The sequence below is a fragment of the Christiangramia sediminicola genome (assembly GCF_031344135.1).
Lineage (GTDB): Bacteria > Bacteroidota > Bacteroidia > Flavobacteriales > Flavobacteriaceae > Christiangramia > Christiangramia sediminicola.
The window spans coordinates 115344-173014 of sequence record NZ_JAVJIU010000001.1 but is presented as its reverse complement, the minus strand read 5'-3'; the positions used below and the strand labels follow the sequence as shown (position 1 = coordinate 173014).

Here is a 57671-nt window from a genome sequence, read left to right as displayed (position 1 = left end):
GTGATCTGTACAAGTCCACGATTTTCAACCATCGCGATCTGACCTGCAAGATCTGCCATGTTCAGGCTACCAGTGATTCCGTATAATACAGCAATTGCCGTAAGAAAGATCATGGAAGCAAGAATATTCAGTGTAAAATATTTCACTGCTCCTTCAAGCTGAGCCTTTTCTCCTCCTATTGTAATAAGTACAAATGAACTTATGATAATGATCTCGAACCAAACATATAAGTTAAAGATATCCCCGGTAAGAAATGCTCCATTAAGTCCCAGAAGCAGGAAGTGAAATATCGGGAAATAACCGAATCGCAGCCTGTCTTTTAATACGGATGCCCCGGAAAATATGGATACTGCCAAACCTGAAATCGCCGTCAAAAGCACTAATGTGGCTGAAAGCATATCGGCTACAAAAGTAATCCCAAATGGTGCTTCCCAGTTACCCGCCTGAACAGTCTGAGTTCCATTATTCCAGATGAAGGTAAACACCCAAATGGCCAATCCTAAACTAAGAACACTTCCGAAGACACTAAATACCTTCTGAAACTTAATTTTAGACCAGCCGAACATCAGGATGATACTGATGGCCATCTGAAGAAATAATGGATATAATATTAATTGTTCGTTCATGAATCTTCGTCGGTTGCGTTCATTTCATCAAGATCATCAGTTCTAACAACCGTATGGGCTCTTTTAACCAATACGATCGCAAAAGACTGCAGACCAAAACTAATAACGATTGCTGTAAGAATTAGGGCCTGCGGAACAGGATCGGCAAAGGCTTCTGCAAAAACTTTAGCGTCTCCAGCAATGATAGGAGGTGCTCCTTTTGTGATCCTCCCCAATAAAAATATTAGCAGGTTGGCTCCATTACCCAGTAAAATAATTCCAATGATAAGTTTAACCATACTTCGGCGCAGCATCATATAGATACCAGTTCCATATAAAATTCCTACCATTAATGCTAAAAGGATCTCCATATCAGGCCGATTCTGAAATTGTAAAAATTATGGTTAAGGTCACCCCGTTCACTACGAGGTAAACACCTATATCAAAAAATAATGCTGATCCTACATGACCTAAGATAGCTACTGCATCGTGAGACCAAAGACCTGTCATAAAAGGCAGATCAAATAGCGCCACAGGAGCAAAACCACTTAAAAATGATATTGCTAAACCAACAGGCAGTAAAAAGCCAGGGTGCATTATCAATAATTCTTTTGTCTTATTTAAACCATTCGCGAATGAATGCAGTATAAATGCGATCGATGCGATTAAACCACCAACAAATCCTCCACCAGGCAAGTAGTGCCCGCGAAGAAGTATAAAAATAGAAAACACCAACAGTACCGGCAAAAGGTAGTTAGAAGCTGTTTTTAAGATTATAGTAGTTCGCATGCTTTATTTTTTCTTTTTCTCGTTTTCGATATTCAGACTTCTATCAGCATACCTTCTTCTATCTTTCATCTTAAGTCTTAATTTCATTAATCCGAATACACCAACTGCAGCTATGGATAATACTGAAATTTCTATGAGTGTATCTGCACCCCTGAAATCTACCAGGATTACGTTCACCACGTTTTTCCCATGAGCTTCAATATAAGAGTTTGCCGCGTAAAAGTCACCAACCTCTTTACTTACCGGTTCAGAAAGAACTTCCAGAGCCAAAGTAGTAATGATCAATCCAAAAATCGTTGATAAGATACCATCTCTTAACCTCGTCTTATAATCAGATAGTTTCAGGTATTTTGGCAGTTTATAAAGTACGAGTACAAATAATATTACCGTTAGCGTATCTATAGAGAATTGCGTCATTGCAAGATCTGGCGCACTGTAGAATACGAAGATCAAACAAATGGAAAGTCCAACAACACCCATTGCAGCAACCGCGGCTAGCCTGGATTGCGTGAAAACCGTATAAAAGATTCCCGCAATCAAAATTAGGGTCGTGGTTATTTCGTAAACCGTGATCTTAGAAAGCGAATTATAATCAATGGCGAATCTTGTATTCCCGATCATGATATATCCAACCAACACCACGAGGAAAAGGATGATGATCGAAATGTAATTTCTTAAATATCCATTCTGGAAGAAATTGGTCCAGAAATTAGATATAACTACAAAAAGCTTATTAAATTTGTTCAGAATAGTTTCCGGAGCAATAAAATCAAGCTTTGCTATTCCATTTTCAAGTTTCTTCGACGGTTTAATGATAAAATATAAAGCCGTTCCAACACCTATGGTTATCAAACTAAGAATGAAGATCAGGTTGAAACCATGCCAAAGGGCAAGATGAATTTCAGAAGCATCTGCTCCCATTGCTTCTACAACCGGTTTAATCAAAGCTGATTCAATGATAAACGGAGCAACGCCAAAGACAACGCCCAGAATGGCTAATAATAAAGGTGGCCCCCACATGATAAAACCAGGCATCTTTACATCTTTATGCACTTCCGGAAGTTTACCAGTGAACGGTTTTATTCCCGCTACAAAACCAGCGTAGAGTAGTAATATTTTAGTTAGAACAATCGCGATCATAAGGAAGATCACAAGATTTTCAGCATGATAGGAAGCTTCATAAGTCAATTCTTTCCCCACAAATCCGATGGTAGGCGGTATACCGGCACTTGAGATCGCCGCAAGAATACCTGCGATACCAACCGGCAGCATAATCTTATTCAATCCTGAAAGTCTCGTAATATCCCTGGTATGAGTTTGATGATCTATTATTCCCGTTACCAGGAAAAGAGTTGCCTTGTAAAGCGCATGTACAATAATGAATACAGCTGCGGCCAAAAATGCTTCCTGAGTACCAAGCCCTGTTAAAAAGACGAGTATACCCAAAGCTGAAATTGTTGAGTATGCCAGAACCCCTTTAAGGTCTGTCCTGAAAATTGTATGAATTGCAGAATACAGCATGGTAAATCCACCGACAAGAATAAGGGTTGTATTCCAGATCTCTTCTCCTCCAAGCACAGGTGTAAAACGCATTAACAGGTAAACCCCTGCTTTTACCATTGTTGCCGAATGCAGATAAGTTGAAACCGGTGTTGGAGCCTTCATCGCTCCGGGTAACCAGAAATGAAATGGGAATTGTGCCGATTTTGTAAATGCCGCTCCAAAAATAAATAGAACAGCAAGGAAATATAATTCGTTTCCTCTAATCGCTTCACTCATGCTAAGCATTTCAGAAATGCTGTAGGTACCGCTGATGTTATTCAATAATAAAGCTCCGGCCAGTAGAAATAAGCCTCCAATACCGGTAATCCCAAGTGCTGTCATGGCCGACTTTCTTGAGGCTGGATTCGTATTATTAAATCCGATCAAAAAGAAAGATGAAATACTGGTCAACTCCCAGAACACAAACAGGGTGATCATATTATCTGAAAGAACCAAACCAAGCATGGCTCCCATAAATGAACCTAAATAACCATAAAACCTGTCCAGGTATTCATGCCCTTTTAGGTAGGAAGAAGTATATGCAAAAACCAGAAACCCAATTCCAGTGATCATTAATGAGAATAACAATGACAGCCCATCCAGCTTAAATCCAAGATCAACTCCAAACGATGGGATCCATTCATAAGATTTCATGATCACCTCTCCATTTGAAATGCGAGAAATGAATTGAGTGAAATAAATAAAAAGCCCTAAAGGAACTAAAGATGCAAGGATAGACAGCTTACCTTTAAAAAATCTTCCCGCAAAAACGAGAAAAATAGAAAATAAAAAACCTGTAAGAATTGCGGTAAGCATACTTAGTGAAATCTGTTTCCCGCAAATATAATAGTATTTATTGAAGAAATACTTCTAAGTAAACAGTTAATCAGCCAAGGTTTCCGGTATTTAAAGTTTCCGAAACATTAGAAAAAAGAGCCTTACAATTTTTTGAATTTTTCTTAATTCTATGGAAAAAGCACAAGAATTATTTCAAAAACGCTCGTTTCAAATTTTAAAAATTATTGTTTTTCAATAATTATTCTATATTTGTTATCGAAAAACAATAATTTATAATTCATGAATAAAAATAGTTTACTCAAAATAGCAACATTTCTATGCAAATTAATTAATGGTAGCTTTCTTCTGATTTTACTAATTCTGACTACCGTATTTATCCACTTCCAAATTGATCGTGATTTTTATGAAGGGTGGCATGCAGAGAAACCAACAATAAATAAGGCAATAAAGTTTCAAAAAGTTATTGGAGAAGAAACTTTAGATTCAAACGTGGTATATATGACCGACTGGAATACTACTTCACTATATTTTAATTATATAAAATTTTCCGGGATTTTCCTTCTTATGTATCTGTCTATACAACAATTTCAAAAAGTACTGGAATCTGTAGAGAACTTTGAGACTTTTAAAACTACAAATGTTCTGGCATTTCGAAGAATAGGGATCTATTGTTTGATAATTTCCGGGTTGTCCTGGATCACTTTATGGGATTTTGACAATTATCACGTTCGTAGATTTTCTATTGAATTTGATTTTCTAATCATTGCTCTACTGTGTTTTATTTTTGCTGAAATCTTTAAAGAAGGCAATCAGTTAATGGAAGAAAATCAACTCACAATTTAAGATGCCCATATATATAAACCTCGATAAAATTCTGGAAGAACGAAACATGAAAAGCAATGAGTTGGCTGAAATCATCGGTATCACCACGGCAAATCTTTCCATCTTAAAAACAGGGAAAGCAAAAGCGGTTCGATTTTCAACGCTCGAAGCCATTTGTGAAGCTCTGGATTGCCAGCCGGGAGACATCTTAGAATTTAAACCTTAATAGAATCTTACCAGTTTCCACCAGATAAAATTTTTACTTTAGAGCAAATATCAAAAATCAATTATGCACAAGATCTTATTAGCTTTTCTATTTCTAAGTTTTATCGGAAAAGCACAAACCAATTCTTATAAAATTTCCTTTGATAATGCGGTTCATCATGAAGCTAATGTGAAAATTAGTTTTCCTGAAGTTAAATCCAAAACCTTAAAAATTAGAATGAGTAGAACTTCTCCCGGACGTTATGCCCTGCATGAATTTGTGAAAAATGTCTACGGATTTAAAGCTACCAACAGCAAAGGAGAAGATCTTAAAGCGAAACGAAAAGACCCATATTCATGGCAGGTTAGTGATCATGACGGTACGGTAAATATTGAATATACCCTATTCGCTAATCGTGGTGACGGTACTTACTCGCAAATTGATGAAACTCACGCGCACTTAAATATCCCGGCCACATTTATGTATGCGGAAGAATTTAAGCACAGACCAGTAGATGTGACTTTTGACGTTCGTAAAGATTTAAATTGGAAAATTGCCACGCAACTAAAACAAAAATCTGGAAATACTTATACAGCACCAGATCTATACTATTTTATGGATAGCCCAACAGAGATCAGTGATTTCAGCATAAAGTCTTTTGAGCTTGACGGACAGGAGATTCAGTTTGTACTTCATCACCAGGGAACCAAAGAAGAATTCGATCAATATTTCGATCAGGTTGAGCGAATCGTAAAGCAGGAAAAAGCAGTTTATAATGAACTTCCTGAATTCGATTATGGAAAATACACCTTCCTGGCCTGTTATATGCCAAACGTTTCCGGTGACGGAATGGAGCATAGAAACAGTACGATCTTAACTGATACCGATGCTTTGGCTGATGGCGGAATGAATGCAAATATTGGAACTGTTGCCCATGAATTTTTTCACGCCTGGAATGTCGAAAGAATTAGACCTGATGAACTGGAGCCTTTTGATTTTTCAGAAGCAAATATGACCGGCTCTCTTTGGTTTGCTGAAGGATTTACGAGTTACTACACAGGATTAATGCTTTGCAGAGCTAAGGTTAGAAGTCAGAAAGAATATATTGAAGGTTTAGACGGTACTTTTAACTATGTATGGAATTCTCCGGCACTCGAATACTTTAGTCCAATTGAAATGAGTTATCAAGCGCCCTTCGTTGACGCAGCAACTTCTGTAGACCCAACAAATCGCGAGAATACATTCATTTCTTATTATTCCTACGGAAGCATTCTTGGATTGGCTCTGGATCTTTCATTGAGACAAGATGATCTTAATCTGGACGATTTCATGAAACTGATGTGGACTAAATTCGGAAAGAATGAAGTGGCCTATAAAATCGAAGACATTGAGGCAACTTTAAAGGAATATGCCGGCGATAAATTCGGAACCGAATTCTTCAACAAATATATCTACAATAGTGAAATGCCAGAATATGCAGAACTTTTAAAAACTGTTGGAGTAAAACTCGATAGATCTGAAGAAAATGATCTTGGCGTTTCTCTAAGCGAAACTGATAACGGACTTGAAATAAATAGAAATACTCTTAAATCCAGCGCAGCTTATAAAGCAGGTTTGGTTTCAGGTGATATTATCAAATCAATAAACGGCACCCCTATTGAATCTAAGGAGCAATTTGATAAAATAATTAGTGAGTCTTCAGGAACTGTAAAAATTGAATTTACAAGGTTCAACGAAAAGAGAAACACAGAAGCTAAACTTAATACTGATCCCACTTATACGATTAGCATAGACGACAAAGCATCAAAAGACGCGGTTAAAAATCGAGAAGATTGGCTCAGGTCAAAATAACTCAACGAAAAAGGCCTTTCAATTGAAAGGCCTTTTAAATATTATATGTTCTGAAAGTTAGTCAGCTAAAACAATAGCTTTGTTATCTTTCATTTCAAGAACTCCTCCTTTAATAGTGTAATAAAGAACATTTGGTTCAGAAGATTCAGATCTGAAACCAGACTGATCTTTTCTCTTCACCTCATTCTGACTTCCAGCTTTAAGATTGATCTTAACTTCGCCTTCAGTTAAAGTAGAAACTATAGGAGCGTGATTATTCAACATTTGAAATTCACCATCGCTACCAGGTACTTTTACCGCGTCTACTTCTGCTCTAAATACTACAGCTTCCGGAGTTACTATCTCTAAATACATCTAACTTATTTTAGTTTTCAGCAAGCATTTTCTCTCCAGCTTCGATCGCTTCTTCAATTGTCCCTTTAAGGTTGAAGGCAGCTTCAGGATACTTATCAAGTTCTCCATCCATGATCATATTGAAACCTTTGATAGTGTCTTTAATATCTACAAGCACTCCTTTAAGACCAGTAAACTGCTCTGCAACATGGAATGGCTGAGACAAGAAACGCTGAACACGTCTTGCACGAGAAACGGCAAGTTTATCTTCTTCAGAAAGTTCTTCCATACCAAGAATGGCAATAATATCCTGAAGTTCTTTATATCTCTGTAAAAGCTCTTTTACTCTTTGTGCACAATCGTAATGCTCGTTTCCAAGAATATCCGCAGTTAGAATTCTAGATGTTGAATCTAGAGGATCTACCGCAGGATAAATACCTAGCTCGGCAATTTTACGTGAAAGTACCGTTGTTGCATCCAGGTGGGCAAAAGTTGTTGCCGGCGCCGGGTCAGTAAGGTCATCCGCAGGTACGTAAACCGCCTGTACAGATGTAATAGATCCATTTTTAGTAGAAGTAATTCGCTCCTGCATTGCACCCATCTCTGTTGCAAGCGTTGGCTGATACCCTACCGCAGATGGCATACGTCCTAGAAGTGCAGACACCTCAGAACCAGCCTGTGTAAAACGGAAAATGTTATCTACGAAGAAAAGAACGTCCTTCCCCTGACCATCTCCAGCTCCATCACGGAAATATTCCGCAATCGTAAGTCCGGAAAGGGCAACACGTGCACGTGCTCCAGGTGGTTCGTTCATCTGTCCGAATACAAAGGTAGCCTTAGACTCCTTCATTACTTCTTTATCTACCTTTTGAAGATCCCATCCGCCTTTTTCCATAGAATGCATGAAATCATCACCGTATTTAATAATTCCAGATTCTAACATCTCTCTAAGAAGGTCATTCCCCTCACGAGTACGCTCACCAACTCCAGCAAATACTGAAAGTCCTCCGTGACCTTTTGCGATGTTATTAATCAATTCCTGAATAAGTACTGTTTTACCAACTCCTGCACCTCCAAAAAGACCAATCTTACCACCTTTAGAATAAGGCTCAATAAGGTCAATTACTTTAATACCAGTAAACAGAACTTCCGTAGACACAGATAAATCCTCAAATTTAGGAGCCTCACGGTGAATTGGAAGACCGTCAGCACCTTCTTTTGGTAAGTTTCCAAGACCATCGATAGCATCTCCAATAACATTGAAAAGACGTCCGTAAACATCTTTACCAACTGGCATTTGGATTGGATTTCCGGTAGCTAGTACTTCAACACCACGGCTAAGACCGTCGGTTGAGTCCATAGAAACAGTTCTCACGATATTTTCACCTATATGAGACTGTACCTCTAGAACTAAAGTAGAACCATCTTTTCTGGTGATTTCCAAAGAATCGTAGATCTTTGGTAGTTCAGCATTTTCTGAGTCGAACGCAACGTCAACTACAGGACCAATAATCTGGGCAACTTTACCTGTGACTTTAGACATTTATCTAATTCTTTAATTTTTAATAGTAAAATTCAAAAACCTAATTCCCTGATTAAAAAAAGTATAAACACGAAACAGGTCATTTTCAGGCTGCAAAGATAAATTTTTCTGGCAAAAATCATATTGAAATTTTGAGAAGTTTTCAATGTTTAGCAAAACAGCTAATAAACTGATTTAAAAGACTCAATTCAGCTCAATCTAATCTGAATTAAATGTAAAAAGCTCCATAGATGAATCTATGGAGCTTTGATATTCTATTTGTAAAATTTTTATTCTACTGTAACCGATTTTGCCAGGTTTCGAGGCTGATCAACGTTCTTACCTAATAATACTGCAATATGATATGACAGTAATTGTAATGGTATTGTAGTTAATAATGGAGTCAAGGATTCCATAGTTTCCGGAACTTCAATCACATAATCAGCAAGATCTCTTACCTCTTCATCTCCTTTGGTAACTATACCGATGATCTTACCTTTTCTTGATTTAATCTCCTGAATATTACTAACAACCTTCTCATAATGACCTTTTTTAGTAGCGATCACCACTACTGGCATTTGCTCATCAATAAGTGCGATAGGTCCGTGCTTCATTTCCGCAGCAGGATAACCTTCAGCATGGATATAAGAAATTTCCTTTAGTTTCAAAGCTCCTTCTAATGCCACAGGGAAGTTATAACCTCTACCTAAATAAAGACAGTTCGGTGCGTCCTTATATTTATCAGCAATTTCCTGGATAAGTTCATCAGACTTCAAAGCTTCTTTCACTTTTTCCGGAATTCTCTCAAGCTCCTGTAAATGGAACTGGAAATCTGAATTAGAAATCGTTCCCTTAAATTTTCCAAGCTTAAGCGCCATTAAAGTCAATACAGTGATTTGAGTAGTAAATGCTTTTGTTGAAGCAACACCAATTTCAGGCCCAGCATGTGTATAAGCACCTGCATGAGTTTCTCTTGAGATAGATGAACCTACTACATTACATACTCCAAAAGCGAATGCACCTTTCTCTTTAGCAAGTTTAATCGCAGCCATAGTATCGGCAGTTTCACCACTTTGAGAAATAGCAATCACCACATCATTCTCGGTAATCACCGGGTTTCTATATCTGAATTCTGAAGCATATTCAACCTCAACCGGAATTCTCGCGATATCTTCAAAGATATATTCTGCTACTAGTCCAGCATGCCATGAAGTACCACAGGCCACAATAATAATACGCTTTGCATTAGCAATACGTTCCATATTATCATCTACACCAGCCATCCTGATGATACCTTTATCAACCAGCATTCTACCTCTATAAGTATCGCTAATCGCGTTAGGCTGCTCATGAATCTCCTTCAACATGAAGTGCTCATATCCACCTTTTTCTATTTGCTCAAGGTTTAATTGCAGTTCCTGAATATAAGGATCAACTAAAGAGTCATCCTTGATCTTTCTGATCTTAACTTCCTTATGTCTTCTAATAACTGCCATCTCTCCATCTTCGAGATAGATTGCGTTATTGGTAAACTCAATAAAAGGAGATGCATCTGATGCTACGAAAAATTCATCTTCACCAACACCAATTGCCAACGGACTACCAAGTCTAGCCACAACAATCTCATCTGGTTTTGATTTATTGAAGACCGCGATTGCATAGGCTCCAATCGTTTGATTCAAGGCGATCTGTACGGCCTTACCCAATTTCACATCTTCCTTTTTGATTACATCTTCAATAAGGTTAACAAGAACCTCAGTATCAGTATCACTTTTGAAAGTGTAACCTCTTTTTTTCAATTCCTTTTTAAGCGCATCGTAATTCTCGATGATCCCGTTGTGAATAATCACAAGTTCTCCAGAATTTGAGTAATGAGGATGTGAGTTTACATCATTCGGCTCACCGTGAGTGGCCCATCTTGTATGACCAATTCCAACTGTACCGTTAGTAGAGATCTCATCCTCCAGACGGGTCTTAAGATCAGCAACCTTACCTTTTGTCTTACTCATTTTAAGTTCAGAACCATCGTAAAGTGCAATTCCAGCACTGTCATAACCTCTATATTCTAATCGCTGTAATCCTTTTAAAACAATAGGATAGGCTTCTCTATGCCCAATATATCCAACAATTCCACACATTTTTTCTACTAATTAAAGTTGGTATAATAAATATTTAATTTTAATCTTTTATCGTCATCAGCCGAAGTATTACCATGTAATACTGTACCGTATGGAGTTAACACAGATGCAGTAGGCACCTGCTTAACAATTCCCGATTCGTTTTTCACTGCAGCATTATCAATACCAGCTATACCACCCTGGTTATCTCTAACAACTACTGAGTTTATATTCGGAACAATTACCAAACCAAGTTTCACATTTTCAGCATCTTCATCATTAATGAGATTACTCACATGATTGGTAATTCTTAATCTATAATAAGACCCACTACCATCTTCAGCTATTTTTATAGGTTCAGAAAAAGTAGTTAATGAATTTTCTGGATTAAGTGTGTTTAGAGTCACATCTAATCCATAATCTGAAATAATAGTATTATTGGTAAGATCATATATATATAATCTCCTTGGTTGTAAGCTTTCGCTAGCCAGATCTTCCCTAACATAGAAAGTAAGATCTGCCTCGTTAATCAGCAATTCTTCCTCCCTTAGATTTGTTAGCACATCTTCATCTGGGAAAAGATCAATTACAGCCATGCTTCCCTCCTGACCTCTCAAATAAAGATTCTCTGATCCGGTTTCTGAAGATTGCCCGTTTATGTTCGCTAAAATATCTGATGGGAATTCGCCAGTATAAGTATTGAATCTATTAGCTCCTGAAAAATTCAAGGCATAGATACCTCGTGCTCTTTCCACCTCACCATCTTGATCTTCCTGGTCTGATGTATAGTACAACATGATTTTAGCATCAGAACTCGACAGATTAAATAAAATCTGACGATCGGTTCCATTTGATTCAGCCTTTAGAAAAAGACTTCTGAAATACTCCTGAAAATTACTATTATCTAATAGTTCAACAGAGCCTAGCTTGTTCACAATTTTCTCTTTAAAATAATCTACCGGCAAGTTGACTCTGAAAGCTGGCCTGTTAGTGATCGTATCGGTCTCTCCATCACTATCAAGTTCATAAGAAACATAAGATTCGGCCGAAGGTTCAAAATTATCCTGAGAATAAATTGGCTCTCCAAGAATGTTCTGCTCAATAATTCCCTGTTGATCTGAATAATATTTTTGACGTTGACCAAATTCAGCATCAGGATCCAGATTATTTAAAAAGTATCCGGTTTCGTAGATCTTCAAATTAAAAGAACCGCTTCCGTAAACAGAATCCAGTTCATATTCAATTTCTGACTCATCTTCATTAGATTCTACTTCCGTAGAAAAATATGGAATGGTCATTACTACACTATCCAACTGAATATTTTCTCCGAAATCTGGATCATCGTTAGATAGACTCAACTGAGTTACAATACTAGCAGTACTTTCGCCGTAAGTAGGATGATTCACAGTTCCAAGAAAATAGCTACTTAAACCATTTGTTTGAACTGCACTTAGCTTTTTAGAATATGCATTCACCTCAACCTGTCTCAATTCTACATTTGAAGGGTTATTTATGATCTCCCCTCCAATTTCCGTGAACTCTTCGTCACATGCTATAAAAGCGAAAACAACAGCCATTACAGCTGTTATTTTAAAAATTTTATTCAATCTCATTTAATACTTTTCTTACTATTCAGACAATACTTTAGTGTCGTAAAATTCCTGGTAGGCGTGAGAGAAATTTTCCTTTTCGGTATATGGAAGAACTGGTTTATTAAGCTTATCTATATATTTCTTCAAATCTTCCGGAACATTGTCTCCTCCCATTACTACAGCATCAGAATTATCTACAGCTGTTTTAATAAGGTTTACAAAGTTCGGAGTTTTCAAATGTTTCACATTAGAATTCTCCAGACCGTCGAATAAGATTTTCTCTCTCAACTCATCATCTAACGTTTCATCAAAACTTTGATTGTAAACAGAGGTAACAATTTTTGAATCTTTGAATAACGGCTCATTACCATAGTAGTTTCTAAGGTAAAGTGGAAGCAAAGATGCCAGCCATCCATGAACATGAATAATATCTGGTGACCAATTAAGCTTCTTTACTGTTTCAATAACTCCTTTCGCAAAGAAAATTGCTCTTTCATCATTATCAGAGAAGAGATTTCCGTCCTCATCAGTTAACGTAGCCTTTCTTTTGAAATAATCTTCATTATCAATAAAATAAACCTGCATTCTTTCCTTTGGGATAGAGGCGACTTTAATAATAAGCGGCATATCAAGGTCATTAATCACTAAGTTCATTCCAGATAAACGAATCACTTCATGCAATTGATGCCTGCGTTCATTAATATTACCGAACCTTGGCATAAAAATCCTGATTTGACCTCCAATATTGTTCACCATTTTTGCAGCTTCAAAAGAGGTTGAGGAGATATCAGTTTCAGGTAAGTAGGGTATAACTTCAGACGAGACGTATAACACTCTCTTATCTTTCATAAATTCTTTACTTTAGTTACGTTTCCGAATAAAAAACACGCAAAATTACAAAAATTTATGCAGATTGCCAGAGATATCTTAAGTTTGCACGCTGTTAATTTTATAATAAAATGCAGGTTTTTAGGGAGAAACAACCACTTATACAGGCTATTCAGAAGATAAAATCTGAAGGAAAAAGCATCGGATTAGTTCCAACTATGGGAGCTCTTCACGAGGGTCATCTCTCTTTGGTCAAAAATGCACAGAAAGATTCTGATCAGGTTGTGGTTAGTATTTTTGTGAATCCGACACAATTCGATAATCCCGAAGACCTGGAAAAATACCCGAGAAATCTGGAAAAAGATCTGGAATTATTAGAAAATGAACTTTCTAATATATGGGTATTTACACCAACAGCAAACGAGCTTTACGGCGAAACGATCTCTTCACAGAATTTTGATTTTGAAGGCCTGGAATCTGTAATGGAAGGAGAATATAGAACCGGACATTTTGACGGAGTTGGAACTGTTGTAAAACATCTTTTTGAGGCCGTAACTCCAGATAAAGCCTTTTTTGGAGAAAAAGATTTTCAGCAACTTCAGATCATTAGAAAATTAACTGAAAAAACCGGACTTCCGGTAGAGATCATTGGATGCCCTATTTTAAGAGAAGAATCGGGTCTTGCAAGGTCATCCAGAAATGAGCGTCTAAGTAGCCAGAATCGAAAGGAGGCCGCATTTATTTATGAAACCCTGAAAGATGCCAACCAGCTATTTGGCACAGAAAGTGCAGATTATGTGGTGAATTGGGTAGAAAATAAGTTTCAGAATAACCAATTTCTTAAACTTGAGTATTTTGAGATCGCCGATTCAGAGACTTTGAAAAAAATAAATCAAAAAGAAAAAGGAAAACAATACAGAGCATTCATTGCAGCCTATGCCGATGATATTAGACTGATAGACAATATTGCTTTGGACAACTAATTTTAGAAATGCAGATTCACGTAGTTAAATCAAAAATTCACAGGGTAAAAGTTACTGGCGCAGATCTTAATTATATTGGTAGTGTAACTATTGATGAAGATCTAATGGAAGCTGCCAATATTATTGAAGGCGAAAAAGTTCAAATCGTAAATAATAATAATGGTGAGCGCTTAGAAACATATGTAATCCCGGGACCACGAAATACCGGAGAGATCACTTTAAATGGTGCTGCGGCAAGAAAAGTTGCTAAGGGTGATATTCTTATTATAATTGCATACGGAATCATGGATCAGGAAGAAGCCAGAAACTTCAAACCTTCTCTTGTATTTCCAGATGAAGAAACCAATCTATTGAAATAGCATTTTTGAAAAAGAAGCTCATTAGAATATTAAAGATCAGCATCCCCTTACTTTTGGGAATTTTTTTGATCTGGTATTCTTTGAAAAGCTCTACACCCCAAGAGCGCGAAAACTTATGGCAAAGCATCGTTGACGCCAACAAGTTCTGGATTTTTGTTTCATTCTTTTTAGGTGCTGTATCTCATTTTTCCAGGGCATATCGTTGGAAGTATATGCTGGAACCCATGGGCTATAAAACTTCTCAATCCAACCGCTTTATGGCAGTTATGGTCGCATATCTGGCGAACTTCGGAATTCCTCGCTCTGGAGAAGTCTTAAGGGCAGTCACACTTTCAACTTACGAAGACGTTCCATTTGAAAAAGGTTTTGGAACAATTATATCCGAAAGGGTTGCAGATCTTTTAATATTAATGCTCATAATCGGGTTCGCCCTGATCCTTCAAACAGATGATCTTCTTGCATACCTTAATGACCAGAACATTAAACCTTTAAATACCTTTCTACTGTTTCTGGGATTAGTTGTAGTTATTATTATTGGCTTGAATATCGTAAATAGATCAAAATGGCTACCATTTCAAAAGATAAAAAAGCTTGCAAAAGGCCTGCTAGATGGTATGAAAAGCATCCTTAGGATGAAACAGAAATGGGCATTTATTTTCCATACTATTTTCATCTGGAGCATGTATCTTATCATGTTCTTTGTCATCAAGTTAAGCATTCCCGAAACTGCTGAAGCACCTCTAGGAATTATCATGGCGGCGTTTGTAGTAGGATCGTTTGCTGTATCTGCAACTAACGGAGGTATAGGAGTTTATCCCCTTGCCGTGGGCGGTGTTTTGATGTTTTTCGGCATTCAGGATCATGCTGCTGAAGCCTTCGGATGGATCTCCTGGGCAACGCAAACCTTTGTAGTCCTGATATTTGGAGGCTTATCCTTTATTTTACTCCCTCTTTTAAACAATCGGAAATAATAATTATATTGTAGGCCCGAATCAATACTAGACCTATGAAAAAATTATTACTATTGCTATTGGCAATTTCATTGCCAATAGTGAGCAATTCGCAGATCAAATACGAGAGTCTGTCTTCCCAAAAACTGGGAGAAACCAGACAGATAAAGATCCAATTACCAAGGAATTACGAAGAAAATAAAGAGAAACGCTACCCTGTTGTAGTGGTGCTTGATGGAGATTATTTATTCGAGCCCGTTGCAGGAATGATTGATTTTTATTCCTATTGGGAAGATGTTCCGGAAATGATCGTTGTTGGAGTAAATCAGGATGGCATTAGAATAGATGATACCGCTTATAGCGAGAACAATTTTCTTCCAGCAGAAAAAGGAGCTAAATTCTTTGAATTTATAGGAATGGAGCTGCTTTCCCAATTAGATCAGAAATACAGAACAGCTAATTTCAGAATTATTGTTGGTCATGATTTCACCTCTAATTTCATCAATTATTACCTGCTTAAACAGTCTCCTATCTTTCAGGGATATATAAATTTGAGCCCTGATCTTGCTCCGGAAATGGCAAACCGTGTTACGAATGCCTTGAGCACTTCAGAAAGTAAAAAATGGTTCTATATGGCGACCGGAAGCGATGACATTCCAAGCCTGAAAAAGAACATTATGAGCTTTGACAATCAGCTGAAGAACTTAGACAACAAGATGGTTTCTTATAAATTTCAGGATTTTGAAAATGAAACGCATTATTCGCTGGTAGGAAAAGCGATTCCTTCGGCTATTTCAAGTATGTTCGAAATATATCGCCCAATATCCACGAAAGATTATAATGAGATCTTACTACAAACTTCAGTATCTCCTTCTCAATATTTAGCCGATAAATACACTTCTATTGAAGAATTATACGGACTTAAAAGGAAGATTAGCCTGAACGATTTTATGGCAGTTTATAATGCTATTGAAAAAACTCAGAACTGGGAAGAATACAAGGCTCTTTACAAGATGGCCTTTGACCATTATCCAGGAACTATGTTGGGAACTTTCTTTGAAGCACGTTACGAAGAAGAAACCGGCAACCCTAAGAAGGCGATGAGAATATATCAGAATGCCTACGGTCAAGAGAAAATTGCCTTTATCAACACAGATTTTATGCTGGAAAAAGCCGATGCGATTAAAAAAGATTTCGGTTATTAGCATAAAATAGTTCGATTAAATGGCGAAGGTCAAGACCGCTTATTACTGTCAGAAATGTGGTGCACAGTATTCCAAATGGCAGGGAAAATGTAATTCCTGTGGTGATTGGAATACCATTGTAGAAGAAGTTGTTCAGAAACCAGATCCTAAAGACTGGAAAACCTCTGCAAAAAAAGAAGCGAAAAAAGCTTCTAAACCTCTTCTTATAACCGATATAGAAAGCACTCCTCAAAACCGAATGAATACCGGGAATAATGAATTAGACCGTGTTCTTGGAGGAGGTCTTGTTCCTGGCTCGCTAACACTTCTTGGCGGAGAACCTGGAATTGGAAAAAGTACATTGCTTTTACAAATTTCTCTCGGATTAAAATATAAAGTACTCTATGTTTCAGGTGAGGAAAGTCAACAACAGATCAAGATGCGTGCAGAGCGTATCAATCCAAATCCCGCGAATTGTTTTATCCTGACTGAGACTAAAACTCAAAGTATTTTCAGGCAGGTAGAAGAAATAGAACCGGAAGTGGTGATCATAGATTCCATTCAAACGCTTCACAGCGACTATATTGAAAGTTCTCCCGGCAGCATATCGCAAATAAGGGAATGCACTGCAGAGCTTATTAAATTTGCTAAGGAAAGTAACACACCGGTCATCTTGATAGGCCACATCACCAAAGAAGGTAGTATTGCAGGGCCAAAAGTACTGGAGCATATGGTTGATACGGTATTGCAGTTTGAAGGCGACCGCAATCACGTATACAGGATTTTAAGATCTCATAAAAACAGGTTCGGTTCTACTCATGAACTTGGCATCTATGAGATGCAGGGAAGCGGCTTGCGAGAAGTGATCAATCCTTCAGAAATTTTAATTTCAAAGAATGATGAGGACCTCAGCGGTACCGCAATCGCATCTACGCTTGAAGGCATGAGACCTTTGATGATAGAAATTCAGGCGTTAGTGAGTTCTGCAGTTTATGGCACACCTCAGCGATCTACCACCGGATATAATTCTAAAAGACTGAATATGCTTCTGGCTGTTCTTGAAAAAAGAGCCGGTTTCAGACTTGGGGCAAAAGATGTTTTTCTAAACGTAACTGGTGGGATCAGCGTGGACGACCCTGCTATAGATCTTGCGGTTGTCGCGGCCATTCTTTCATCAAATGAAGATATTTCTCTGGAAAAAGACACCTGTTTCGCCGCTGAAGTTGGCCTTGCCGGAGAAATACGCCCCGTTACAAGAATCGAGCAACGCATAATAGAAGCCGAAAAGTTAGGTTTTGCATCGGTAATGGTTTCTAAGCAGAGTAAGATTCCGAAAGGAGATTTTAAGATAAGAATAATCAAAGTGGCCAAAATCGAAGATGTAGTTAGCCATCTTTTTGGTTAGAAATGGCATAATTACTGATTATATTTGACTCAATTCGAGTGAAATATGCGTTTGGTAAAAATTCTATCTATTATATTCCTATTCAGCCTTTTTTCCTGTTCTCAACTGGAAAAGGCTGAAAAATTAATTACCGGACTTTCTGAAAAAGAGCAGTACAAAAAAGATAGAAATATCTCTGATGAATTATATGAGATCTGGGAAGGGAGAATTTCAAAAGCCCTTGATGATAGCCTGGAGATCGAATTACCCTATTTGGAAACCGGGGAATTAAAACCTAGAAATTTCGCAGTTTACTCTTATTCTACCTATCTCATTCCGGGAGAAGTCATTGAAGCTGAAATTGACACCGATACTTCTTCAACCCTTATATTTTCTGAACTTTATAGAAAAAATGATTCAGAGACAGCGGCCTTTGAAAAAATGAAATCTGGTGAAACCAAAGAAAAAACTTTAAGGTTCGAAGTAAGGAAAAAAGGTCTTTATAAGATCGTTATTCAACCGGAGATCGAAGCGAATACTGACTTTCAGATACGAATTAAAAAATCACCCACATACTTATTTCCTGTGCTTAATGGAGCTAACGCCGATATTGGAAGTTATTGGGGAGATATGCGTGACGGCGGAAAAAGAAACCATCAGGGAATCGATATTTTCGCTGATAGAGGCACTCCGGTTATTGCTCCAACTTCTGGACGAATTGGTTTTACCGGTGAGAAAGGTTTGGGTGGAAAACAGGTATGGCTTAGAGATGGTAAAAGAAAACAATCCTTGTATTATGCTCACCTGGACAGCATTGTTCCGGGACTTAGAACGGTTAAACCTGGTGATACTTTAGGTTTCGTTGGAAATACGGGTAATGCAAAAACAACTCCGCCACATCTGCATTTCGGGATTTACCGCAGAAATGAAGGCGCTATAGATCCTCTTGGATTTGTTTACCTAACTGAAGAACCTGAAGCCTCCGAAACTTCTGAAATGGAAATTTCTTCTAGATTGAAAGTGAATTCAAAAACTGCCAATTTCAGAAACAAACCTGCATCGAACAATTCTTCCATTATCAAAAAAGGAACTTTTGGCGAACTATTGATGGTTCAGGGAAAAACTGCTGACTGGTTCCATGTTCGGGATAGCCTTGATAGATCTATGTTCATCCACGAAAGTCTTGTGGAAATGCTAAACTAAGGCGCCGGATTTGGTATACGATTATGAATCTCATCAATTTCTTCCAGAATCTCATCTGACAATACCACATCTATACTGCTAATATTCTCCTTTAACTGATCCATGCTGGTAGCACCAATGATATTGCTGGTTACAAATGGCTGCTGATTTACAAAAGCCAGCGCCAGGTGAGTTAGACTCAGATCGAATTTATCTGCTAACTGCTTATACTTCCTGGTTGCCTTCACGGCCTGCTCATTAGAATATCTTTTATACTGCGGAAACAGACTTAGCCTGGTATTTTCCTGAATTCCATCTAAATGCTTTCCGCTTAAAGTTCCCATTCCTAAGGGAGAATAAGGAAATAGCCCAACATTTTCACGATGATAGATTTCAGTAAGGCCAATCTCATCTTTCCTGTTTAAAAGATTATACGGATTCTGGACCGTAACAACTCTTGGAAGATCATTTTTGCTTTCTTCCAGAAAACGCATCAATCCGAATGGTGTTTCATTTGAAAGGCCCACATGCCTGATCTTTCCTTTATCTATGAAATATTTAAAGTTTTCCAGGATCTCTCTAAAATTATCCTGCCACTCTTCATCGACATCATGGTTATAACCGCGCTTTCCGAAGAAATTTGTACTTCTCTCCGGCCAGTGTAATTGGTAAAGATCAATATAATCTGTCTGTAATCTTTTTAAACTTTTGTCAATTGCATCTTCCATCGCCGACCTATGAAATCCAAGATCTTCACGTATATGGGAAACCATATCTCCGGGTCCCGCCACTTTGGAAGCAATCACCACATCCTCTCTCCTTCCGGTTTTCTTTAGCCAGCTACCGATGACTTTTTCTGTACTCCCCTGGGTTTCCGGTTTAGCCGGAATGGAATACATTTCTGCAGTATCAATAAAATTAACTCCCTGGTCTAAGGCGTAATCTATCTGTTCATGACCTTCAGCCTCGGTATTCTGCTGTCCCCAGGTCATTGATCCAAGGCAGATCTTACTTACTTTTATGTCGGTATTTGGAAGTGTGGTATACTTCATTTTGTTAATCAATTTCGTTTAAAACGCGAGTGATCTCATCGAGTTTTGGTGTTAAAATCACTTCAATTCTTCTGTTTTTTGCTTTTCCTGTTTCAGTATCATTCGTTGCTACAGGCGCAAATTCTCCTCTTCCAGCTGCAGTAAGACTCTGCGGATCTATTTCTGAATTTTCACGAAGTATCTGTACTATAGATGTCGCTCGTTTGGTAGAAAGATCCCAGTTGTCTTTTAATTGACCGCTTCCACCGTAAGGAACGTTATCAGTATGTCCTTCAATAAGAACAGCGATATCAGGATTTTGAGCAAGAACAGACCCAAGTTGTTTTACAGCCTTTCTACCTTCAGAATTCACCGCCCAGCTACCAGATTCAAAAAGCAATTTATTTTCCATGGAAACGTAGACCTTCCCATCTCTTTGCTCTACCGTAAGACCTTTTCCTTCGAAATTGGTAAGGGCATTGGAAACAGCATTTTTAAGCGCATCCATTTTCGCATCTTTCGCAGCGATCACACTTTCCAGTTCATTCACCCTTTGTGAACGAAGTGCCAGATCTTTTTCAAGTTTTTCCAGCCTGTTTTTTTCCTGAATCAAGGCTGCCTCCTTTTCATCAAGCTGAGCTAATAATTCTCTATTCTGCCTGGAATTCTCAGCGATAGCGGCAGAACTATTTTGTTCTAATGCATCATAAGAACTTTCAAGGCTCTCATAATTCTTTTGAAGAGCGGTTAGTTTCTCCATCAAATTATTACGCTCTTCGCTAAGAGATTCATATTCGGCCCTCAAACCTACCAGCTCCTTGTTCATTTTATCGTTAGAAGATCTGAAGCTTTCCAGTTCGTTGTTTATATTTCGATTGTTTCTTTGTAATTCAGCATTCTTACTTTCAAGTTCCCCATATTTCTTTGAAGAAACACAAGAACTCATTACTAACAATAATGCTAAAACCGAGGTAAGTCTAACTCTCATAATATTATTCTATTTCTACTAAAACGGGACAATGATCGCTGTGGTATGCTTCCGGAAGAATTACAGCGCGTTTTAACCTGCTTTTTAAAGGTTCTGACACTAGATTGTAATCAATACGCCAGCCTTTATTATTATTTCTTGCATTGGCTCTATAACTCCACCATGAATAATTATCTGGTTCATCATTAAAGTGTCTGAAAGAATCAATAAATCCGTTTTTCATAAATCCATCGATCCATTCTCTTTCTTCAGGAAGAAATCCTGAAACATTTTTCAATCTTACCGGGTCATGTATGTCTATAGCTTCATGACAGATATTATAATCTCCGGAAATTATCAGGTTTGGAATCTCTAATTTTAAATTATCGATATATCGCTGGAAGTCATCCATAAATTTGAACTTATGCTCCAGTCGGTTAATATTAGTACCCGAAGGAAGATAAAGGCTCATTACCGAAAAATCTTCAAAATCGGCACGAATGCACCTACCTTCGAAATCCATGTATTCGATACCTGTTCCATAAGCTACATTCTTTGGCTCTACCTTACTTAGGATCGCGACTCCGCTGTAACCTTTCTTCGTTGCCGGATACCAGTAATGATAAGGATATCCCGCTTTTTCGAAATCTGAAAGATCTAATTGTTCAGGCTGAGCTTTGATCTCCTGTATACAAACTATGTCTGGATTTGACTGTTGAAGCCAGTCTAATAAACCTTTGCGTATAGCGGCACGAATACCGTTCACGTTATAGGAAATAATCGTCATGAATATTGAATTTTCCCAAAAATAAGGCTATCTGAAACAAATACAAGAACAGATGAACTTTTGGGCTTTAAAAATTTATTTAACTATAAATCGGGTAACTTTTCCAACTTTCCTGGTTCCAAAACGAACGAGATAAACTCCCCTTGCGGCATAAGACATATCCATATCATATATATAAGCATCCCCATCATTTCTTACCTGGTTCTCGATAAGTTTTTGACCAAGTACATTGTGAACGGTAATCCTCAATGGTTCATCAAAGTCAGTTTCCAGAACGGCGCGATACTGGCCATCACCTTCAGAAATTACAACCAGTTCTGCTTCATTCAGGATAAAATCTTCAAGATCCAGTGTGCTATCAATAATGTTTACTGAATAATCATGGGTTGTCCCATAGGCCATCACTGAACAAGGATCATTCAGATCCCCTGAAAAATCGGTATCTCCAGCTCTTACACGCAACAAATGCTGACCAAGATCTGTATCTCTGGGAATTGAAAAATCATATGAAAATGGCTGGTTAACTTCAGGAATTACTTCTGAAGTGATCAAACGCTCGTCATCCTCAAAAACAGCATTATCATTAAAATCTATCCACATGGAAAATCTTTCACGCTGACCTTCAGCAAAACCGGTTTCAACAGTTACTGTAAAGTTCTGCTGAGACCTGTCAAGATCTGTAGAATTCACACTAAAATCTATATAACCTGTTGTACAGGGTATTCTTTCATTCTGTATGTCTCCCAGTTCAAAATAAAAGATGCCATCGCCCTGTGAGCAATCTGAACCTTCAGGAATACAATCAAGATTAGAGACTGAAACCGTTTCAGCATCATTCGTTGGATCAAAATCATCTTCCAACAATGTTCTGGCCGTGATTCTGTAGCTCCCAGAAGCTGAAAGATTAGCCGTTTCGTTGAAAGTATAAACGGCATCTTCACCAACCTCTAAAGTTCCAGGGAAAGTCTCAAAAACCGGCCCGTTATTTCCAATCTGGTAGCTCAACGGAATATCCTGCTGCGGTTCTCCACCAAGGTTAGAAACCGTTACGGTAATCTCTTCAGAACCTGTAAGATTTTCACCTGTAGAAGGCGAATCTATAGAAGTGATCCCAACATCATTTGGAGGCAAGTTTTTTACTTCCGTTTCAAAAGTGTCGTTATTAGTATTGGAATCATTTTCAAGGTTTGTAGAAATACTAATAGTATAGGTTTCGCCTATTTCAGAAAGATCTGCCGGTGTATCAAATGTATATTCTACTGAACTTTCTGCAGGAAGAGTCGCTTCGAAAATTTCGGTCACTTCTGGCCCGCCATTTATGCTATAACTTATTTCAAAATTTGATTGTGGATTGGTTCCGTAATTCCTGATCTTAACTGTTATTGCTTCTGAAGCAGTAAGGGTAGCATTCTGCGGACTAACTAATGAAACAACACCAAGATCGTTAGGTTCGTTGGCTGCAATTCTGAAAACTCCAACTTTATTCACTCGTTCTACACCCACGAAATATTCAGCATTATGCCAGAAGGTAAGATCATCTAAAGGATCTATACTAAGATGTGCATAATCACCATATCGTCCTTCAGGTCTTGGCTGCGGACTTTCTCCTTCCACTATAGATTCTTCCTGAATGGTCATGATACCTAGTTCATCATTAACAAATCTACCGGTATATCTTATCGAAGGAAATACGGGATTTGCCGGGTTGTCGTTTACAACCGTATACCCCATGGCGATATTTCCACGAAGATCTATCCCAATACTTCCACTAAAACGATCGCTATTATCTGGAGCATAAGTTCCTTCCTGGTAAACAGTCCATGGAGCACCGTCTGCGGTTTGTCTTAATTCATACCATCTAATTCCTGCATGTTTCGCGGCTGTTGGCTCCACATCTACTACAAAATTCATCACTACAGAATTATGTGTTCCGAATCTTCTATACTGCGTCATATACATCATGGCACCCTGCAGCGCGTCTATCTCGGGAGTATCTCCAGGTTGTGGCAAATTCTGAAATCCTCCACCGTCAAAGGTCGCAGTGAATGGTGAAACTCCATTAGTGATCTCCTGGCTTTCTTCAATGGTTGAAGATCCTACATTATTCCAGTCTACGTTAATTAGCCACAATTTCAAATGATCTTGATTTACACCGGCCCATTCGTCATCCTGTAAATAAATGATTGGCGCGTCTCCCGGAGGTGGCAAATCACCGCCCATGACACTAAATCCTGCCGGACTGTAAAATCCGTTATTCTGAATTCCCGGAAGAGGAAATCCTAATATTCTAACATTATTAGCACCCTGCAACATTCTGTCTCTCTCCAGAACATAAACGATCTCTTTACCCTGAGGTTCCAGTGCATCTTTATTGGTGGTTATGTAGTAACCGTCATTCCATAAGGAGATCTTTGGATAATCTGGTAGGGATTCAAGATCGAATCTATAAGTAAACCAACCGTTATTCACAGGATCAGATCCCTGAGAAACCGCAAAGAGCAATGCTGGCGGCGTTACAGATCCTCTTTCAGCACTAAATTGCATCAGGATAAATCTATCAGCGGCTTCATCATAAAAAACGATTGGATCTCCGTCATTTTCGCCGCTGAATGCTCCTCCTATACTTTCAAGGGAAGCAGGTGGCAGAACCACATTTCCATCTTTATCCCAGATGGCAAATTCAGTATTATATGCGTTTACATAATGATTTCTTCCTACCGCGCCGGTTGGATCACTAGGAGTTGATCTGGTCACAGCACCATCAAAGGTCAGGATAGGAGATTTTACAGGTATTTCTCCCATTTTGCTTTGCAAAGCAGGATCTATGGTTTTTGGAAGTCCTTTTCCTGGAACAACCCTATTGATTCCGCGATTTCTGGGATTATATAATTTAGCTTTTTCGTGAGAACGCTTAAGAGTCGCTTTAGACAATGGCCCGGTTTTCATTACACTGGCCGAATCTACAAAGGCGGGACCAACTTTCTCATTGGTTTGCCCGAAAGAGTTTAGATGAAAAATAAAGCAAAGAGAAAATAGTAGAAGTAATTTTTTCATCATCAAAATGGTCTTACTGAAATATTTGTTTAAAAATAGACATTATCGATTTAATTGAAATAAAAAAGGCAATTAATAAATCAATTGCCTTCTTAAATAATTCTTTTAAATGTATTCTATTCAGAAAAACCTTTCATCCAGGTTTTAAAATCTGTTTCCTGTCTAATTAAAGTATCCAATTCTTCGATTGGCAATCTCTTCTGCTCCATGCTGTCACGGAATCTTACCGTTACAGCATTATCTTCCAATGAATCATGATCTACGGTGATACAAAGTGGTGTTCCGGCTGCATCCTGACGACGGTATCTTCTACCAATTGCATCCTTTTCATCATACTGAACATTGAAATCCCACTTTAGATCATCAACGATCTTCTGGGCAAGTTCCGGAAGACCATCTTTCTTAATTAATGGAAGTATTGCTGCCTTTGTTGGCGCAAGTACCGCAGGAAGTTTTAATACAGTTCTGGTATTTCCGTCACCAAGATCTTCTTCTTTTAATGAAGCCGAAAGAACAGAAAGGAACATTCTATCTAAACCGATAGAAGTTTCAATCACATAAGGAACGTAATTTTCCTTCAATTCTGGATCGTAGAATCTCAACTTTTTACCTGAATGTTCTTCATGAGCTTTCAAGTCAAAATCTGTTCTGGAATGAATTCCTTCCAATTCTTTAAAACCGAATGGGAAGTTGAATTCAATATCGGCTGCTGCATTTGCGTAGTGAGCCAGTTTTTCATGATCATGGAAACGGTAATTCTCTTCTCCAAGACCTAATGATCTATGCCAGTTTAATCTAGCCTCCTTCCACTTCTCATACCATTCAAGTTCTTCACCTGGACGCACAAAGAATTGCATTTCCATTTGCTCAAATTCACGCATTCTGAAAATGAACTGTCTGGCAACGATCTCGTTTCTAAAAGCTTTTCCTATCTGGGCAATTCCGAATGGAATTTTCATTCTACCTGTCTTCTGAACATTTAAAAAGTTCACGAAAATACCCTGAGCGGTTTCAGGACGAAGGTATAGCTGCGTGGCAGAATCGGCAGAAGCTCCTAATTTAGTTCCAAACATCAGGTTGAATTGTCTCACCTCTGTCCAATTCTTAGAACCTGTTTCAGGATCTGCTATCTCAAGTTCCTCAATCAGGGATTTTACATCAGCTAGATCTTCATTAGTTAAAGATCTGGCCAAACGTTCAAGGATCTCTTTCCTTTCATCAAGATATCTCTTAACTCTTGGATTTGTCTCCCTGTACATTTTCTCATCGAAATCTTCACCGAAACGCTTTTTAGCTTTAGTGATCTCTTTCTCTGCCTTCTGAAGTAATTTTTCAGCATGATCTTCTACAAGAACATCTGCACGGTAACGCTTTTTCGAATCTTTATTATCAATTAACGGATCGTTAAATGCATCTACGTGACCTGAAGCTTTCCAAGTTGTAGGATGCATTAGGATAGAAGCATCTATCCCAACGATGTTTTGATGCAGCTGCGTCATGCTTCTCCACCAGTATTCCTTGATATTCTTCTTTAATTCGGCACCGTTCTGTCCATAATCATAAACGGCGCTTAAACCGTCATAGATTTCACTCGATGCGAAAATATATCCATACTCCTTGGCATGGGATATTACGTTCTTAAAAAGATCTTCTTGTTTTGCCATGGCGCAAAAATAAAAAAACCGCCCTGAATAATATCCAGGACGGTCTTTAAATTATAAATTAAGATTAATTCAGGCTAAAACTTCCTGTTCCAAGAAGAATAGCATCATTATAAACATATACTTTGTAATTGCCTTCCAGCAGTTTGTCTTCCATAGTATTTGAAAGAATACACACGTCCAGCTCGTCATTTTCATAGAAAACCTTAGAAGAAGCACTGTAAACCATAGTTCCTCCATCGTGTTGCACTACCATTTCATCTCCAACCAGTTCGTTTTCCGGATTATAAACCTGTACATACATGTTTTTCTCTCCAGCTTCTGCAAGATCATTAGAAGTAATGGTAAAACAAGTTCTAATCTGGTCTACTCTACGATTGTTATCATTTTCAACTAGTTTCCCGCTATTTCTAACGATTACACCCTCACCTTTAAGTCCGGTGATCTTCAACCTTGAAGCTTTATCTACTTTCGTAGAAAGACTCTGGTTCGTGGTTTGGAGTGAATCTGAAAGTTGAGTTCTTTGCTGTAAAGCAACGCTTGTGCTGTCCAGAGAAGTGGTTAATTGTTGATTCTGGGCACTCAAACTATCAACTACTCTGAAAAGACGATCCTTTTCAGCCTTTAGATTACCAATTTCTCTTCTATATCTTGAAATAAGAACAAGATTTGCCTCATTATCCTTTACTGAATCTAATAATTTAGAAATTCGATCTCTTGCGTTTACCAGGTCCTGATCCATGATCTCATTTTCCTCAATAGCATCATCATACTTTACGATAAGCTCATTAAGTTCATCTTCGATCACCGACTTTTCCTTTTGCAGGATCTCTTTATTTTCTTTTTCCTCATTATAAAATTTTATGGTATAAATGCTAAGCGCAACCAGGGCTACAGCCAGAATACCGGTTAAAATCTTCAATGCGGTATTATTCTTTTTTTCTGTCATCATAAGTTTAATTTAGTTCGTAAATTTAGATGTTTAACCAAGTATGGTACAAGCCATTAACAAATGTTTCACGATTTCGTTAATCTTCTTTATCCAAGCGTGTGTCACATTTGTGAGGCCGAATTGCTCAAAAATGAAGAGCTGATTTGTACTTCCTGCCTGCACGACCTACCGGTTACCAGTTATCACCTTGATAACGAGAACCCTGTTAAAAAAGTATTTTACGGCAGGATAAAGATAGAAAAAGCAACGGCATTACTACATTTTCGGAAGAAAGCCGGCGTACAGCACCTCATCCATGATCTAAAATATAGAGGTTACCGTGAAATTGGCAGTTACCTAGGAAAATGGCTTGGTGCAGAACTTTCAGAAACAGAATGGAAGAATATCATAGATGTTGTTATTACTGTTCCCCTCCACCCAAGCCGTTTAAAACAACGTGGCTACAATCAGGTAGAAGATTTTGGCAAAGAAATAGCGAGATCATTAAATGCTGAATATCTAGATGATGTTCTGCTCAAGCAAAGTTCAACTCAGACGCAGACTTTAAAAGACAGGTTATCTCGCTGGGGCAAACTTGAAGAAACTCTAAGCGTTCAAAATTTAGATAAGATATCGGGAAAACACATTTTAATAGTAGATGATCTGGTAACTACCGGATCGACTTTGGAAGCCTGCTCACATAAGTTAATGGAAGCAGCAGACGTTAAAATTAGTATCGCCACCATGGCAATTACAGATTAAGCTTTGCGTTGTAATTCAAAATAATTGTTTCTTTGCTAAAAGAATTCAGTTTTCATCTATGAAAAAAAAGGTACCCGGATCTATAATCGTTTTGATATTGCTTTTTACAATGGTGCAATGTGCCAAAAAAGGAATGCCTGAAGGGGGACCTATAGATGAAGAACCACCAAAGTTTATAAGAGCGAATCCTGAAAATTATACCACCCAGTTTGATAAGGATGAGATAAGGATCTATTTTGATGAATACATCAAACTGGATAAACCTCAGCAACAGATCATCGTTTCTCCACCAATGGATCCAAAACCCAATATCATGCCTTTGGGTACAGCGCGAAAGGATATCAAGATCGAGATCTTCGACACCCTTGCTGAAAACACTACCTACGCTATCAATTTTGGGAAGAGTATCGTAGATAATAATGAGTCTAATCCTTATAACTATTTTAAATACGTTTTCTCTACCGGAGATTACATAGATTCATTAATGGTTGGTGGCAAAGTTAAAGATGCAAAACTGAAAGCTCCTTCTCAGCCAGTTTCAGTGATGCTTTATGAAATTGATTCAACTTACAGCGATTCGATTGTTTATAAACAAACTCCAAGATATGTGACCTATTCGCAGGACAGTACCTTTACTTTTTCCTTAGAAAATCTGAAAGCGGGTACTTATAAAATGGTTGGGATCATGGATAAGAACGATAATTATCTCTACAATCCTAAAACTGAAAAGATCGGGTTTGTGGCAGAAAATGTGACCATTCCAACAGATAGCACTTACAATATCACCGTTTTTAAAGTAGAACTGGAATTCAATCCAAAGCGACCTTCCCTTTTAAAAGGGAATAAAATTTTGTTCGGCTATGAAGGAACGGTAGATCTTGACAGTTTTAGCATAGACCTGCTTTCTAATAAGCCCCTGGACTATGATTATAGAATCATCAAGGATCCGGTGAAAGACAGTTTATATTACTGGTATAATACAAAGCCTGAAATGGACAGTCTTGTATTTGAAGTGAAAACAGCCAAAACCAGGGATACCTTAGTTCTTCCAAGATTAGGAACTATGGACAGGGATTCTTTAGTGGTTAATGCTGAATCTGGCGGAATAAATAAAGAATTTAAATTCACTGCCAACACGCCAATTATTGAGCATAAAGATGATTTTATAAGAATTATAGATAAAGATTCTGCTGAAGTCCCATTTACCACAGAGTTCCTTCCTATGAAAAATGAGATACTTCTAAAATTCAATAAACTTCCAGAAAATAATTACCAGGTTTCAGCATTTCCAGGTGCGATCACAGATCTTTTTCAGGATACAAATGATACCATCGTTAAAAGCGTTCAAACCAAAGCCTTATCAGACTACGGAAAAATCATTCTGAATATTCAGAATATAAGATCATTTCCCATCATTGTTCAATTAACCAATACAAAAGGCGAAGTTATGGCAGAGCAATATTCTGAAAACTCCGGAAATTTCACTTTTGAATTTCTGAATCCGGGAGATTTCTTAATTAGAGTGATCTACGATGCAAATTCTAATATGAAATGGGACACTGGTAGTTACCTTAAAAAACGTCAGCCGGAAAGAATCCTTTATTACCAGGATACCATCAATGTGAGAAGTAACTGGGATCAGGTAGAAACTTTTAGTTTAGAGTAAAACTATCTCTATCCTGAAGAAATTTCAGTTTACTTCTAACCTCATTTAATGCTTCCTTCTCAATACTAAATTCAGCAATAAACTCATCAGACCTGTTTAATTCTGTGAGCTCTTCTCCTAAAGGTCCGTAGGCGGCAGAATGACCATTGTATATATAACCATCACCATCTTCGCCAGTTCTGTTTACCCCGATGCAATAGGTCATATTTTCAATAGCTCTCGCTTTTAATAAGGCATCCCAGGCATTCACTCTTTTCTCCGGCCAGTTCGCGACATAGATCAAAAGATCATAGTCTACCGTATTTCTTGCCCAAACCGGAAACCTGAGATCGTAACAAATTAACGGGCAAATTTTCCAGCCTTTATATTCAACGATAAGCCTCTCGGTTCCTGCAGTATAAGTTTCATCTTCTTTTGCAAGGGTAAAAGTGTGGCGCTTGTCATATATCTTATAGGAACCATCAGGAAAAACGAAGAACATCCTGTTATAGTAGTTAGAATTCTCAGTAATGATCACACTTCCAGTCACTGCAGCAGACTTCTTCATAGCAGTCTCTTTCATCCAGTTCAAAGTTTCAGCTTCAGTAGGCTCGGCCAGTTTTTCAGCATTCATACTGAATCCTGTAGTGAACATTTCCGGCAGGATGATCAATTCAACTTCATCAGAAATTTTAGAAATCTCTTCAGAAAATAATTTCCTGTTCGCTTCAGAATCTTCCCAGTGCAGGTTCGCCTGAATAAATGCAATATTTAGTTTTTCGCTCATACTCAAAAATATCAAAATTTGAAGTGGCAATGCCAAATGCATGTTAAATGATTGTTCAGATTAAGGCGATTAAATAGTTTTATTCTGTATAAATGAAACAGATTATGAGCGTAAGTACATTTCTTCAGAAAGATTCATATATGTCTAACACTGGTCGCAGCCTTATTACAGGATTTATTGGCGGCCTGGCAGGATCGGCCGTCAAAAGCCTGATCGAGCAATATCTTCCGGTAAGAAAAATTGAACAGCGCTCTGCTCAGATCAAGATCGTTGATGATCTATCTACCAAGATCACTGGAACGCCGGTAAGTATTCAAAATGAAGCTTTGGCTGAACAATTGGTGAATATCCCCATGGGAGGTTCTCTTGGAGCTGCATACGGTTATGGTAAAAAGGATCGTGATGGTCTTAGACCGATGGATGGAATTATCTTTGGCGCTACTACCTGGGCTACAACGCATGAAACTTCTCTTCCAATTTTAGGTCTTGAGCCAAAACCAACAGAAATTCCTATTAGAATGCAGATAAACGAACTTTTTGCTCATGTCGCATTTGGAGTAACTACAGAGCTGGTAAGACATTACCTGGACAAAAAGTTAAGAGAATAATTATTTCTCGAATTGTTTCAGCATCCGCTTAATTCTATCTTCCAATTTTTCTGAAGACAATTTTTCACGCAATCTATCAGTAATAATAGGGAAAGAGAAAGGCGTTGGTTTTTCACATTTTCTCCACACGATCTTTTGTTCCTCTATTCTTTCCAACGATATTCTTAACCTTCCTTCTTCCAGCTGATGTTCAAAGGTTTCTCTAAAAGCCTGCTGATATAGCAAATTATCTTCTTCATAATCTCTAAAAACACTGAATAGCAATTGTGAATTAGACTGCAAATGCTTGCTTTTAACCAGTTTATTGGGGTAACCCGTAAACACCAGACCGGCGACCACGGCGATATCTCTAAATTTTCTACGGGCCATCTCGGTCGCATTCAAACTTTTATAAAGATCGTCCATTAGATATTCAGCACTAAAAAGATCATTATCTATTACCTGCTGCATATCGATCTCCTGGTCTGAAAGCAACTCAAAACCATAATCATTAAAGGCGATAGAAAAACTAATTGGTGATAATAGACTAATTCTGTAAGCCAGTAAACTACCTAAAGCTTCGTGAACAAATCTTCCTTCAAACGGATAAAAAACGGCGTGGTAACCTTCACGGGTTTTAAAAGTTTCAATAAGGAATTCATCACTTTTCGGAATAATGGATTCTAGCTTCTGCCTTTCAAATATTCCAGATAATGCGCTCAATTCCTTACTGGATTTTTTATCTTTTTCGAGCGTGGAAGCCGTATACATTTCTTCTCTTAAAAGTTCACTCATCTGCGCAGAAAAAGTCATTCTTCCTCCCATCCAGCTGGGCACCTTTGAAGTTTTCTTGGAAGATTTTCTAACTAAAACCTGCATATTCTTGATACGAACCAGTTCCAGGTTTCTACCGGCAAAAGTGAATACATCTCCGGGCTTTAATTTTGATATGAACCATTCTTCAATAGTCCCAATATATCCACCCTTCATATATTTCACACTAAGCATGGCGTCACTTACGATAGTTCCAATTTGCAGTCTATGACGCATTGCTACTCCGCGATTATTTATTTTAAACCTGCCATCTTCTTCTATTTCTACTTTTTTATACTCGTCGTAGGCCTGCAAACTCTGACTTCCCTTCGTGATGAAATTGAGAACCCAAGTCCATTCTTCTTCTGTGATACCCTGAAAGCAGAAAGTAGAAGCTATTTCGGGAAAAATTTCTTTTGGATAAAAACCATTGGAAACTGCCAAGGAATTTAAATACTGTACAAGCACATCAAAACTCATTAAATATGGAATTCGATCTTCAACAGCCTGCTTTTCTACCGCCTTTTGTAATGCCGAAGCTTCGATAAGTTCAATTGCGTGAGTCGGCAGAAAATAGATAACACTAACTTTTCCCGGCTGGTGCCCACTTCTTCCCGCTCTTTGTAAAAACCTCGCCACACCTTTTGGACCACCAATCTGTACTATGGTTTCTACTGGAGCAAAATCGACTCCAAGATCAAGGCTGGAAGTACATACAACAGCCTTCAAACTTTCATTTCTTATCGCCTGTTCTACCCATAAACGGGTCTCTTTATTTATACTTCCGTGGTGCATGGCAACTTCCCCTGCGAACTCCGGGTATTTTGCCATTAATTTCTGAAACCAAAGTTCACACTGCGACCTGGTATTGGTGAATAATAAGGTAGTTTTAGAATTATTGATTATTGGTACAACCTCATCAAGTAGATGTAAACCCAGATGTCCACGCCAGGGAAACTTTTCCATTTTATCAGGAATAATAGATCTTACCTCTATCTTCTTCTTAATATTTGCCCTGATCATTACTGAATTCTCTAAAGCTGGAGATTGAGGTCCCAACAGTACTTCTCTTGCCTGCTCAAGGTTACCTATAGTCGCAGAAATTCCCCAGATTCGAAGGTCTTTAGAAACGGTTTTTAATCTTGAAAGTGCCAACTCAACCTGAACACCTCTTTTGGTTCCAAGAAGTTCATGCCATTCATCAATAACAATAGCCTGAAGATCTTTAAAAGTTTTGTCATAATTCTTCGAAGAAAGCAGTAAATGCAGACTTTCCGGGGTAGTTATCAAAAGATCTGGCATCGTTTTCTTTTGCGCTGCTCTTTCTTTCTGAGAAGTGTCGCCAGTTCTAATTCCAACGCTGAACTGAGTACACATTTCTTCGGCAAACCTGCTCGCTGCCTGTTCTATTTCTACGGAAAGAGCTCTTAAGGGAGTGATCCAAATAGCCTTCAGTCCTTTTTTATGCTTTGTTTTATAGTCGGGATTCTTTTTTATGTAGTCCAGCACTATGGGCACCCAAAGTCCGTAAGTTTTTCCACTTCCAGTAGGAGCATTTAGGAGTCCATTCTTTTTCTGAAGATATGCCGTCCATGTATCCTTCTGAAACTTGAAAGGCTTCCAACCCTGATCTTCAAACCAGTCTTCCGCAAGATTTATTAATTCAGACCTTCTCATTTTACGGGATCAGTGCTTTAAGATCTTCCAGCGTATTGGCATCTTCCTTTTTTTTATCTTTTCTCCAGCGAAGAATTCTTGGGAATCTTGTAGCAACACCGCTTTTATGTCTTTTGGATTCTGCAATCCCCTCAAAAGCGATCTCAAAAACATGATGCGGAGTTACACTTCTAACCGGACCAAATCTTTCGAGCGTATTCTTTTTTATCCATGCATCCAGGCTTCTGAATTCTTTATCGGTCAATCCGGAATAAGCCTTGGCAAAAGTCACCAGTTCCTGTTTTTCCTCATCCCATAAACCAAAAGTATAATCTGTAAAAAGATTGCTTCTTCTACCATGACCACGCATGGCATAAGTTAGGACTGCATCAATAGTTAACGGGTCTACTTTCCACTTCCACCAGTCACCTTTTTTCCTGCCTACCAGATAAGGGGAATCCAATCTTTTCAACATTAAACCTTCAGATTTTACTTCGCGGGAATTCTCTCTTTCTGCAGCCGTTTCTTCCCAATTATTAAAACTTATGGTTTCTGAAAGATGTAAAGGCAATTCTGGATTTCTGACCTCATGATGTAATTTTTCTAGGATCTTTCTGCGTTCGCCAAATGCAGTGTCTCTGATATCTTCACCTTCCCATTCCAGGATATCATAAGCTTTTAAAATTACCGGTGTTTTTTCGAGAAGTTTTTTGCTAACGTTCTTTCTTCCTATCCTGGTTTGCAGATCTTTAAAAGTACCTATTTCGCCCTTGGGAAATGGCAATATTTCCCCATCTATCACGGTTCCGTTTGGAATAGCTTCTACAAAAGCTTCGAATTCGGGATATTTATCAGTGACTAACTCCTCTCCTCGGCTCCACACAAATAATTCATCATTCCTGATGATCACTTGCGATCTTATTCCGTCCCATTTATGTTCTGCACTCCATTCGGTTACATCGCCCAGTTCTTCGGGTTCACCTTCTATCGCATAAGCAAGGTAGAAAGGGTATGGTTTGGAAAGAAAATCTTCTTCATTCTCTTCAAGAATAAGCTTATTGAAGGTGATTTTAGAAGGTTCCCAATTCCCCATCAGTTTATAGGCCAGGATATCTTCATCAATGTCAGTTGCTTTGGAAAGCGCCCGGGTCATTAACTTCTGGCTCACCCCAATCCTGAAACTACCGGTTATTAGCTTTGTAAAAACAAAACGTTCATAATAGTTCAGATTCAGCCAGTTATCAAAAAGATATTCTTTCTTCTCTTCTTCAGATTTTGGCTTTAACTCGAGAATTTCCTGCAGAAACTGATTCAGGCTCTTTTCCGTTGAATCACCTGAAGGCGGAATGATCAAAGCAATAGTCTCAGCAAGATCTCCCACGATATGATAAGATTCTTCAAAAAGCCATAATGGTATTTTTGCCAGTTCTGATGCCCATTCCCGCATTAGTGTGGTATTAACCGGTCTTGGCGGACGCCTGTGACTCAAAATAGCAATAGTCCAGACTTTATCTTTTGGCGGAGCATTTCTGAAATATTCAGTCAAGGCTTCTACCTTCAAAGTGGTTTTGTTGGTACTATCCAAGGTTTTTATAAGGTCTGCAAATGCTTTCATTCTGAATCCTTTTCTTTATCACTCTCCAACTGTCCTGTCTCGCCTTCATACTGAGTTTCTTCAGTTCTCGCATCATAACCCTGTTCTCGAAGATATCTCGAAAAAATATCTGTATAGCCATGAGTACAGATCACTTTTTCACATCCGGTTTCTTTAATAGATTTCAGCAATCCCTGCCAGTCGCAATGATCACTCAGAACAAATCCTTTATCTATAGCTCTTCTTCGCCTCGCCCCCCTAAAAGTCATCCATCCGCTGGCTGATGCTGTTACATAAGGAACCATTTTTTTGATCCAGGTCGTTCCATGAGCACTTCCCGGGGCAAGTACAATATTTCCTTTTAACTCATCCTTTTTTGTTTCTCGAGTAATTCTGGTAGTTTTAGGGAAATCTATCTGGTCTCTAAAAACTTCAGTCATATTTTCGATCGCTCCGTGCGTATAGATCTTTCCAATAGATGTGTCCAGATGTTTCAGTAATCGCTGGGCTTTTCCCAATGAATATCCGAAAAGCACAGAAGTTCTTCCATCATTCTGATTCTCCTGCCACCAGTTATTGATATCTTCAAAAACCTGTTTTTGTGGAGTCCATTTAAATGCCGGTAAACCAAAAGTACATTCGGTTATAAACGTGTCGCATTTTACCGGTTCATAAGGCACGGCTACTCCATCATCTTCCGTTTTATAATCGCCGGTAAAAACCCATACCTCGCCTTTATGTTCAACCCTGATTTGAGAAGACCCTATTATATGTCCGGCCGGATGCAGAGAGAATTTCACTCCATTAATGCTGAAATTTTCATTCCACTCAACTCCGGAAACAACAATATCTCCAAGACGATGCTTTATAATTGGAACATTGCTGTGATGAGTAATATATTTTTTATGTCCCCAACGGGAATGGTCTGCATGTCCGTGAGAAATTATTGCTTTATCAACAGGCTTCCACGGGTCCAGATAAACATCTGCCGCCGCACAATAAATCCCTTTTTCATTAAAAGCCAGTAATGGTGTTTTCATTATTTTATTTGAAGGACATTGAATTTAATTAATAGAAAATTCAACCTGCAAGGATTAAGAAAAGATTAGCGATTGACTAGGTTTATTTTAGACCCCGCAAGTCTTTAAATACTTACTTGTTTAACTATATTTGTAGTATAAAATTGATACAATAATGTCCTTTTCAGATTTATTCGGCTCGGGAGAGCATCTACGTAACCTAAGTCACTTCGCATCTATTGTGAATCTTGCTGCAGTTGATGGTGAGATAAATGAAGATGAAGAACTACTTCTTAAGCGCTTTGCAAGAAAACTTGATATTAGCCAGGAAGAATATGACAAGGTTATAGAAAACCCTAAAGCATTTCCTTTATCTGCATACAACAGCATTGAGAGAAGACTGGAACGTCTTCACGATCTCTTCAAGATCATCTTTGCCGATCATATAATTGATGATGAAGAAAGAGAATTGATCAAAAAATACGCAATAGGTCTTGGTTTCTCAAGCCAGGCTTCTGAAGGTATTATTGAACGTTCTATCCAGATCTTCAGCGGACAATTGAATTTTGAAGATTATCGTTATTTACTTGAAAAGGAGAACGACTGAGACTGATTCTTAGTCTCGGCTTTTGCCATAAATTCTTCAGCTTTTTCTACCATTTTCCTGCTTCCGCAGAAGAATGGTGCCCTTTGATGCAATTCGGTTGGCTGGATATCCATGATTCTTTGAAATCCGTCACTGGCTTTTCCTCCAGCCTGCTCGGTAAGAAATGCCATTGGGTTACATTCGTATAGCAACCTTAATTTACCGCTGCTATTTTTCGAACTTTTTGGATACATAAAAATTCCACCCTTGATCATATTTCTATGAATATCTGAAACCATAGAACCAATATACCTGGAGGTATAAGGTCTGTTTCCTTCTTCTTGCTGACAATATTTAATATAGTCTTTCACACCCTGAGGAAAATGAACATAATTTCCTTCGTTTATAGAATAGATCTGTCCCTCTTCAGGAAATTTCATATCTGGATGCGAAAGATACCACGATCCAAGTGCAGGGTTCAGGGTAAAGCCATTTACTCCGTGACCAGTTGTATAAACAAGCATGGTAGAAGTCCCGTAGATAATATAACCCGCGGCAACCTGCTTATTTCCGGGTTGAAGAAAATCTTCGCTTTGCACCGGAGTTCCTACTGGTGTAACTCTTTTGTAAATGGAAAAAATAGTTCCTACTGAAACGTTCACGTCTATATTCGAACTTCCGTCAAGCGGATCCATCAAAACCACATATTTGTTCTGGTGATCTCCTTTATGACCTTCGATCTGAATAAAATCATCATTTTCTTCGGAAGCGATACCGCAAACGATCTCCCTATTGGTAAGGGTTTGAATAAATTTATTGTTCGCATAAACATCCAGCTTTTGCTGGTCTTCACCCTGAATGTTGGTTTCGCCGTAAGCGCCTATGATGTCTACCAGTCCGGCTTTATTTACTTCGTGATTTACTACTTTGGCGGCTAATCTTAGAGAGTTGATAAGTCTTGAAAGTTCCCCCGAAGAACCCGGGAAATCTGATTGATTTTCAATGATAAATTCTCCAAGAGTTTGATTTGGCTTAGGCATGAATTCTTTTATTTTTCGCTGGCTAAAGTATTAAATTTTAAACTTACTACAACGTTTTCGCTGACAATAGTAACATTGTTTATTTTTGTGTAAAACTATTTATATGGAAATTAACATACGCAGGGCAAAAGAGGAAGATATGGCAGCGGTTCTTGATTTAATAAATGAACTCGCGGTATTTGAAAAAGAACCAGATGCGGTGATCATAGATGAAAAAGACCTTATTCGTGACGGTTTTGGAGAGAATCCAGCCTTTCATTGCTTTGTAGCCGAGGCAGATGGTAAAATTGAAGGTATGGCTTTGGTATATTTCAGGTACTCAACCTGGAAAGGAAAAACAGTTCATCTCGAAGATCTAATTGTTCGAGAAAAGTTCAGAGGAAAAGGTCTTGGCTCTGCTCTTTATACCGAAGTCATAAAATTCGCAGCAGACCAGAAGGTAAAAAGAACCGAATGGGTGGTTCTAAACTGGAATAAGGGAGCGGCAGATTTTTACAGAAGAAGCGGTGCAGATGTGATGGAAGATTGGGATACCGTGCAGATGGATGAAGCTTCGATGCACAAATATCTGGAAAATAAAGGCGTTCTTTAAGATGGCTTTAATAGGCTTATGATTTTCAATGCTTATTTTTGTTAAAAATCTGAATTATGGAATACACTATACGCGAAGCCAGAAGAGAAGATATGAGTCAGGTGCTGGAACTTATCAAAGAACTGGCAGCACATGAGAATCATCTAGATGATGTAGAAGTAAGTATCGCCGATCTTGAAAAAGAAGGCTTTGACAATGGTAACTTCAAATGCTTCGTGGCAGATGTTTCCGGGAAGATTGAAGGTATGGCACTGGTATATTTCAGATTTTCTACCTGGAAGGGAAGAACCGTGCACCTGGAAGATCTCATCGTAAGAGAAAGCATGAGAGGAACAGGTCTTGGAGGTGCTCTTTACAAGCAAGTTGTGAAATACGGGCATGATCATGGCGTTAAACGTATAGAATGGGTAGTTTCTGAAGGCAATAAGAACGCGATAGAATTCTACGAGAACACAGGAGCCCAAATCAAGGAAAGCTGGAAAACCGTGCATATGGAAGAAGGCGGAATCCAGAAAAATATCAAATAATAGTGATCAAAGTTTTTAAGTTTGGTGGCGCCTCTGTAAAGGATGCCGACGGAGTAAAAAATCTAATCAAAGTTCTTAATGAAACCGGAAGCGAAAATAAGCTCATCGTGATCTCGGCGATGGGAAAAACTACCAATGCTCTGGAAGTAGTAGTTAGGGATTATCTCGAAACCACCAAAATCCCAAAAAGCCTGGACGAGGTCAAGAACTATCATCGAGCAATTCTGGAAGAACTTTTTCCGAATAAAGAAGCACAGGTCTACTTTAAAGTTGAAACCCTATTTACAGAACTTGAAAATTTTCTTCAGCATAATAAATCACATCAATACGATTTCGTTTACGACCAGATCGTAAGCTTTGGTGAGCTTATTTCCACAACGATCGTAAGTGAATATTTGAATTCTCAGAACATTGCTTCTAACTGGCTGGATGCTCGAAATTATATCAAAACCGACAGCACTTATCGTGACGCTCAGGTAAACTGGACAAAAACCCAGGAATTGATCCAGAAAGATATAGATGCAGATAAGCTGAATATCATTCAGGGATTTATTGGATCAGATCCTAATAATTTTACCACGACCCTTGGTAGAGAAGGATCAGATTATTCTGCTGCGATCATGGCATATTGCCTTAATGCTGAGAATGTAACTATCTGGAAAGATGTTCCGGGAGTACTGAACGCAGACCCAAGATTCTTTGAAAAAGCCCAGTTGTTGAACCATATCTCTTATGAAGAAGCGATTGAACTTGCTTTTTACGGAGCATCGGTGATTCACCCAAAAACTCTTCAGCCTCTGCAACGTAAGGAAATCCCTTTATTTGTTCGCTCTTTCATTAATCCTTCAGAAGAAGGAACGGCGGTGAGTAAAGGCAAGTCTATCTTTCCTGAAATTCCATGTTTTATAGTAAAGAAGAACCAGGTTCTTATCTCTTTATCATCCCTAGATTTTTCATTCATGGTAGAAGAGAATATTTCAGAAATCTTCAGGCTCTTCCATCAATACCAAATGAAGGTAGATCTTATTCAGAATTCTGCCATTAGTTTTAGGGTTTGTGTGGATAATAAATTCAACCAGCTAGAAAAGCTCATTCAGCATTTAAAAGCGAGGTTCAAGGTAGATTACAAAACCGGTGTTTCACTTTATACGATAAGACACTTTAATGAAGAGGCTATAAATTCCCTCGAAAAGGATAAAAATGTGCTTCTAAAACAACTTACTCAGAATACAGTTCAGCTCGTTGCCGAAAACTAAATTTTGATTTCTTATTTTTGATTGAACCAAACCAATCATCTATGGGAATCGTTAGTGCCAAAGAAGTTGCAAATGTCATGAACCTACGCAAATTTGGATTCCTTGGAACAGGGATTGGCTGGATGGTTCTCAAGACTACCAAACTATCCAGGATCAACCGCGAATATGATAAAAGAAAGCATCTAAAAGGCACTGATTTCATTGAATCTATTCTGAATGAATTCGAGATAGATTTCGAGATCCCGGAAAAAGATCTGAAAAGAATCCCCAAAGACGGCCCGTTTATAACCATTTCTAACCATCCTTTAGGTGGAATAGACGGAATGATATTGATGAAACTGGTGCTGGATAAAAGACCTGACTATAAAGTGATCGCCAATTTCCTTTTACATCGACTTGATCCTTTAAGACCTTATATACTTCCGGTTAACCCTTTCGAGGATCATAAAGATGCAAAATCCAGCCTGAGTGGAATGAAGAATGCTATCTCGCATTTGAAAGAGGGTCACGCACTTGGAATTTTTCCGGCAGGAGAAGTATCTACAGACAGAGATAATCATCATATCGTAGATAAACCCTGGGAACCTTCAGCGATGAAGCTTATCCAGAAATCGAAGGTTCCGGTGGTTCCTATCTATTTTCATGCGAAGAACAGCCTGTTCTTTTACAAGTTAGCATCGATGAGCGACGTATTAAGAACAGCAAAATTGCCTAGTGAGATGCTAACGCAAAAGCGTCGAAAAATTAAGGTAAGAATTGGACATCCAATATCTGTAGAAGACCAGCAGGAACATTCAAATTTAGAGGCCTATACAGCTTTCTTGCGCAGAAAAACATATATGCTGGCGAATGTCTTCGAAAAGAAAAAACTTTTATCCAAACTTCCGAAAACATTAAAAATACCGCGATCGCCAAAGGATATTGCTGAAGAGACCAATTCTGAACTCATGAATATTGAAATCGAGAATTGCCGAAAAATGGATAAACGCCTGCTTCAGAGTAAGAATTATGAAGTATTCCTGGCTAAAAGAGAGGTGATACCAAACATCCTGAACGAAATAGGAAGATTACGTGAGATCACTTTTAGGGAAGTTGGCGAAGGAACTAATAATAGTACCGATCTTGACAAATTTGATGACCATTACCATCATTTATTCCTGTGGGATAACGAAGCCGAAAAGATCGCCGGTGCATACAGAATGGGAATGGGAAATGAGATCTTTGCCAACCATGGTATTGATGGTTTCTATCTTCAGGATCTTTTCAGGTTCGAGCCAGAATTATATAAAATGATGAGTCAGTCTATAGAAATGGGGCGGGCCTTTATCATCAAAGAATACCAGTTAAAACCAATGCCCTTATTCCTTCTCTGGAAAGGGATTGTTCACTGTACTTTGAGATTTCCGGAACATAAATACCTTATTGGCGGTGTGACCATCAGTGATAAATTCAGCAACTTTTCAAAATCACTGATGATCGAGTTCATGAAATCAAATTATTATGATCCATATGTTGCTCAATATGTACATCCTAAAAAAGAATTCAAGGTAAAACTTGAAGATGCCGATAAAGACCTGGTCTTTGATGAAAGTGAAGCCGACTTGAACAAATTCGATAAGATCATTGATGAACTGGAGCCGGAAAACCTTCGATTACCTGTACTCATTAAAAAATATATTAAACAGAATGCAAAGGTGGTGGCCTTTAATGTTGACCCGCTTTTCAACGATGCGGTAGACGGACTTATGTACATTAGAATTGCTGATCTTCCGGAGAGCACAGTAAAGCCGGTTATGGAAGAATTTCAGAAAGAACTGGAAGAAAGAGCATCTGCCAACGGAAAGTAGATTTTCATTGTTAAGATACTGTTATTCCTGCTTTCTCTCTGGGGAATCTTTCTATTCCTCCTTATCTTGTTAAAAGTAAAAATGATCAAAAAATTATGGAAAATATATTAATTGCCGGAGCAACCGGACATACAGGAAAAAGGGTGATCGAGATCCTTAATAACTCGGAAAGTTTTAATCCGTTAGCGCTGATTAGAAAAGAAGAGCAAAGACAACAATTTGAAGACATGGAAGTTGAAGCCGTGATGGGTGACCTGGAAGGTGATGTAAGCCACACCATGAAAGGAATTGACAAAGTGATCTTTGCTGCTGGATCTGGTGGAAGCACTGGTAAGGACAAAACCATTGCTGTAGATCTTGAAGGAGCAAAAAAGCTAATAGATGCAGCGAAAAATGCGAAGGTGAAAAAATTCGTGATGCTAAGTTCCATGGGAGCTGATGATCCTTCAAAAAATGAAGATCTAAAGCACTACTTGGAAGCTAAGAAGGAGGCAGATGAGTATCTTCGTGAAAGCGGCCTACCTTACACCATTGTACGTCCCGGAGCATTGACCGATGATCTTGGACTGGCGAAGGTGAAAGTTGCCAAAGGATCCTTGAACGAAAGAGGTGAGATCTCCAGAGATGATGTTGCTTTTATCCTGGTAATGTCATTGGCAGATCCATTAGTGAAGAATGTCACATTTGAAGCCATTGAAGGTGAAGAATCTATTAAATCTGCACTTATTGATCTAAGTCAATTAGGATAAATAAGTATTGAATGATAATAAAAAAGCCATGCAAGTTGCAGGGCTTTTTTTGTTTTATATACCAATTTCACCCTGAACATGTTTCAGAATTTCAAAAAATGAGAAATTGAAATAATGGAGCTTTATTCCTATAACTTCTCCTCCTGCTGATCTAGGAAAACTATATCTACAGGTTCCCATAATTCTATCTTATTCCCTTCAGGATCCATGATCCATCCAAACTTACCGTAATCGTAAGTTTCCATTTCGCCAACTACCTCAACTCCTTCTTCTTTCAGGACTTTCAGTAATTCTTCCAGGTTTTCAACTCTGAAATTCATCATGAACTGCTTCTCTGAAGGTTGATAATAATCTGTATCTTCATTCATTGGGCTCCATTGTGTAGAGCAATCATTTCCTTCTTTATCTTTCCACCAGAATGTACAACCATACTGGTCTGTATTCAGACCCAAATGATCTTTATACCAATTCTTGAACTTTTCTGGATCTTTGGACTTAAAGAAAAATCCGCCTAAACCTGTTACCCTGTTTTTCATACTATTGAAATTATTTCTCGTCACCCTCGCCAAAAGTAGCTATGATCTTATCTGCGATCACCGTAGCCAGGCCTTCATGAGATTCTTTGGTCCAACCCGCAACATGCGGACTTAGCAATGTATGCGGCATAAACATCAATTCTCTTAAGGCTTCCGGAATTGGATCTGCAGCGCTTATGGAAACATTCTTCTTATTTCCGAAAAGACTTTCGAACGAGGCTTTTTCATACTCTAAAACATCAAGTCCTGCTCCCAAAACCTTTCCTTGTTTTAAGGCTTCAACAAGATCTGCGGTCACCACGCTCTTTCCCCTGGCGGTATTGATAAACCAGAATGGCTTTTTAAATTTCGAGATGAATTCTTTATTGAACATATGCTCGGTCTTTTCAGTAAGCGGAATATGAAGGCTTACCACATCGGCTTTCTCAAAAAATTCATCATAACCTACCTGGCGTGCATTTCCATCTGAAATTCCTTCCTTGATATCGTAAAAAATCACATCTACCTCAAAACCTTTCAGTTTTTTCGCAAAGGCTTTTCCCATATTCCCGTATCCTATGAGACCTACGGTTTTACCATCAAGTTCCACTCCGCGGTTCTCTTCTCTTTGCCACAGCCCTTCACGAACCTCTTTATCAGCTTTATTGAGCCTGTTGAAGAGCGATAATAGCATTCCCAGGGAATGTTCTCCCACAGCATTTCTGTTCCCTTCAGGAGCAGAGAAAAGCTTTATTCCTCTTTCTTCAGCATAATCTACATCGATGCTTTCCAGACCTGCACCCACCCTTGCGATGAATTTTAGGTTTGGTGCTGCATCAATAAATTCTCTGTCTATTTTATAACGGCTTCTAATTACGATCCCGTCATATAAATGTTGATTTTGAAGAGTTTCCTCTCTTGTCTGTTCGTAACCTTCAATATTGTGATGCCCCGCTTCTTCAAGCTTTCTCATCAACGTTGGATGATTCGTGTCGGCATGCAGAATAATCATATTCTTTTCTTTTTCTAATTAGTAATAAAATAGCATTCTCCGTAGTTTCAGCCAGATAGCGAAAACGGAACTTACAAATTTAAAGAATGATTTTCAGCCCCCGAAAAATAGGCAAGGCTTTCTAGAATCCCAGGATGGTTTTGGCCAGAAAAAAGAAGATAAAAATCCCAAAAATATCGTTACTGGTGGTGATAAAAGGCCCGGTAGCGATCGCGGGATCTATTCCCTGTTTATCGAGGATAATAGGTACAAAAGTACCAATTAACGCAGCAATGATGATCACGGTTAATAAAGCCAGAGCGATGGTAAAACTTACGATCTGTGGCTGTCCTACAATGTACCCGAAAATAATTACCAAAGTTCCCAGGGCAATACCATTGATAAGAGTTAATCCCACTTCCTTTAATAACCTGTTGAACAGGCTACCTTTTAGATTATCATTTGCGAGACCCTGAACGATGATCGCGCTTGATTGCACTCCAACATTTCCGGCCATCGCAGCGATTAGCGGCGTAAAGAAAAATAGCTCTACATAATTTGAAAGAGCTTCATCAAAGCTCTTCATAACGTATACAGAACCTAATCCACCAAAAAGTCCGAGAATAAGCCATGGCAAACGCGCACGGGTAAGTCTCCAGATACTGGCATCTGCCTCTACATCTTCAGAAATACCTGCAGCCATCTGGTAATCCTTTTCAGCTTCTTCCTTGATAAAATCTACAATATCGTCAATGGTAATTCTACCTACCAGTCGGTTCATTTCATCTACTACAGGAATAGCCTCCAGGTCATATTTTTGCATGATACGAGCCACCTCTTCTCCTTCGGTATGAACGTTCACAAAGTCTACCTGCGGAATGTAAATATCACTGATATTGGCGTTACTCGATGCGGTAAGCAGATCTTTTAGAGAAAGCCTACCTTTTAATTTATTTTTGTCATCTACCACATAGATAGAATGTACACGGGTCACGTTCTCGGCCTGTTTACGCATTTCTGCCATACAACCGGTCACACTCCAGTTCTCGTTGACTTTCACCAGCTCTTTCGCCATCAAACCACCGGCAGAATCTTCATCATAACGCAATAGCTCCACGATATCATCGGCGTGTTGCTCATCGGTCATTTCAGAAATTACGTCCTGTTGTAATTCAAGGGAAAGTTCAGAGATGATATCTGCCGCGTCATCGGTATCCATCTCATTAAGCTCTGAGGCGATCTCTTTAGCTGAAAGGTTTTCAAGAATTCGCTCTCTTACCCCTTCTTCCAGCTCCATAAGAGCCTCGGCCGTCTTTTCACTATCCAGAAGCTTCACCAGGTAGGTGGCTTCTTCCAGGTTCAATTCAGTTAGAATTTCAGCAATATCAGCGTGGTGCACGTCTTCAAGGTGCAGCAACAATTCCTCATCGTTCTTTTCTTCAATGAGGTACTGGATCTTATCTATTAATTCATCACTTATTTGAAACTGCATACGGCTCAATTTTTTTGGTCAGTTCTATAAACTGCTGGAAACCGAGTTGTTCCGGCCGAAGGCCAAAGATAGCATCTTCCCTCAAATTATCAGGAAGATTAAGACTTTTTAAACTATTGCGCAGGGTCTTTCTGCGCTGGTTAAATGAAGTTTTAACGATCCTGAAAAACAATTTTTCATCGCAATCCAGGCTGAAATTTTCTTTTCGTTTTAGTCTTAAAACTCCGCTGTCGACTTTTGGCGGCGGATTAAATACCGAAGGCGGCACCGTAAAAAGGTATTCTGCTTCATAAAATGCCTGCGTAAGCACGCTCAAGATCCCATAAGTCTTATTTCCTTCTTTTTCACAGATACGTTTAGCCACTTCTTTCTGAAACATTCCGGAAAACTCCGGAATCTGGTCTCTCATTTGAAGAACTTTGAAAACAATCTGGGTGGAAATATTATAAGGGAAGTTGCCTATCACAGCAAACTGTTCGTTTCTGAAAATCTGCCCCAGGTCATGCTTTAAAAAATCCTTTTCATGTATTCTTCCGCGAAGATGTAGATAGTGACTTTCAAGATATTCCACGCTTTCGGTATCTATCTCTATCACATGAACTTCAGTTTCTTTTTCCAGAAGATACTTGGTAAGCACTCCCATTCCCGGGCCTATTTCCAAAACTTTATCATAGCCCTGAAAACTAAGTGTGTCAGCGATCTTAGCCGCGATATTCTCATCGGTAAGGAAATGCTGTCCCAGATGTTTCTTTGCTCGTACATCAGATGAGTTTCCCTGAGGAGCGCGGTTCTTATTTTTCATATTTGAATTTTTGAGCAGTGATTATTGCTCTGTGATCACTTCCAGTTCTGTTCTAAAAGCTACGAATTTACCATCAAAGGCTTTTGATTTTGAGCGAAGTTCTTCTGCATTTTCTTCATAATAGCTCTCCAGCATTTCTTTGCTTTCAGAAGTATATTGCACGGAATAAGTGATTCCTCCCATTGGTTCCTGTACCATTACGCGTGTCATCAGCGCTTTGGTGAATTTTTTAGTGTTCAGCATATCTGGAATATGCTCATCTTTCATCCATTTTAGCCAATTGTCGTGAATATCTTCCTGTACGTTAAGGGTTACGTTATATATGATCATTGCTGAATTTTTATTTTTCGGAATTACTCTATCGTATCTCCGCGAAGCATCCTGTACTTTTTACGTGCTTCTACAAAGTAAATACTGTCGGCAAAGTTAAAGATAATTTGCTCGTAAAGCGACTTTGCCTTGTCTGGATCCTGAAGTTGGTTCGCGTAGAGTTCTGCCAGGAAATAATGCGCGTTATCTGAAAGTATATCATCGTTAAAAGAATCGATGATCTGCAGGTAGTTCTTTTCGGCTTTCTCAAAATTCTGCTCTTCCTCGTATAATTTCGCCTGACTCAATAAAGCTTCATCCTCGATCTTCTCCCCTTTGTGATTAACTAGGATAGAATCCAGCGCCTGAATGGCTTCAGGGTTTTTTTTCTGAAATGCCAGCAGATCTGCCTTGGCATATTTCTTTAAAGCTGTTTGAGTTGAATCTTCCAGGGAATTATCACTAATAAGCAAACTAAGTTCCATCGCATCGTTAGCAATAAGCTGTGAAGTGGAGGATTTTAAAATATCGAGCTGGGTCTTTGCCCATTTAAAATCGCCTTTATAATAACTGGTTTTTGCCACTTTAAAGCGGGCGTCCTGGGAAATGACATCGTTCTTTACCAGGTTCTGGATCTGGGAATAATAGATCAATGCCTCATTGAATTTTTCCTGAACTACGAGGATATCTGCCAAGGCCATTTTCACTTTGGCCAGGTTAAAATTATCAGGAGTTATATCTGCTGAATTTTTTAGAAGTGTGATCGCATCTTCATTTCTATCCTGTCGAAAAGCCATGAAATTCGCATAATCTATCTGAATATCCAGGGTTTCCATATTATAACCATATTCATCCAGCAAGGTTTTAAAATCTTCTTCCACTTTTGCCAAATCAGATTTACCTGCGATTTCCAGTTCTATTTTCAATAAGAAGTGACGTGCCTGCAGATTAAAAGTTCGGGAAGGAGATTCTTCAATAGCATAAGAAATGATCTCTTTGGAGGTTTCATATTCTTTTGCTTCACGAGCCAGCACAGCAAGATTCAAAATTCCCTGCAAAGAATTTTCTCCTCTTTTAAAGATCGCTCGTTCCTGGGCAAAAGCCTTGTCAAAATCTTTCTGCTGAATAAACAGCCAACTCAACATTTCGTTGTATAATAACTGTGGTTCCTCCTGAAGCCTTTTCAGCAGAAGCTTTCTAAAAATGATATTGGCTTCAGATTGCGGGTCTTCAGAAATATAACGGTTAAACTCCCTGTTTGCGATCCCGTAGAATTTCATGTCATCCTCAATAAGATCCAGGTAGTTGCTAAACATCTCTTCTATCTTTCCCTGTTCACCGTATATACGCGCCAGCTGAAGGTTATAATTGCGGTCTGTGCTCATTTCCATTGCTCTTTCATAAGCTTTGGCAGCATATTCCAGCAGATTATATTGCTCAAAACCACGAGCGATGGAATAGGCATAATTGGGTCTGCCTTCTATAGACTGTAGCGCTTCATCATAAAAACGAGTAGATCTTGCCTCATCATTCTGAAGTTCAAAATTGTGCCCTAATTCAATAAGAATAGAAGGATTATTTGCCGATCGGTTAAGACGCTCCATGAGAAGCCTTTCAGCTTCTTCAAAGTTTTCCATTTGCTGGTTAGAAGAGACTACGCCATTGAAATAAACAGGATTTGCGGGATTTTCCTCGTAAAGTTTCTGGTATACTTTTAAGGCCTTTTCATATTCACCCTGATCAAAAAAATTCCTGGCCAGCTGTTCACTTTGAGCATAAAGTCCACATCCGGCTAACCACCATAAAGCTATAAAAACAAAACAGCGCATATGTAAATATAAACATTTGCGCTGTTTTAATATGGTGATAGACAGATTAATCTATGATGTCAAATCCGCAGTAAGGCACTAAAACTTCAGGTACTTTAATACCTTCTTCGGTTTGATAGTTCTCTAGGATTCCAGCCAGTACTCTCGGCAATGCAAGTGCACTTCCGTTTAATGTGTGAGCAAGTTCCTTGTTATTATCTTTTGTTCTGTATCTCAATTTCAGTCTGTTCGCCTGATAAGTCTCAAAGTTTGAAACTGAACTTATTTCCAGCCATCTATCCTGAGCAGTTGAAAACACCTCGAAATCATAAGTAAGCGCTGAAGTAAAAGTTAGATCTCCACCACAAAGGCGTAAAATTCTGTATGGTAATTTAAGGTCTTTTAGAAGTCCCTTGATGTGCTCCAGCATTTCATCAAAAGCCTTGTAAGAATCTTCAGGTCGTTCCAGCCTTACAATCTCAACTTTATCGAACTGGTGCAGCCTGTTAAGTCCGCGTACGTGTGCGCCATAAGAACCAGCTTCTCTTCGGAAACAAGGCGTATAACCTGTACAAAGCACCGGAAAATCCTTTTCATCCATCAGGTTATCACGAAACATATTAGTTACGGGAACCTCAGCTGTCGGGATCAGGTAAAGATCATCTCCCGTCACGTGGTACATCTGGCCTTCCTTATCTGGTAACTGACCTGTACCAAAACCGGAAGCTTCATTTACCATCAACGGCACCTGGAATTCAGTATAACCGGCTTCAGAAGCCTTATCCAGAAAGTATGTGATAAGAGCTCTTTGAAGCCTTGCTCCTTTTCCTTTATACACAGGAAATCCAGCCCCGGTGATCTTATTCCCCAGGTCAAAATCTATGATATCATATTTTTTGGCAAGTTCCCAGTGCGGAAGCGAACCTTCAGCTAATACGGGAACATCACCCTCCTTGAAGATCTCTTCATTATCGTCTTCACTTATCCCTGCAGGAACAGATTCATGAGGAATATTAGGAATCGTAAAAAGAAGCCCCTGAAGTTCCACGATTGTAGAATTCAGCTTTTCAGAAAGCTCCTTGGATTCTTCTTTAAGTTTCCCGGTCTTTTCCTTGAGCATATTGGCCTTCTGATGCTCACCGTTCTTGAACATCATTCCAATTTCCTTGGACATTTTATTGGAGCTCGCAAGCGTCTCGTCCAGTTTTGCCTGAGTAGACCTTCTGGTCTCGTCAAGGGTTAAAACCTGTTCAAAGATATCTTCAGCATTAAAGTTCCTTTTTTTAAGGGCTTTAATATATTCTTCTTTATGTTCTGCAATATTTGAAACCTGTAACATAAGGCCGGGTTTTATTTACCGTTCATATTTTTTCTAAGCCGCAAATGTAACAAAAGCAGGCAAGATATTTACTCTGAATTGGAAGGAAGAATCCAGTCGTGGTGTTTAAAATGCTGCCACTTTTCTGCAGCCAGATCTACTTTTGGATCTATAAGCGGTTTGTATTCTCCACCATTCACACTTATTTTACCTTCAACGTATACTTCTATCTCCTTGCCCTGCTCAGCATATTCTTTTTCAAGTCGCTGGGCGAATTGCCAGATCATATCTGGTTTTGTAGAGATAGATCGCAATTGTTTCCTGGAGAGGTATTTCTTCTTATCAACATAAATCGTGTCTGTTTTGCCTTTTTCAACCACTTTAAAAGCTGCTCTCCCGCTTTTACCGCGTAACATCATACGCCAGCTTAAACGATGGCCTTCTTCTGTCCAGAGCACGTCATCCTGGAAGAACCAATGCCTTAATGGTAATGAGACCTGGATCACGAACCAGACCGCCATTCCGGCTACTAGAATATTGCGGTATGAAGGGATAACGATCTCTCCCTTATCATAATATTCTTTCTTATTCCGTAAAAACCATTTATTGATCTTTTCTGAAGGGAAGAAGAAAATACAGAAAGCCAGGGACATATACGGGAAGATCCCAATATGGAATATAAAACTGTTGAAAAGGTGAAAGAATATTGCAGCCAGAAATATAGGCAACCTCGTTCTTTTCCAGAGTAACAATGGAATAATCAAGAGGTCAAATAAAATCCCGAAATAAGCAATGGCATATCTAATCCAGCCCTGCTGAAGAAACTCTCCTACCAGCCAGTAATCGTCTTTAGACCTCATTAGAAGCGCCGGGAAACTACCATCAAGCCAGTCGGGATACATCTTGGCGATAGAAGCATAGGTATAGACGATCCAGAGTTGTAGAACGATGACAATCCAGACCCAACGAGGCATCGATATTTTACTTATTCCGGGTCTAAATTTGGCGTCCAGTGAAAACCAGCGATGTGCCGGCAGAAAACTCATTATAAAGCACAATAACATTAAAAGATAATAATGGTTATTGTACGATGATTTTTGCATCAGATAGACGGCAGACCACATGATCCCATAGCAAATAATGCTCATCCTGTAACGAAATCCCAGCATAACGAAGATGCCAAAGATTCCCATCACAGCATAGTACCAAAGCATTCCGTTACCGGGTAAAGGCTGCAGGAATTCAAAGCCTATAAAATTGAAAGTGACCGATGGCTCTATAAGTGTTCTTCTAATCCAGCCGGTCCAGATAGCACCAAATGCTTCGATAGCGATCAACAAACCAAATAGCACACGGAATACTACCAGTGCAGAGTTATCAACCTGTTTGAACAGCCATCTGTTAAGCATGGTTATCTTTTATGTATTGTTTGGAAAATGCCTGGTCTTGCTTCATGGCTACCTTAAGATCGTCTACAGAAGCGAACTTTTTTTCATCGCGAATTCTAACGAGTAGTTCGATCTCCAGGTGTTGACCATAGAGATCCTTGTCCAGGTCAAAGAAATTTGATTCGATGGTTTTTTCCTTTCCGCCTACGGTTGGATTGGTACCAATATTCATCATCCCGTGTACGGCTTCCCCATCAATTTCGGTTCTTACCACGTAAACACCATTCTTTGGGATGAGTTTATAATCTTCAGTCACTTCAAGATTCGCCGTAGGGAAACCAAGATCTTTCCCTATGCCACGACCTTTAACGATAGTCCCATTCAGGGTGAAAGGATGTTTCAGGTACATATTAGCTCTTTCCACACGGCCTTCCAGCAAAGCAGTTCTTATCTTCGTTGAGCTTACGGCAACCTGTTCTACATCCTGCTGAGTGATCTCTTCTACTTCAAAACCGAAATCTTCACCAAATTGTTTCAGGTCATTGATATCTGCAGTACGGTTTCTACCAAACCTGTGATCATACCCAATAATGATCTTCTTCGCCTTAAGTTTATTCACCAAAATATCACGTACGAATTCCAGTGCGGTTAGTCTGGAAAACTGGTGGGTAAAAGGATGAACCACCAAATGGTCTATGCCGGTACCTTCCAGTAATCTTTTACGTTCTTCTATGGTGTTTATAAGCTGAATACCACTTTCTTTTTGCAGCACCATTCTTGGATGCGGAAAGAATGTAAGTACTACAGAATCCAGGTTATTGGCGTGAGCAGAATTCACAAGTCTTTCAATGATCTTTCTATGTCCTGCATGAACTCCATCAAAAGTACCAATAGTAACCACCGTTTGGCGTTCACTTATGAATGAGTTTGCTCCTTTATGCTCTTTCAAATTCTGCTATTTTCCGTTAAATGTATTCATTGTATTGGAAACTCCTGCGGTTCCGAAAGATTGTATCAATTCAGCCGATTTTTTCAAACGTTCCGGCATTTCTTTTTCTTCTTCTTCGCTCCATTCTCCAAGCACATAATTCACCTGGTTTCCTTTAGAGAATTCATCGCTAATCCCAAATCTGAATCGATTGTATTTCGTAGTATTCAGCTGTGACTGGATATCCTTTAAACCGTTATGCCCTCCATCGCTGCCTTTCGTCTTTAATCTCAAGGTTCCGAAAGGAAGGTTAAGATCGTCTGTGACCACCAACAGGTTTTCTATAGCGATCTTCTCTTTCTGCATCCAGTAATTCACGGCTTTCCCGCTAAGATTCATATAAGTGCTTGGCTTCAGCATCACAAAAGTTCTGCCTTTGAACTTAAAGCTTGCCACATCACCCAGTTTTTGAGTCTCAAAGTTCACCTCCTTTTCCCGAGCCAGCTCGTCCAGGATCTTAAAACCTATGTTATGTCTGGTATTTTCGTATTTAGGGCCAATATTTCCCAGGCCAACGATCAAAAATTTCTTCATGGGATCTATTTTCTCCCCGGTCTCTTTCTTTCCTAAAACCCTTCCGAAGAATGAAAGCATCCAATTAGTGTTTTGGTAAAGATAAAATTAATCAGATACTTTTAAATCAGAAAGCTGAAAACCGAAGTTTTAATTTCTATTTCCTCTTCCGCATAAAACAGTAAAAAAGGAAAAGTTGCTTGAAATAAAAAAGCATTCCGAAATAGGAAAAACCTACCAAGGAATGCTTTTTGAATTTATTTAAAGAAGTTTACTCTTTATCTTCTCCCTCTTTAACAGCTGCCTGATCATCAACTTCAGTTGCTGGTACTTCATCTGCTGCTACTTCATCTTCGTCTTCATCATCTTCTAGTTCAACGATGTTACGAGATGTTCTAACTTGGCAAATTACAGTGTTATCTGGGTGCTGGATCACATAGTCTTTACTATCTACTCCAGTTACGTAAAGCTTCTGACCAATCTTAAGTTTAGTCACGTTAGCTACGATATAATCTGGAAGATCTCCTGGCAATCCTCTTACTTTTAGACGACGAAGGTTGTATCTTAATACACCACCGTTCTTAACCCCTCTTGCAACACCTTCAGTGTGGATTGGGATTTCCATAGTAATTGGTCTATCATCAAAGATCTGGTAGAAGTCTATATGCAGAATCGCATCACTTACCGGGTGAAACTGGATATCCTGAAGAATAGCTGCGTAAGATTCACCACTTCCTAATTTGATTTTCACTGTGTGTACGTCTGGCGTATACACTAGGTTCTGGAATGAGATTTCCTCTGCTGCAAAGTGTAGTGGATCACCTTCTACCCCGTACAATACGCAAGGAACCTGTCCAGCATTACGTAGAGCTTTCGTTGCCTTCTTGCCTACGCTTTCTCTTTTAGATCCGTTGATCGTAATTGATTTCATTATAAATGATTTAAGTTAACAAATGTTGTCAAGTTCAAGGGAACCGCCTCCATTTGCATAAAAATTTTCAGGCTGCAAAAGTAGGTCTTTTTATTTATCTATAAAACCCTGTAGCTTAAAAAGTTCTGCGTAAGACAGCTTTGTTTTTCTGAAGGCTTCAAAATTCGCAATTTTATCTGAAAATATTCAGGTTAGCATTTGATCTTCAAGTACTAAAACTGCCGTCTAAAGAATTATTTCACAAAACCTTACCATCCTTCCCCGGCTAATTTCAGTAAATTGAAGGTTTAACTAATTCAATCAACAGAAGCCATTCAAAAATGGAAACCGAACAAGACAATTCCACCTCTACAAAAAGAATCGCCGCGATAGATCTTGGAACCAATTCTTTTCATGCCGTGCTGGTGGATATCTATCCAGACGGTAGTTTCAGAACTATAGATAAATTAAAAGAAATGGTGATCCTCGCAGAAAAAGGAATGGAAAATCAACTGAGCGAGGAAGCAATGCAACGTGGGCTAGAAGCTTTAAAACGCATCAAATTTCTATGCGACAGTCAGGAAGTTGAGGAAATACTTGCCTTTGCCACCAGTGCCATAAGAGAAGCCAAGAACGGTGGTGAGCTTATACAACGAATTCAGCAGGAAATTGGCATCCATGCCAGGGCGATCCCGGGAAAAATGGAAGCAGAACTTATTGGATACGCGGTAAGACACAGCATCGCCATGGATGATGAAATGGTGCTTATGATGGATATTGGTGGCGGTAGCGTAGAATTCATCATTGGGAACAACAAAGAATTTCTGTACCATAAAAGCCTGAAACTGGGAGTGGCGAGAATGGCGGCGAAATTCGTAAAGAACGATCCCATTACCAAAGATGAGATCAAAAGCCTGCGGGCGCATTATAAAGAGGAGCTGAAAGAGATCAAAAAGATCCTGAAAGAATACCGGGTAACTAAGATGATAGGCTCATCTGGAACCATGGAAAATATCGGGGCAATGGTGGCGAACAGAAATTCGCATACCGCAAACCTTAGCCTGAACGAACTTAGCTTTCCGGCTTCAGAATTTAAAGAACTTTACAAGGATTTTATCAAGCTGGATCGCAAGAAGCGAAAAAAGATCAGCGAACTGGATGAAAAGCGAATAGATATTATCAACCCGGGAATGGTGCTGGTAAAATACATCCTCAAAAAATTTAATATTGAAACCATCAAAATTTCAGAAGCGGCTTTACGGGATGGAATGATCCTGAACTTTATCAAGCAGGAACGCCCAAAACTTGACATGGTGGCAAGCTACCCGGAACCAAGAAAAAGAAGTATTTACGAACTGCTTAGAAAGACCAACTGGATGGAACCGCATTCCAGACACGTGGCCAGCATGGCGCTGCAGTTGTTCGATGAATTCAGGGATGAACTGGGTCTGGAAGAACAGGATAGGGAATTGCTGGAATATGCTGCTTTAATGCACGATATAGGCTATTATATTTCTTATCGCAAACATCATAAGCACGCTTTATACCTCATCATACATTCAGACCTGCGCGGATTCACGGAAGACGAGATCAATATCATGGCCAATGTCGCCAGGTATCATAGAAGGTCTTTTCCAAAGAAAAAACATTTCCTATACAAGAAACTGGAAAAACCACTGCGGAAAAAGGTGAAGAAACTCTCGGGATTATTGAGGGTAGCCGACGGACTGGACCGCAGCCATTATCAAAACGTAGAACAACTGGAAATTGAGAATCACGAGGATAAAGTGCATTTCTACCTGAGCACGATGGGCGACCCCGAACTGGAGATCTGGGGAGCGCAGCAAAAATCGAAGCTATTTCAAAAAGTGACCGGTAAAAAACTGGAAATATACGCTGTGAACAAGAATGAACGTGAGCGCAGCCAGAATCTTACCGGCAATAAGATTTCTTAAATATAACAAGCTCACTGAAACGAATTTCAGCAAACAGGATTACATAATGAATTTAGAACTGATAGATTCATTGTCCTGAACACGCTTCATCACATCAGCAAAAAGTTCAGCACAGCTCACCACCTTTATTTTACGACTTTCCTGTCTTAGCGGAATAGAATCTGTCACGATCAATTCCTGGAGTTTAGACTTTTCAATACGATCATAAGCTTCTCCTGAAAGTACCGGGTGTGTACAGATGGCGCGAACACTTTTGGCTCCGCGTTCCATCATAAGATCTGCAGCCTTGGTAAGCGTTCCGGCAGTATCTACCATATCGTCTACCAGCACCACGTTCTTCCCGGTAACATCACCAATGAGTTCCATATGCGAGATAACATTGGCCTTTGCTCTTTGCTTGTAACAGATCACCACATCACTTTCCAGTGCTTTAGAGTAGGCATAGGCTCTCTTAGAACCACCCATATCTGGTGAAGCAATGGTAAGGTTATCCAAACCAAGTTTTCTAAGGTAAGGCAGAAAAACAGTACTTGCGTACAGGTGATCTACCGGCTTCTCGAAGAATCCCTGGATCTGATCTGCATGCAGGTCCATTGTAATGATTCGTGTTGCCCCGGCGGTTTCCAGAATACTGGCGATCATCTTTGCAGCAATAGGCACACGAGGTTTGTCTTTACGATCTTGTCTTGCCCAGCCAAAGTAAGGCATTACCGCGGTGATATGACGTGCAGAAGCTCTTTTTGCAGCATCCAGCATTAAAAGCATCTCCATAAGGTGATCGCTTCCCGGATGGGTGGAACCGATGATAAAAACGCGGGAACCTCTAACCGACTCTTCGAAAGAAGGCTGGAACTCACCGTCACTATAAGTGGAGGTGATCACATTCCCCAGTTTGGATCCGTAAAATTCAGCGATCTTTTCAGCCAGTTCACGGCTTTGGGTACAGTTAAAGATCTTAGCTTCTGTTGCAGGCATGTTGTGTTGTTTTTGTTGTGTGTTTAGTTATCGTTGCATGCAAATTTAAAAATTTATCCTTGCGAAGAGAGAATAAAACCTGTTGCTTATAAAGAAAGATGAATTAAATAAGGGAAAGCCCTTAGAAATCTAAAATTGACATGCTTAAGAGTTAGATTACAATAAAAAGAGTAGTTTTATAAAAAACTGGTGTTATCCCGGAACATAGACTTCTAAAAGTGTATTTTAGTTTTGATATAAAACGTGCCAACAATTATTTTACAGCAGTTTTCTATAAAAATTCTTAGGAATATGCTTTAAAATTAGTAATGAACTCAATTTTGAAGGAGATAATATTTAGTTTTTATTCTTTTTCAAATTTAATTTTGAAAGCTTCATCACCACCAGATCTTGTTAAGATTAATTCATTAATAGTAAGTGATGATATAGTAGAAGAACTCTGAGAAGTGCTACAAGCTGCTTCATAACTTAGGATTAATTGTCTGTCTTCCTGCTCCACTAAATATATCCCATCACATAGTGGAGTAGATGTATTAATAAAAGTGTCGTCCGACAAAAAGGTTAAACTATATTGATCATCTTGATTTATTAATCTAAAAAGTTCGAATTCACTCCCCGAATGATCACTAGTTTCTATTGATTTCCAAGTTCCAATTAAATTGGTTTTTTCGATTTTCAGTTGATTATTAGAATCAATAACATCATCGTCGGAACAGGACAAAAAGAACAAATTTATCAGCAAGAAAAGAATTGAAATTTTTTTCATAGAC

General features: G+C 38.8%; 52 protein-coding genes (1 of these 52 only partly in view). 19 read left to right on the top strand and 33 right to left on the bottom strand.

Annotated elements, in window-relative coordinates:
- The 4 genes in view from RE431_RS00770 to RE431_RS00755 are tightly spaced (at most 3 nt apart) and all read right to left on the bottom strand, a layout consistent with a single transcriptional unit that may run on beyond the window.
- Window positions 1-626, bottom strand: partial view of a proton-conducting transporter transmembrane domain-containing protein gene (locus RE431_RS00770; protein ID WP_309560054.1) — the 5' end (the start) only. Its footprint begins 889 nt before the window's first position; 626 of the gene's 1515 nt are visible here — the first part of the coding sequence; it begins with the start codon at window positions 624-626; its stop codon lies beyond the left edge, outside the window.
- The gene (locus tag RE431_RS00765) at window positions 623-976 is read right to left on the bottom strand and encodes a Na+/H+ antiporter subunit C (protein WP_309560053.1); all 354 of its coding nucleotides are present in this window, start codon (window positions 974-976) and stop codon (window positions 623-625) included. Before RE431_RS00765 ends, RE431_RS00770 begins: the two co-directional genes overlap by 4 nt.
- Before the next feature lies 1 nt (window position 977).
- Window positions 978-1394, bottom strand: a complete 417-nt coding sequence (locus tag RE431_RS00760) for an MnhB domain-containing protein (RefSeq protein ID WP_309560052.1) — start codon at window positions 1392-1394, stop codon at window positions 978-980.
- Window positions 1395-1397: 3 nt separating this feature from the next.
- Complete coding sequence (locus tag RE431_RS00755; RefSeq protein ID WP_309560051.1) at window positions 1398-3752, bottom strand: putative monovalent cation/H+ antiporter subunit A; 2355 nt, start codon at window positions 3750-3752, stop codon at window positions 1398-1400.
- A gap of 261 nt (window positions 3753-4013) precedes the next feature.
- Here RE431_RS00755 and RE431_RS00750 point away from each other — a divergent pair, with 261 nt between their 5' ends.
- The 3 genes from RE431_RS00750 (at window position 4014) to RE431_RS00740 (ending at window position 6612) form a co-directional block, all read left to right on the top strand.
- Window positions 4014-4577, top strand: coding sequence for a DUF2975 domain-containing protein (locus RE431_RS00750; protein ID WP_309560050.1), 564 nt, complete (start codon window positions 4014-4016; stop codon window positions 4575-4577).
- Between the two features lies 1 nt (window position 4578).
- Entirely contained in the window at window positions 4579-4782 is a 204-nt protein-coding gene (locus RE431_RS00745; RefSeq protein ID WP_309560049.1) for a helix-turn-helix domain-containing protein, read from the top strand.
- A gap of 63 nt (window positions 4783-4845) precedes the next feature.
- Complete coding sequence (locus RE431_RS00740; RefSeq protein WP_309560048.1) at window positions 4846-6612, top strand: M61 family metallopeptidase; 1767 nt, start codon at window positions 4846-4848, stop codon at window positions 6610-6612.
- A gap of 57 nt (window positions 6613-6669) precedes the next feature.
- On the opposite strand, the gene RE431_RS00735 is transcribed toward RE431_RS00740, so the two are convergent.
- The 5 genes from RE431_RS00735 to RE431_RS00715 all read right to left on the bottom strand — a co-directional run bounded on the left by RE431_RS00735 (window position 6670) and on the right by RE431_RS00715 (window position 13025).
- A complete protein-coding gene (locus RE431_RS00735; RefSeq protein WP_309560047.1) occupies window positions 6670-6966 on the bottom strand; it encodes a FoF1 ATP synthase subunit delta/epsilon in 297 nt (98 codons plus the stop codon).
- A gap of 10 nt (window positions 6967-6976) precedes the next feature.
- Window positions 6977-8488 (bottom strand): F0F1 ATP synthase subunit beta, encoded by a 1512-nt coding sequence (gene atpD, locus RE431_RS00730; protein ID WP_309560046.1) that lies wholly within the window; start codon window positions 8486-8488, stop codon window positions 6977-6979.
- Window positions 8489-8757: 269 nt separating this feature from the next.
- Complete coding sequence (glmS, locus tag RE431_RS00725) at window positions 8758-10605, bottom strand: glutamine--fructose-6-phosphate transaminase (isomerizing) (protein WP_309560045.1); 1848 nt, start codon at window positions 10603-10605, stop codon at window positions 8758-8760.
- 8 nt (window positions 10606-10613) lie between these two features.
- Window positions 10614-12161, bottom strand: coding sequence for a BamH family beta-barrel-assembly machinery protein (locus RE431_RS00720; RefSeq protein WP_309560044.1), 1548 nt, complete (start codon window positions 12159-12161; stop codon window positions 10614-10616).
- A 51-nt stretch (window positions 12162-12212) separates the two neighbouring features.
- Window positions 12213-13025 (bottom strand): glycogen/starch synthase, encoded by an 813-nt coding sequence (locus tag RE431_RS00715; RefSeq protein ID WP_309560043.1) that lies wholly within the window; start codon window positions 13023-13025, stop codon window positions 12213-12215.
- A gap of 110 nt (window positions 13026-13135) precedes the next feature.
- Between RE431_RS00715 and panC the strand changes: the two genes are divergently transcribed.
- Genes panC through RE431_RS00685 form a run of 6 tightly spaced genes read left to right on the top strand, consistent with a single transcriptional unit; the run spans window position 13136 to window position 19067 of the window.
- Window positions 13136-13987, top strand: coding sequence for a pantoate--beta-alanine ligase (gene panC / locus RE431_RS00710; protein WP_309560042.1), 852 nt, complete (start codon window positions 13136-13138; stop codon window positions 13985-13987).
- An 8-nt stretch (window positions 13988-13995) separates the two neighbouring features.
- Window positions 13996-14346, top strand: a complete 351-nt coding sequence (gene panD / locus RE431_RS00705) for an aspartate 1-decarboxylase (RefSeq protein WP_309560041.1) — start codon at window positions 13996-13998, stop codon at window positions 14344-14346.
- A 5-nt stretch (window positions 14347-14351) separates the two neighbouring features.
- The gene (locus RE431_RS00700) at window positions 14352-15317 is read left to right on the top strand and encodes a lysylphosphatidylglycerol synthase transmembrane domain-containing protein (protein ID WP_309560040.1); all 966 of its coding nucleotides are present in this window, start codon (window positions 14352-14354) and stop codon (window positions 15315-15317) included.
- A 35-nt stretch (window positions 15318-15352) separates the two neighbouring features.
- Window positions 15353-16501, top strand: a complete 1149-nt coding sequence (locus RE431_RS00695) for an alpha/beta hydrolase (RefSeq protein ID WP_309560039.1) — start codon at window positions 15353-15355, stop codon at window positions 16499-16501.
- A 19-nt stretch (window positions 16502-16520) separates the two neighbouring features.
- On the top strand, window positions 16521-17885 hold the full coding sequence (gene radA / locus RE431_RS00690; protein WP_309560038.1) for a DNA repair protein RadA: 1365 nt from the start codon (window positions 16521-16523) through the stop codon (window positions 17883-17885).
- A gap of 45 nt (window positions 17886-17930) precedes the next feature.
- Window positions 17931-19067, top strand: coding sequence for a M23 family metallopeptidase (locus RE431_RS00685; protein WP_309560037.1), 1137 nt, complete (start codon window positions 17931-17933; stop codon window positions 19065-19067).
- Here the strand turns inward: RE431_RS00685 and RE431_RS00680 are convergent.
- The 6 genes from RE431_RS00680 to RE431_RS00655 all read right to left on the bottom strand — a co-directional run bounded on the left by RE431_RS00680 (window position 19064) and on the right by RE431_RS00655 (window position 27498).
- On the bottom strand, window positions 19064-20098 hold the full coding sequence (locus RE431_RS00680) for an aldo/keto reductase (protein ID WP_309560036.1): 1035 nt from the start codon (window positions 20096-20098) through the stop codon (window positions 19064-19066). The two genes, RE431_RS00685 and RE431_RS00680, sit on opposite strands and share 4 nt — an antisense overlap.
- 4 nt (window positions 20099-20102) lie before the next feature.
- Window positions 20103-21065 carry an OmpA family protein gene (locus tag RE431_RS00675; RefSeq protein WP_309560035.1) on the bottom strand — a complete coding sequence of 321 codons (963 nt, stop codon included), beginning with the start codon at window positions 21063-21065 and terminating at the stop codon, window positions 20103-20105.
- Between the two features lie 4 nt (window positions 21066-21069).
- A complete protein-coding gene (locus tag RE431_RS00670; protein ID WP_309560034.1) occupies window positions 21070-21831 on the bottom strand; it encodes an exodeoxyribonuclease III in 762 nt (253 codons plus the stop codon).
- 75 nt (window positions 21832-21906) lie between these two features.
- Window positions 21907-24888 carry a GEVED domain-containing protein gene (locus RE431_RS00665; RefSeq protein ID WP_309560033.1) on the bottom strand — a complete coding sequence of 994 codons (2982 nt, stop codon included), beginning with the start codon at window positions 24886-24888 and terminating at the stop codon, window positions 21907-21909.
- 113 nt (window positions 24889-25001) lie between these two features.
- Window positions 25002-26549: a glycine--tRNA ligase gene (locus RE431_RS00660; RefSeq protein ID WP_309560032.1), complete on the bottom strand. Its 1548-nt coding sequence runs from the start codon at window positions 26547-26549 to the stop codon at window positions 25002-25004.
- 64 nt (window positions 26550-26613) lie between these two features.
- The gene (locus RE431_RS00655) at window positions 26614-27498 is read right to left on the bottom strand and encodes a hypothetical protein (RefSeq protein ID WP_309560031.1); all 885 of its coding nucleotides are present in this window, start codon (window positions 27496-27498) and stop codon (window positions 26614-26616) included.
- Between the two features lie 60 nt (window positions 27499-27558).
- Here RE431_RS00655 and RE431_RS00650 point away from each other — a divergent pair, with 60 nt between their 5' ends.
- Together RE431_RS00650 and RE431_RS00645 are read left to right on the top strand one after the other, a co-directional pair.
- Window positions 27559-28239, top strand: coding sequence for a ComF family protein (locus tag RE431_RS00650; RefSeq protein ID WP_309560030.1), 681 nt, complete (start codon window positions 27559-27561; stop codon window positions 28237-28239).
- A gap of 58 nt (window positions 28240-28297) precedes the next feature.
- Window positions 28298-29905, top strand: coding sequence for an Ig-like domain-containing domain (locus RE431_RS00645; RefSeq protein ID WP_309560029.1), 1608 nt, complete (start codon window positions 28298-28300; stop codon window positions 29903-29905).
- Here the strand turns inward: RE431_RS00645 and RE431_RS00640 are convergent.
- Complete coding sequence (locus RE431_RS00640) at window positions 29892-30671, bottom strand: amidohydrolase (RefSeq protein ID WP_309560028.1); 780 nt, start codon at window positions 30669-30671, stop codon at window positions 29892-29894. The two genes, RE431_RS00645 and RE431_RS00640, sit on opposite strands and share 14 nt — an antisense overlap.
- Before the next feature lie 104 nt (window positions 30672-30775).
- Between RE431_RS00640 and RE431_RS00635 the strand changes: the two genes are divergently transcribed.
- Window positions 30776-31279, top strand: coding sequence for a DUF1440 domain-containing protein (locus tag RE431_RS00635; RefSeq protein WP_309560027.1), 504 nt, complete (start codon window positions 30776-30778; stop codon window positions 31277-31279).
- Here the strand turns inward: RE431_RS00635 and RE431_RS00630 are convergent, their stop codons facing one another.
- From RE431_RS00630 to RE431_RS00620, 3 genes are read right to left on the bottom strand one after another with little or no spacing between them, the layout of a single operon-like run.
- Entirely contained in the window at window positions 31280-33748 is a 2469-nt protein-coding gene (locus RE431_RS00630; protein ID WP_309560026.1) for a ligase-associated DNA damage response DEXH box helicase, read from the bottom strand.
- A 1-nt stretch (window position 33749) separates the two neighbouring features.
- Window positions 33750-35342: an ATP-dependent DNA ligase gene (locus RE431_RS00625; protein WP_309560025.1), complete on the bottom strand. Its 1593-nt coding sequence runs from the start codon at window positions 35340-35342 to the stop codon at window positions 33750-33752.
- Window positions 35339-36361, bottom strand: coding sequence for a ligase-associated DNA damage response exonuclease (locus RE431_RS00620; RefSeq protein WP_309560024.1), 1023 nt, complete (start codon window positions 36359-36361; stop codon window positions 35339-35341). Before RE431_RS00620 ends, RE431_RS00625 begins: the two co-directional genes overlap by 4 nt.
- 154 nt (window positions 36362-36515) lie before the next feature.
- Here RE431_RS00620 and RE431_RS00615 point away from each other — a divergent pair, with 154 nt between their 5' ends.
- Complete coding sequence (locus tag RE431_RS00615; protein WP_309560023.1) at window positions 36516-36947, top strand: tellurite resistance TerB family protein; 432 nt, start codon at window positions 36516-36518, stop codon at window positions 36945-36947.
- On the opposite strand, the gene fbp is transcribed toward RE431_RS00615, so the two are convergent.
- Entirely contained in the window at window positions 36920-37966 is a 1047-nt protein-coding gene (gene fbp / locus RE431_RS00610; protein ID WP_309560022.1) for a class 1 fructose-bisphosphatase, read from the bottom strand. The two genes, RE431_RS00615 and fbp, sit on opposite strands and share 28 nt — an antisense overlap.
- Before the next feature lie 103 nt (window positions 37967-38069).
- Between fbp and RE431_RS00605 the strand changes: the two genes are divergently transcribed.
- The 5 genes from RE431_RS00605 to RE431_RS00585 all read left to right on the top strand — a co-directional run bounded on the left by RE431_RS00605 (window position 38070) and on the right by RE431_RS00585 (window position 42937).
- Window positions 38070-38558: a GNAT family N-acetyltransferase gene (locus RE431_RS00605; RefSeq protein ID WP_309560021.1), complete on the top strand. Its 489-nt coding sequence runs from the start codon at window positions 38070-38072 to the stop codon at window positions 38556-38558.
- A gap of 56 nt (window positions 38559-38614) precedes the next feature.
- Entirely contained in the window at window positions 38615-39085 is a 471-nt protein-coding gene (locus tag RE431_RS00600) for a GNAT family N-acetyltransferase (RefSeq protein WP_309560020.1), read from the top strand.
- Between the two features lie 5 nt (window positions 39086-39090).
- Window positions 39091-40341 (top strand): aspartate kinase, encoded by a 1251-nt coding sequence (locus tag RE431_RS00595; RefSeq protein ID WP_309560616.1) that lies wholly within the window; start codon window positions 39091-39093, stop codon window positions 40339-40341.
- Window positions 40342-40382: 41 nt separating this feature from the next.
- Window positions 40383-42188, top strand: coding sequence for a GNAT family N-acyltransferase (locus RE431_RS00590; protein ID WP_309560019.1), 1806 nt, complete (start codon window positions 40383-40385; stop codon window positions 42186-42188).
- 95 nt (window positions 42189-42283) lie between these two features.
- On the top strand, window positions 42284-42937 hold the full coding sequence (locus tag RE431_RS00585) for an SDR family oxidoreductase (protein WP_309560018.1): 654 nt from the start codon (window positions 42284-42286) through the stop codon (window positions 42935-42937).
- Window positions 42938-43065: 128 nt separating this feature from the next.
- Here RE431_RS00585 and RE431_RS00580 read toward each other — a convergent pair whose 3' ends face one another.
- From RE431_RS00580 to RE431_RS00530, 11 genes are all read right to left on the bottom strand, one after another.
- Window positions 43066-43473, bottom strand: coding sequence for a VOC family protein (locus tag RE431_RS00580; protein WP_309560017.1), 408 nt, complete (start codon window positions 43471-43473; stop codon window positions 43066-43068).
- 10 nt (window positions 43474-43483) lie between these two features.
- The gene (locus RE431_RS00575) at window positions 43484-44464 is read right to left on the bottom strand and encodes a 2-hydroxyacid dehydrogenase (protein WP_309560016.1); all 981 of its coding nucleotides are present in this window, start codon (window positions 44462-44464) and stop codon (window positions 43484-43486) included.
- A 121-nt stretch (window positions 44465-44585) separates the two neighbouring features.
- Window positions 44586-45935 carry a magnesium transporter gene (mgtE, locus tag RE431_RS00570; protein WP_309560015.1) on the bottom strand — a complete coding sequence of 450 codons (1350 nt, stop codon included), beginning with the start codon at window positions 45933-45935 and terminating at the stop codon, window positions 44586-44588.
- Window positions 45916-46737 carry a 16S rRNA (adenine(1518)-N(6)/adenine(1519)-N(6))-dimethyltransferase RsmA gene (gene rsmA, locus RE431_RS00565; RefSeq protein WP_309560014.1) on the bottom strand — a complete coding sequence of 274 codons (822 nt, stop codon included), beginning with the start codon at window positions 46735-46737 and terminating at the stop codon, window positions 45916-45918. Before rsmA ends, mgtE begins: the two co-directional genes overlap by 20 nt.
- A 21-nt stretch (window positions 46738-46758) precedes the next feature.
- Entirely contained in the window at window positions 46759-47067 is a 309-nt protein-coding gene (locus tag RE431_RS00560) for a DUF4286 family protein (RefSeq protein WP_309560013.1), read from the bottom strand.
- Window positions 47068-47090: 23 nt separating this feature from the next.
- Window positions 47091-48875 (bottom strand): tetratricopeptide repeat protein, encoded by a 1785-nt coding sequence (locus RE431_RS00555; protein ID WP_309560012.1) that lies wholly within the window; start codon window positions 48873-48875, stop codon window positions 47091-47093.
- A gap of 46 nt (window positions 48876-48921) precedes the next feature.
- Window positions 48922-50193, bottom strand: a complete 1272-nt coding sequence (serS, locus tag RE431_RS00550) for a serine--tRNA ligase (RefSeq protein WP_309560011.1) — start codon at window positions 50191-50193, stop codon at window positions 48922-48924.
- Window positions 50194-50261: 68 nt separating this feature from the next.
- Window positions 50262-51581: an HTTM domain-containing protein gene (locus RE431_RS00545; protein ID WP_309560010.1), complete on the bottom strand. Its 1320-nt coding sequence runs from the start codon at window positions 51579-51581 to the stop codon at window positions 50262-50264.
- The gene (locus RE431_RS00540) at window positions 51574-52509 is read right to left on the bottom strand and encodes a bifunctional riboflavin kinase/FAD synthetase (RefSeq protein ID WP_309560009.1); all 936 of its coding nucleotides are present in this window, start codon (window positions 52507-52509) and stop codon (window positions 51574-51576) included. Before RE431_RS00540 ends, RE431_RS00545 begins: the two co-directional genes overlap by 8 nt.
- A gap of 6 nt (window positions 52510-52515) precedes the next feature.
- The gene (gene pth, locus RE431_RS00535) at window positions 52516-53142 is read right to left on the bottom strand and encodes an aminoacyl-tRNA hydrolase (RefSeq protein ID WP_309560008.1); all 627 of its coding nucleotides are present in this window, start codon (window positions 53140-53142) and stop codon (window positions 52516-52518) included.
- A gap of 190 nt (window positions 53143-53332) precedes the next feature.
- Window positions 53333-53992: a 50S ribosomal protein L25/general stress protein Ctc gene (locus tag RE431_RS00530; RefSeq protein ID WP_309560007.1), complete on the bottom strand. Its 660-nt coding sequence runs from the start codon at window positions 53990-53992 to the stop codon at window positions 53333-53335.
- A gap of 320 nt (window positions 53993-54312) precedes the next feature.
- On the opposite strand from RE431_RS00530, the gene RE431_RS00525 reads away from it, so the two are divergent.
- Window positions 54313-55926: a Ppx/GppA phosphatase family protein gene (locus RE431_RS00525; RefSeq protein WP_309560006.1), complete on the top strand. Its 1614-nt coding sequence runs from the start codon at window positions 54313-54315 to the stop codon at window positions 55924-55926.
- Between the two features lie 39 nt (window positions 55927-55965).
- On the opposite strand, the gene RE431_RS00520 is transcribed toward RE431_RS00525, so the two are convergent.
- On the bottom strand, window positions 55966-56901 hold the full coding sequence (locus RE431_RS00520; protein WP_309560005.1) for a ribose-phosphate pyrophosphokinase: 936 nt from the start codon (window positions 56899-56901) through the stop codon (window positions 55966-55968).
- Between the two features lie 343 nt (window positions 56902-57244).
- Complete coding sequence (locus tag RE431_RS00515; RefSeq protein ID WP_309560004.1) at window positions 57245-57667, bottom strand: hypothetical protein; 423 nt, start codon at window positions 57665-57667, stop codon at window positions 57245-57247.
- Between the last annotated feature and the right edge of the window lie 4 nt (window positions 57668-57671).

Coding starts and splice junctions, on each gene's coding strand:
- RE431_RS00765 (WP_309560053.1), bottom strand. CDS start 976: ATGGAGATCCTTTTAGCATTAATGGTAGGAATTTTATATGGAACTGGT.
- RE431_RS00760 (WP_309560052.1), bottom strand. CDS start 1,394: ATGCGAACTACTATAATCTTAAAAACAGCTTCTAACTACCTTTTGCCG.
- RE431_RS00755 (WP_309560051.1), bottom strand. CDS start 3,752: ATGCTTACCGCAATTCTTACAGGTTTTTTATTTTCTATTTTTCTCGTT.
- RE431_RS00750 (WP_309560050.1), top strand. CDS start 4,014: ATGAATAAAAATAGTTTACTCAAAATAGCAACATTTCTATGCAAATTA.
- RE431_RS00745 (WP_309560049.1), top strand. CDS start 4,579: ATGCCCATATATATAAACCTCGATAAAATTCTGGAAGAACGAAACATG.
- RE431_RS00740 (WP_309560048.1), top strand. CDS start 4,846: ATGCACAAGATCTTATTAGCTTTTCTATTTCTAAGTTTTATCGGAAAA.
- RE431_RS00735 (WP_309560047.1), bottom strand. CDS start 6,966: ATGTATTTAGAGATAGTAACTCCGGAAGCTGTAGTATTTAGAGCAGAA.
- atpD (WP_309560046.1), bottom strand. CDS start 8,488: ATGTCTAAAGTCACAGGTAAAGTTGCCCAGATTATTGGTCCTGTAGTT.
- glmS (WP_309560045.1), bottom strand. CDS start 10,605: ATGTGTGGAATTGTTGGATATATTGGGCATAGAGAAGCCTATCCTATT.
- RE431_RS00720 (WP_309560044.1), bottom strand. CDS start 12,161: ATGGCTGTTGTTTTCGCTTTTATAGCATGTGACGAAGAGTTCACGGAA.
- RE431_RS00715 (WP_309560043.1), bottom strand. CDS start 13,025: ATGAAAGATAAGAGAGTGTTATACGTCTCGTCTGAAGTTATACCCTAC.
- panC (WP_309560042.1), top strand. CDS start 13,136: ATGCAGGTTTTTAGGGAGAAACAACCACTTATACAGGCTATTCAGAAG.
- panD (WP_309560041.1), top strand. CDS start 13,996: ATGCAGATTCACGTAGTTAAATCAAAAATTCACAGGGTAAAAGTTACT.
- RE431_RS00695 (WP_309560039.1), top strand. CDS start 15,353: ATGAAAAAATTATTACTATTGCTATTGGCAATTTCATTGCCAATAGTG.
- radA (WP_309560038.1), top strand. CDS start 16,521: ATGGCGAAGGTCAAGACCGCTTATTACTGTCAGAAATGTGGTGCACAG.
- RE431_RS00685 (WP_309560037.1), top strand. CDS start 17,931: ATGCGTTTGGTAAAAATTCTATCTATTATATTCCTATTCAGCCTTTTT.
- RE431_RS00680 (WP_309560036.1), bottom strand. CDS start 20,098: ATGAAGTATACCACACTTCCAAATACCGACATAAAAGTAAGTAAGATC.
- RE431_RS00675 (WP_309560035.1), bottom strand. CDS start 21,065: ATGAGAGTTAGACTTACCTCGGTTTTAGCATTATTGTTAGTAATGAGT.
- RE431_RS00670 (WP_309560034.1), bottom strand. CDS start 21,831: ATGACGATTATTTCCTATAACGTGAACGGTATTCGTGCCGCTATACGC.
- RE431_RS00665 (WP_309560033.1), bottom strand. CDS start 24,888: ATGATGAAAAAATTACTTCTACTATTTTCTCTTTGCTTTATTTTTCAT.
- RE431_RS00660 (WP_309560032.1), bottom strand. CDS start 26,549: ATGGCAAAACAAGAAGATCTTTTTAAGAACGTAATATCCCATGCCAAG.
- RE431_RS00655 (WP_309560031.1), bottom strand. CDS start 27,498: ATGATGACAGAAAAAAAGAATAATACCGCATTGAAGATTTTAACCGGT.
- RE431_RS00650 (WP_309560030.1), top strand. CDS start 27,559: ATGTTTCACGATTTCGTTAATCTTCTTTATCCAAGCGTGTGTCACATT.
- RE431_RS00645 (WP_309560029.1), top strand. CDS start 28,298: ATGAAAAAAAAGGTACCCGGATCTATAATCGTTTTGATATTGCTTTTT.
- RE431_RS00640 (WP_309560028.1), bottom strand. CDS start 30,671: ATGAGCGAAAAACTAAATATTGCATTTATTCAGGCGAACCTGCACTGG.
- RE431_RS00635 (WP_309560027.1), top strand. CDS start 30,776: ATGAGCGTAAGTACATTTCTTCAGAAAGATTCATATATGTCTAACACT.
- RE431_RS00630 (WP_309560026.1), bottom strand. CDS start 33,748: ATGAGAAGGTCTGAATTAATAAATCTTGCGGAAGACTGGTTTGAAGAT.
- RE431_RS00625 (WP_309560025.1), bottom strand. CDS start 35,342: ATGAAAGCATTTGCAGACCTTATAAAAACCTTGGATAGTACCAACAAA.
- RE431_RS00620 (WP_309560024.1), bottom strand. CDS start 36,361: ATGAAAACACCATTACTGGCTTTTAATGAAAAAGGGATTTATTGTGCG.
- RE431_RS00615 (WP_309560023.1), top strand. CDS start 36,516: ATGTCCTTTTCAGATTTATTCGGCTCGGGAGAGCATCTACGTAACCTA.
- fbp (WP_309560022.1), bottom strand. CDS start 37,966: ATGCCTAAGCCAAATCAAACTCTTGGAGAATTTATCATTGAAAATCAA.
- RE431_RS00605 (WP_309560021.1), top strand. CDS start 38,070: ATGGAAATTAACATACGCAGGGCAAAAGAGGAAGATATGGCAGCGGTT.
- RE431_RS00600 (WP_309560020.1), top strand. CDS start 38,615: ATGGAATACACTATACGCGAAGCCAGAAGAGAAGATATGAGTCAGGTG.
- RE431_RS00590 (WP_309560019.1), top strand. CDS start 40,383: ATGGGAATCGTTAGTGCCAAAGAAGTTGCAAATGTCATGAACCTACGC.
- RE431_RS00585 (WP_309560018.1), top strand. CDS start 42,284: ATGGAAAATATATTAATTGCCGGAGCAACCGGACATACAGGAAAAAGG.
- RE431_RS00580 (WP_309560017.1), bottom strand. CDS start 43,473: ATGAAAAACAGGGTAACAGGTTTAGGCGGATTTTTCTTTAAGTCCAAA.
- RE431_RS00575 (WP_309560016.1), bottom strand. CDS start 44,464: ATGATTATTCTGCATGCCGACACGAATCATCCAACGTTGATGAGAAAG.
- mgtE (WP_309560015.1), bottom strand. CDS start 45,935: ATGCAGTTTCAAATAAGTGATGAATTAATAGATAAGATCCAGTACCTC.
- rsmA (WP_309560014.1), bottom strand. CDS start 46,737: ATGAAAAATAAGAACCGCGCTCCTCAGGGAAACTCATCTGATGTACGA.
- RE431_RS00560 (WP_309560013.1), bottom strand. CDS start 47,067: ATGATCATATATAACGTAACCCTTAACGTACAGGAAGATATTCACGAC.
- RE431_RS00555 (WP_309560012.1), bottom strand. CDS start 48,875: ATGCGCTGTTTTGTTTTTATAGCTTTATGGTGGTTAGCCGGATGTGGA.
- serS (WP_309560011.1), bottom strand. CDS start 50,193: ATGTTACAGGTTTCAAATATTGCAGAACATAAAGAAGAATATATTAAA.
- RE431_RS00545 (WP_309560010.1), bottom strand. CDS start 51,581: ATGCTTAACAGATGGCTGTTCAAACAGGTTGATAACTCTGCACTGGTA.
- pth (WP_309560008.1), bottom strand. CDS start 53,142: ATGCTTTCATTCTTCGGAAGGGTTTTAGGAAAGAAAGAGACCGGGGAG.
- RE431_RS00530 (WP_309560007.1), bottom strand. CDS start 53,992: ATGAAATCAATTACGATCAACGGATCTAAAAGAGAAAGCGTAGGCAAG.
- RE431_RS00525 (WP_309560006.1), top strand. CDS start 54,313: ATGGAAACCGAACAAGACAATTCCACCTCTACAAAAAGAATCGCCGCG.
- RE431_RS00520 (WP_309560005.1), bottom strand. CDS start 56,901: ATGCCTGCAACAGAAGCTAAGATCTTTAACTGTACCCAAAGCCGTGAA.
- RE431_RS00515 (WP_309560004.1), bottom strand. CDS start 57,667: ATGAAAAAAATTTCAATTCTTTTCTTGCTGATAAATTTGTTCTTTTTG.